Source organism: Streptomyces sp. AF1A, from assembly GCF_047340315.1.
In the GTDB taxonomy this organism is placed as follows: domain Bacteria; phylum Actinomycetota; class Actinomycetes; order Streptomycetales; family Streptomycetaceae; genus Streptomyces.
Map to the genome: position 1 here is coordinate 56663 of NZ_JBLEBI010000009.1, position 48148 is coordinate 104810.

General features: G+C 69.4%; 37 protein-coding genes and 2 pseudogenes (1 of these 39 only partly in view). 12 read left to right on the forward strand and 27 right to left on the reverse strand.

Annotated features, from left to right (window positions below):
- Together ACLU3S_RS05005 and ACLU3S_RS05010 are read left to right on the forward strand one after the other, a co-directional pair.
- A protein-coding gene (locus ACLU3S_RS05005; protein ID WP_413950490.1) for an FkbM family methyltransferase crosses the window boundary here: on the forward strand, positions 1–279 show its 3' portion. It extends 276 nt beyond the left edge of the window; the window shows 279 of its 555 coding nt (coding positions 277–555); its start codon lies beyond the left edge, outside the window; it ends in the stop codon at positions 277–279.
- Between the two features lie 23 nt (positions 280–302).
- Positions 303–941 carry a histidine phosphatase family protein gene (locus ACLU3S_RS05010; RefSeq protein ID WP_413950491.1) on the forward strand — a complete coding sequence of 213 codons (639 nt, stop codon included), beginning with the start codon at positions 303–305 and terminating at the stop codon, positions 939–941.
- A gap of 32 nt (positions 942–973) precedes the next feature.
- On the opposite strand, the gene metG is transcribed toward ACLU3S_RS05010, so the two are convergent.
- Entirely contained in the window at positions 974–2698 is a 1725-nt protein-coding gene (metG, locus tag ACLU3S_RS05015) for a methionine--tRNA ligase (RefSeq protein ID WP_413950492.1), read from the reverse strand.
- 342 nt (positions 2699–3040) lie between these two features.
- On the opposite strand from metG, the gene ACLU3S_RS05020 reads away from it, so the two are divergent.
- Positions 3041–4336 (forward strand): nucleotide sugar dehydrogenase, encoded by a 1296-nt coding sequence (locus tag ACLU3S_RS05020; RefSeq protein ID WP_413950493.1) that lies wholly within the window; start codon positions 3041–3043, stop codon positions 4334–4336.
- 11 nt (positions 4337–4347) lie between these two features.
- Positions 4348–5274, forward strand: a complete 927-nt coding sequence (locus ACLU3S_RS05025; protein WP_413950494.1) for an NAD-dependent epimerase/dehydratase family protein — start codon at positions 4348–4350, stop codon at positions 5272–5274.
- A 71-nt stretch (positions 5275–5345) separates the two neighbouring features.
- On the opposite strand, the gene ACLU3S_RS05030 is transcribed toward ACLU3S_RS05025, so the two are convergent.
- The 3 genes from ACLU3S_RS05030 to ACLU3S_RS05040 all read right to left on the reverse strand — a co-directional run bounded on the left by ACLU3S_RS05030 (position 5346) and on the right by ACLU3S_RS05040 (position 14126).
- Positions 5346–8345 carry a DUF499 domain-containing protein gene (locus ACLU3S_RS05030; RefSeq protein WP_413950495.1) on the reverse strand — a complete coding sequence of 1000 codons (3000 nt, stop codon included), beginning with the start codon at positions 8343–8345 and terminating at the stop codon, positions 5346–5348.
- 61 nt (positions 8346–8406) lie between these two features.
- Positions 8407–11157 carry a DUF1156 domain-containing protein gene (locus ACLU3S_RS05035; protein WP_413950496.1) on the reverse strand — a complete coding sequence of 917 codons (2751 nt, stop codon included), beginning with the start codon at positions 11155–11157 and terminating at the stop codon, positions 8407–8409.
- Positions 11154–14126 (reverse strand): helicase-related protein, encoded by a 2973-nt coding sequence (locus tag ACLU3S_RS05040; protein WP_413950497.1) that lies wholly within the window; start codon positions 14124–14126, stop codon positions 11154–11156. The genes ACLU3S_RS05035 and ACLU3S_RS05040 overlap by 4 nt, the downstream gene beginning before the upstream one ends.
- 952 nt (positions 14127–15078) lie before the next feature.
- Between ACLU3S_RS05040 and ACLU3S_RS05045 the strand changes: the two genes are divergently transcribed.
- Positions 15079–17343 carry a restriction endonuclease gene (locus tag ACLU3S_RS05045; protein WP_413950498.1) on the forward strand — a complete coding sequence of 755 codons (2265 nt, stop codon included), beginning with the start codon at positions 15079–15081 and terminating at the stop codon, positions 17341–17343.
- Between the two features lie 252 nt (positions 17344–17595).
- Here ACLU3S_RS05045 and ACLU3S_RS05050 read toward each other — a convergent pair whose 3' ends face one another.
- Complete coding sequence (locus ACLU3S_RS05050; RefSeq protein WP_413950499.1) at positions 17596–17922, reverse strand: tyrosine-type recombinase/integrase; 327 nt, start codon at positions 17920–17922, stop codon at positions 17596–17598.
- 43 nt (positions 17923–17965) lie between these two features.
- Here ACLU3S_RS05050 and ACLU3S_RS05055 point away from each other — a divergent pair.
- Positions 17966–18257 (forward strand): annotated as a pseudogene (locus ACLU3S_RS05055) (hypothetical protein); the annotation flags it as partial.
- A gap of 79 nt (positions 18258–18336) precedes the next feature.
- Here the strand turns inward: ACLU3S_RS05055 and ACLU3S_RS05060 are convergent.
- The 7 genes from ACLU3S_RS05060 to ACLU3S_RS05090 all read right to left on the reverse strand — a co-directional run bounded on the left by ACLU3S_RS05060 (position 18337) and on the right by ACLU3S_RS05090 (position 24997).
- The gene (locus tag ACLU3S_RS05060; RefSeq protein ID WP_413950528.1) at positions 18337–18675 is read right to left on the reverse strand and encodes a hypothetical protein; all 339 of its coding nucleotides are present in this window, start codon (positions 18673–18675) and stop codon (positions 18337–18339) included.
- 131 nt (positions 18676–18806) lie between these two features.
- Positions 18807–19469 carry a hypothetical protein gene (locus tag ACLU3S_RS05065; RefSeq protein WP_413950500.1) on the reverse strand — a complete coding sequence of 221 codons (663 nt, stop codon included), beginning with the start codon at positions 19467–19469 and terminating at the stop codon, positions 18807–18809.
- A 534-nt stretch (positions 19470–20003) separates the two neighbouring features.
- Positions 20004–21371, reverse strand: a complete 1368-nt coding sequence (locus ACLU3S_RS05070) for a DUF6177 family protein (RefSeq protein WP_413950501.1) — start codon at positions 21369–21371, stop codon at positions 20004–20006.
- A gap of 55 nt (positions 21372–21426) precedes the next feature.
- Positions 21427–22452, reverse strand: coding sequence for a hypothetical protein (locus ACLU3S_RS05075; RefSeq protein WP_413950502.1), 1026 nt, complete (start codon positions 22450–22452; stop codon positions 21427–21429).
- 66 nt (positions 22453–22518) lie between these two features.
- Positions 22519–22968: a nuclear transport factor 2 family protein gene (locus ACLU3S_RS05080; RefSeq protein ID WP_413950503.1), complete on the reverse strand. Its 450-nt coding sequence runs from the start codon at positions 22966–22968 to the stop codon at positions 22519–22521.
- Between the two features lie 85 nt (positions 22969–23053).
- The gene (locus ACLU3S_RS05085; RefSeq protein ID WP_413950504.1) at positions 23054–23824 is read right to left on the reverse strand and encodes an SDR family NAD(P)-dependent oxidoreductase; all 771 of its coding nucleotides are present in this window, start codon (positions 23822–23824) and stop codon (positions 23054–23056) included.
- Positions 23825–23932: 108 nt separating this feature from the next.
- Positions 23933–24997 carry an alkene reductase gene (locus tag ACLU3S_RS05090; RefSeq protein ID WP_413950505.1) on the reverse strand — a complete coding sequence of 355 codons (1065 nt, stop codon included), beginning with the start codon at positions 24995–24997 and terminating at the stop codon, positions 23933–23935.
- Between the two features lie 130 nt (positions 24998–25127).
- On the opposite strand from ACLU3S_RS05090, the gene ACLU3S_RS05095 reads away from it, so the two are divergent.
- Entirely contained in the window at positions 25128–25640 is a 513-nt protein-coding gene (locus tag ACLU3S_RS05095; RefSeq protein WP_413950506.1) for a MarR family winged helix-turn-helix transcriptional regulator, read from the forward strand.
- Between the two features lie 544 nt (positions 25641–26184).
- On the opposite strand, the gene ACLU3S_RS05100 is transcribed toward ACLU3S_RS05095, so the two are convergent.
- The 3 genes from ACLU3S_RS05100 to ACLU3S_RS05110 all read right to left on the reverse strand — a co-directional run bounded on the left by ACLU3S_RS05100 (position 26185) and on the right by ACLU3S_RS05110 (position 27900).
- Entirely contained in the window at positions 26185–26793 is a 609-nt protein-coding gene (locus ACLU3S_RS05100) for a hypothetical protein (protein WP_413950507.1), read from the reverse strand.
- Between the two features lie 20 nt (positions 26794–26813).
- Positions 26814–27116 carry a hypothetical protein gene (locus ACLU3S_RS05105; protein WP_413950508.1) on the reverse strand — a complete coding sequence of 101 codons (303 nt, stop codon included), beginning with the start codon at positions 27114–27116 and terminating at the stop codon, positions 26814–26816.
- Between the two features lie 367 nt (positions 27117–27483).
- The gene (locus ACLU3S_RS05110) at positions 27484–27900 is read right to left on the reverse strand and encodes an ester cyclase (protein WP_413950509.1); all 417 of its coding nucleotides are present in this window, start codon (positions 27898–27900) and stop codon (positions 27484–27486) included.
- Between the two features lie 303 nt (positions 27901–28203).
- On the opposite strand from ACLU3S_RS05110, the gene ACLU3S_RS05115 reads away from it, so the two are divergent.
- Positions 28204–28905 carry a DUF899 domain-containing protein gene (locus tag ACLU3S_RS05115; RefSeq protein ID WP_413950510.1) on the forward strand — a complete coding sequence of 234 codons (702 nt, stop codon included), beginning with the start codon at positions 28204–28206 and terminating at the stop codon, positions 28903–28905.
- A gap of 124 nt (positions 28906–29029) precedes the next feature.
- On the opposite strand, the gene ACLU3S_RS05120 is transcribed toward ACLU3S_RS05115, so the two are convergent.
- Entirely contained in the window at positions 29030–30079 is a 1050-nt protein-coding gene (locus ACLU3S_RS05120) for a glycoside hydrolase family 3 N-terminal domain-containing protein (RefSeq protein ID WP_413950511.1), read from the reverse strand.
- 943 nt (positions 30080–31022) lie between these two features.
- Between ACLU3S_RS05120 and ACLU3S_RS05125 the strand changes: the two genes are divergently transcribed.
- Positions 31023–33068 carry an NAD(+) synthase gene (locus ACLU3S_RS05125; protein ID WP_413950512.1) on the forward strand — a complete coding sequence of 682 codons (2046 nt, stop codon included), beginning with the start codon at positions 31023–31025 and terminating at the stop codon, positions 33066–33068.
- 20 nt (positions 33069–33088) lie between these two features.
- Here ACLU3S_RS05125 and ACLU3S_RS05130 read toward each other — a convergent pair whose 3' ends face one another.
- Positions 33089–34585 carry a PH domain-containing protein gene (locus tag ACLU3S_RS05130; RefSeq protein ID WP_413950513.1) on the reverse strand — a complete coding sequence of 499 codons (1497 nt, stop codon included), beginning with the start codon at positions 34583–34585 and terminating at the stop codon, positions 33089–33091.
- A gap of 53 nt (positions 34586–34638) precedes the next feature.
- Positions 34639–34995, reverse strand: a complete 357-nt coding sequence (locus tag ACLU3S_RS05135) for a hypothetical protein (RefSeq protein ID WP_413950514.1) — start codon at positions 34993–34995, stop codon at positions 34639–34641.
- A gap of 153 nt (positions 34996–35148) precedes the next feature.
- Between ACLU3S_RS05135 and ACLU3S_RS05140 the strand changes: the two genes are divergently transcribed.
- Positions 35149–36924, forward strand: coding sequence for an NAD-binding protein (locus ACLU3S_RS05140; protein WP_413950515.1), 1776 nt, complete (start codon positions 35149–35151; stop codon positions 36922–36924).
- Between the two features lie 19 nt (positions 36925–36943).
- Here ACLU3S_RS05140 and ACLU3S_RS05145 read toward each other — a convergent pair whose 3' ends face one another.
- Entirely contained in the window at positions 36944–38761 is a 1818-nt protein-coding gene (locus ACLU3S_RS05145; RefSeq protein ID WP_413950516.1) for a prolyl oligopeptidase family serine peptidase, read from the reverse strand.
- Positions 38762–38986: 225 nt separating this feature from the next.
- On the opposite strand from ACLU3S_RS05145, the gene ACLU3S_RS05150 reads away from it, so the two are divergent.
- Positions 38987–39778 carry an SURF1 family protein gene (locus tag ACLU3S_RS05150; protein ID WP_413950517.1) on the forward strand — a complete coding sequence of 264 codons (792 nt, stop codon included), beginning with the start codon at positions 38987–38989 and terminating at the stop codon, positions 39776–39778.
- Positions 39779–39829: 51 nt separating this feature from the next.
- On the opposite strand, the gene ACLU3S_RS05155 is transcribed toward ACLU3S_RS05150, so the two are convergent.
- The 7 genes from ACLU3S_RS05155 to ACLU3S_RS05185 form a co-directional block, all read right to left on the reverse strand.
- Positions 39830–40894 carry a hypothetical protein gene (locus tag ACLU3S_RS05155; RefSeq protein ID WP_413950518.1) on the reverse strand — a complete coding sequence of 355 codons (1065 nt, stop codon included), beginning with the start codon at positions 40892–40894 and terminating at the stop codon, positions 39830–39832.
- Between the two features lie 61 nt (positions 40895–40955).
- Complete coding sequence (locus ACLU3S_RS05160) at positions 40956–41630, reverse strand: SigE family RNA polymerase sigma factor (RefSeq protein ID WP_413950519.1); 675 nt, start codon at positions 41628–41630, stop codon at positions 40956–40958.
- A gap of 303 nt (positions 41631–41933) precedes the next feature.
- Positions 41934–43010, reverse strand: a complete 1077-nt coding sequence (locus tag ACLU3S_RS05165; RefSeq protein ID WP_413950520.1) for an aspartate-semialdehyde dehydrogenase — start codon at positions 43008–43010, stop codon at positions 41934–41936.
- Positions 43010–44281: an aspartate kinase gene (locus tag ACLU3S_RS05170; protein WP_413950521.1), complete on the reverse strand. Its 1272-nt coding sequence runs from the start codon at positions 44279–44281 to the stop codon at positions 43010–43012. The genes ACLU3S_RS05165 and ACLU3S_RS05170 overlap by 1 nt, the downstream gene beginning before the upstream one ends.
- Before the next feature lie 317 nt (positions 44282–44598).
- Positions 44599–45261, reverse strand: coding sequence for a DUF5063 domain-containing protein (locus tag ACLU3S_RS05175; protein ID WP_413950522.1), 663 nt, complete (start codon positions 45259–45261; stop codon positions 44599–44601).
- Positions 45254–45853: a recombination mediator RecR gene (gene recR / locus ACLU3S_RS05180; protein WP_031164801.1), complete on the reverse strand. Its 600-nt coding sequence runs from the start codon at positions 45851–45853 to the stop codon at positions 45254–45256. The genes ACLU3S_RS05175 and recR overlap by 8 nt, the downstream gene beginning before the upstream one ends.
- A gap of 51 nt (positions 45854–45904) precedes the next feature.
- Complete coding sequence (locus tag ACLU3S_RS05185) at positions 45905–46249, reverse strand: YbaB/EbfC family nucleoid-associated protein (RefSeq protein ID WP_413950527.1); 345 nt, start codon at positions 46247–46249, stop codon at positions 45905–45907.
- 237 nt (positions 46250–46486) lie between these two features.
- Here ACLU3S_RS05185 and ACLU3S_RS05190 point away from each other — a divergent pair, with 237 nt between their 5' ends.
- The gene (locus ACLU3S_RS05190; protein WP_413950523.1) at positions 46487–47236 is read left to right on the forward strand and encodes an SLATT domain-containing protein; all 750 of its coding nucleotides are present in this window, start codon (positions 46487–46489) and stop codon (positions 47234–47236) included.
- Between the two features lie 57 nt (positions 47237–47293).
- Here ACLU3S_RS05190 and ACLU3S_RS05195 read toward each other — a convergent pair.
- Positions 47294–48148: pseudogene (locus ACLU3S_RS05195) on the reverse strand (serine/threonine protein kinase); the annotation flags it as partial.

A 48148-nucleotide genomic window follows, 5' to 3' on the forward strand; every position in this document is an offset into this window, starting at 1 on the left:
CAGATCGACTACAGCGCGCCGGTCCCCGTCCCGGCGACCGACTTCAGTTCCTGGTTGCGCCGGACGGTCACCGCGGATGATCACGTCGTCGTGAAGATGGACATCGAGGGCGCCGAGTACCCCGTGCTCACCAAGCTGCTCGCCGACGGGACGATCAACCTCGTCTCCGTCCTCTACATCGAGTGGCACTACGACCGCTTCCCCGCCATGAGCCGGGCCGACCACGACCGGGTTGCCACCGCCGTATCTGCCTGCGTCGACGTCCGCGACTGGGACTGACCCGAAGGAGGGGACACCACACCATGCGCTCGAAGCACATCTATCTGATCAAGCACGGTGAGACAGAGGAAAACCTGCAGGGCATCCACCAAGGCCAGGCTGTCGGGGGCAGCCTCAGCCAGCGCGGGAGCGACGACATCCGCAAGGTCGGCGACAGCCTCGCAGCAGCCGGCGTCACCGTGGACCAGATGCTCGTCAGCCCGATGTCCCGCTGCCGTCAGTCCGCCGCTCTGTTGACCGCCACGCTCACCCCCGCCGACGTACGAGTGGACGAACGCCTCGCCGCCAAGAACAGCGGCTACCTTGGAGGCCGACCCAGGGAGCTCGCAGCAGCTGAAGCCACCCGCCGAGGCGTCCCGATCCACCAGCTCCGTACGCCAGGCGGCGAGTCGTCCGAGGACGTCCAAAGCCGCTACGTGCAACTCTGGGACGAAGTCTGTGCAGGGCCGCACCGTACGACCATCCTCGTCGGCCACGGCGGAGGAATCGCGTGCCTGCTGCTACGGCTGACGGAGAGCGGCTTCGACTGCTACCTCGATCACGTCCCCGGATCCGCAGGCGTCACCTGGGTCGAGGTCGACGGCAAGGCCCCGCGAATCCGGCTGATGAACGTGTCGGCCGCAGACCTGCCTGGCCGTCTCAGCCCCCGTACCGCCCGATGAGAGCGCAGGCGGTACAGGGGCGAGAGATGCGGTCAGGCGTCCTCGGAGCCGCCGAAGCGCTCCCGGTAGGACTCCAGGTCCTCCTCGGTGATCTTCGCGAAGAGCACCGGCGGAACGGTGAACGCAGTCCCGGCCGGAACGGTGTCCAGGGCCTTGGCCTGCTCGGCGGTCACCCACTTCGCAGTGTCACCCTCCAGCGCGAAGGCACCACGCATGGCAGCGGCAGTGGACGGAATGAACGGCTCGGAGACCACCGCGTACAGGTGGATCAGGTTCATCGCGGTACGCAACGTCAGCGCGGCGCCGTCCGGGTCGGTCTTGATCTCCAGCCAGGGAGCCTTCTCCTCAAGGTAGGAGTTGCCCGCCGACCACAGCGCACGCAGAGCAGCCGCGGCCTTGCGGAACTGAAGTGCCTCCATCTGCACCTCGTACTCGGCGAGGAGCCGCGCGATCTCCTCGCCGAGCTTCGCCTCCGCCTCGCCGGCCGACTGGCCCGCCGGGACCTCGTCACCGAACCGCTTGCGGGAGAAGGACAGCACGCGGTTGACGAAGTTCCCCAAGGTGTCGGCCAGGTCCTTGTTGACCGTGGCGGTGAAGTGCTCCCAGGTGAACGACGAGTCATCCGACTCCGGGGCGTTGGCGATCAGGAAGTAGCGCCAGTAGTCGCCGGGCAAGATCTCCAGGGCGGCGTCCGTGAAGACGCCGCGCTTCTGCGACGTGGAGAACTTGCCGCCGTAGTACGTCAGCCAGTTGAAGCCCTTGACGAAGTCGACCTTCTTCCACGGCTCGCGCACGCCCAGCTCGGTGGCCGGGAACATCACCGTGTGGAAGGGGACGTTGTCCTTGGCCATGAACTGGGTGTAGCGGACGGTGTCGTCGGCTTCGTACCACCACGACTTCCAGTCACGGGTCTCGCCGTCCGGGGCAGCGTCCGCCCACTCCTTCGTCGCGCCGATGTACTCGATCGGGGCGTCGAACCAAACGTAGAAGACCTTGCCCTCGGCTGCGAGGTCGGGCCAGGTGTCGGCCGGCACCGGGACTCCCCAGTCCAGGTCGCGGGTGATCGCCCGGTCGTGCAGACCCTCGGTGAGCCACTTGCGGGCGATGGACGAGGACAGGTGCGGCCACTCCTCGCCGACCGTGTCGATCCACGCCTCGACCTCGTGCTGAAGCTTGGACTGCAGCAAGAAGAGGTGCTTGGTCTCGCGGACCTCCAGCTCCGTGGAGCCGCTGATCGCCGAACGCGGGTTCAGCAGGTCGGTCGGGTCGAGGACGCGGGTGCAGTTCTCGCACTGGTCGCCGCGGGCCTTGTCGTATCCGCAGTGCGGGCAAGTGCCCTCGACGTACCGGTCCGGCAGGAAGCGGCCGTCGACGGGCGAGTACACCTGGCGGATGGCCCGCTCCTCGATGAAGCCGTTCTCGTTCAGCTTCCGCGCGAAGTGCTGGGTGATCTCGACGTTCTGCTGCGACGAGCTGCGACCGAAGTAATCGAAGGCCAGCTCGAACCCGTCGTACACGGCCTTCTGTGCGTCATGCGCCTGGGCGCAGAACTCCTCGACCGAGAGTCCGGCCTCCTTGGCGGCCAGCTCGGCCGGCGTGCCGTGCTCGTCGGTGGCGCAGATGTAGAGGACATCGTGGCCGCGCTGGCGGAGGTACCGGGAGTACACATCCGCCGGAAGCATCGACCCGACCATGTTGCCCAGGTGCTTGATCCCGTTGATGTAGGGAAGCGCGCTGGTGACCAGGTGTCGAGCCATCCTCGGATGCTCCATTTCGTACGTACGGCGCCGGCGGCGGTGCCGCGGCGGGCCCAGGTCGGGAAGCTGCAGCCGTTGCGATCACTGAGCTCGCGTCTTGATATCACGCACTGTGACGGTACAGGTCTGCAGGCCACCGCCATCGTATCGAACCAGCGGTTTGCCCTTCCTGCGGGTTTTGCGGCCTGCCCATGCGGGGCCGAAAAGGCGCTCGGCCGTCCGAGACAGGCGGCCAAGCAAGTCTCGTACGGCCGAGGCACCTCCCATCTTAGAGCGCCCGCCGCGTCGCCGATCCGCATGCAACGGCCCACGCCCCCGCCCAAATCCCAAGAGGTGGACAACATGATCAAGAAGCGCGCGTTCCAGCAGCTCCGCGTCGTTGTAGTCGGGCAGGGATACGTCGGACTCCCGCTCGCCGTCAGAGCCGCCGAGGTCGGACACCAGGTCGTCGGCTTCGACGTGGACGCCCAGCGCGTCAAGCGGCTCACGCGCGGAGAGTCATACATCGAGGACATTCCGGACTCGCGTCTCGCCCCACTCGTCGCCGCCGGCGCCTATCGCCCAACCATCGACGCGTCCGACTGCGCGAACTTCGACGTAGCGATCGTCACGGTCCCCACGCCCCTCCGAGACGGGGCGCCTGACCTCTCCCACGTCGAGGACGCGGCGCGGATGCTCGGCCGCCGCCTCACACGCGGAGCGACCGTCGTCCTGGAGTCCACCACGTACCCCGGCACAACCGAGGAAATCTTCGGCCCACTCCTCGAACACACCTCCGCCCTGACCGCTGGCCAGGACTTCCACCTCGGCTACAGCCCCGAGCGCATAGACCCGGGAAACTCCACATGGAAGCTGGAGAACACGCCCAAGGTCATTTCCGGCATCGATCCTGCTTCCAAAGAAGCCGTCCACAACTTCTACGCGTCCCTCGTCGAGACGGTCGTCCCGGTCGCCAGCTGCAAGGAGGCCGAGCTGGCCAAGCTGCTGGAGAACACCTTCCGGCATGTGAACATCGCCCTCGCCAACGAGCTGGCGATCTTCGCCCACGAACTGGACATCGACGTCTGGTCAGCGATCGACGCGGCCTCCACCAAGCCCTTCGGGTTCATGCGCTTCACCCCGGGACCGGGCGTCGGAGGCCACTGCCTGCCCATAGATCCGTCCTATCTTTCATGGCGTGTCCAGCGCACCCTGGGCCGCAATTTCCGCTTCGTCGAGCTGGCGAACGACGTCAACAACCACATGCCCGACTATGTGGTCCGGCGCCTCGCCGACGGCCTCAACAAGCGCAGGAAGTCCCTCAACGGCTCCCGGATTCTGCTGCTCGGCCTCGCGTACAAGGCCAACACCGGCGACGCCCGCGAGACCCCGGCCGCACGCATCGCCGAGCTGCTCATCGGCAAGGGTGCCGACGTGCAGGCGGCCGACCCTCACGTCAGCGACGACGCTCACCCTCGCGCGGCCGACCTGGAGAACCTCCAGCGAGTCGAAGTGACCCCCGAGTGCCTCGCGGCAGCCGACGCCGTCGTCCTGCTCGCCGACCACGACGCCTTCGACTACCCCCTGATCACCGCCCACGGCCCGTACATCCTCGACTGCCGCCGCCGACTCGCCGGCGCCCACGTCGACTCTCTCTGAAGGGAAGCCACGTGAAGATCGTGATCACCGGCGGCGCCGGATTCATCGGCAGCAACCTGGCGCGGACCTTGATGGATCGCCCCGAGATCAGCCAGATCAGGGTGATCGACAACCTCTCCACCGGCCGCAAGGAGAACATCGCGGGTCTCGATGTCCACTTCTTAGAGGGCGACATCCAGGACGCCGCCCTCTTGAAGCAGGCATTCCACGGCGCTGACGCCATAGTCCATCTGGCCGCCCTGCCGTCCGTCCCACGCTCCGTGAAAGACCCCATGGCCAGCCACCACGCCAACGCAACGGGAACCCTCCAGGTCCTCGAAGCAGCCCGCCGAGCCGGCAACCTGCACGTGATCGCTGCCTCCTCATCCTCTGTCTACGGCGCGAACCCGCACCTCCCAAAGCACGAAGACCTCACCACCGCCCCGATGAGCCCGTACGCGGTCACCAAACTCGCCACGGAGGCGTACCTGGTCGCGTACCACTACAGCTTCGGCCTGCCGATATTGCCCTTCCGCTTCTTCAACGTCTACGGACCCGGCCAGCGCGCCGACCACCCCTACGCCGCGGTCATCCCGAAGTGGATCAGCGCCATGCTCGACGGACGCCCCGTGACGGTGCACGGTGACGGCACGCAGACACGCGACTTCACGTACGTGGGCACGGCCTGTCAGGTCCTCGGCGATGCCGTCCTGCGGCGAGTCGTTGCCCCTTGGCCAACAAACCTTGCCTTCGGCACACGCACGTCCCTTCTGGACCTGATCCCCGAGATCGAGGCCGCAACCGGAGTCCGCGCTCTCCGGGAACACACGTCCGAACGCATCGGCGACGTCCCCCACTCGCAGGCTGATGGCACCCGCCTGCGAGCACTCTTCCCGGCCATCACACCCACACCGCTGCGGGAAGGGATAGCGGCTACAGCCGACTGGTTCCGCACTTGATCAGGCGCAGTCTGAGCTGATGCTGAGGCCGGAACCGACGAGACGCCGTCACTGACGTGCGGGCTGTCCCGTCAGATCTCCTTGAACGTCCCCTTTATGCCGAGTTCTTCTAGGCGCTGCTGGATTTGTTCAGCCTCATCGGCCTGTATCACCAACTGGAGTGTTCCCTGCAGATAGCTGATCTGCCGTTCGTCCAGGGCCATGTAGAACGCCCGGAAGAGTGCGGCGAAGCCGTCGGCGCTGTCGGCGTTGGCCAGGAGGTTCTTGGTGAACGAGAAGGCGACCTGCCGGTCCCTAACCTGTTCCGTTTTCGGGGTTTGGTCCGAACTCGGCCTGTCGGTCTCCCGCTGCCGGGGCACGCTTGGTGTGTCGACCCCTGAGCTGCCGGGCTTGCGCGGCGAGCCATTGTCGACGGTGTCGTCGGCGCTCACGAAGCATGGACCTTCGTGAACCGGCTGGTCGCAGTCGGCGCACGTCTTGGGTTGTGGCTTGGCGAGGCGCAGGCCCGTGCTCGCGAGGTTGACCTGCCCTGGTGCTGTGACCTCCACCTCGGTGCCCGCTCCGTCGACGATGCTCAGCAGGCCCTGGCTGACAGCATCGTAGATCGCCTGCTGAAGGTCGCGGTCACCGCCGTACAGCAGCGGCAATCGTGGGGCGCTGTAGAAGGCGGCTCGGATGTCGGAGAGGGTCTTGCCGTAGTCGTGGTCGCGAAGGTTGTGCAGGAGAGCCTTGGCGCTGAACTGGCCAGTGTCGAAAACCTTGTCCCGAGCAGCGAGGCCCTTCCAGACGAGCATGCCGTCGAGGGCGGTGATGTTGTCCTTGTCGAACGTGAGCTGGTCGAGGTACCGCTCCCCGTCCGGATCGGGCTGGGCGAGGTAGGCGACATGCTGGTACGCCCGCTTGAGTGCCCTCTCCAACTGAGTCTTGGCCTCGGCGAGCTCCTTGGCGCCGATGGTCTTGAGCTCGTCGTCGTTCTGAATCTCGGGAGCCTGTAGAGCCTTCTGCCTCGCGAGATACTCCACCGCCAGGTTGCGCGCCAGGGCTCGCTGCTGGGTGTTCACGACGGCGTATACCGCACTGCTGGCCCACTGGACGGGGAGCTGCTGGGCACCTTGCCCGAGCCCCATGGCGACGGTGAGAGCCTCAAGGGTCGGCTTCTCCATGCCGTTGCGCAGGCTGTACTGCGCGGGGTCCAGCACGATGAGCCGGGTGGTGTAGGCGGTGTCCAAGCCTGCAGTGGCAAGGACGTCGGCAGGACTGCGTTGCGGGTCCGCCGAGACGAACTGCACCTCGCGGAAGGGGCCGTTGCTGGCCATTCGCTTCGAGATGGCGGCGATGACCTGATCACGCTCGGCTTCCGTGATGGTGCGCCGGATGTTCTTGACCAGCATGCGGTGGGTGAGCCGGGTGGAGAGGAAGTAACGGGCCGGCTTGTTGTTGCCCTGGCCGGGAGTGATGTCGAGAGCGCTCATCCCTCGGTTGGGGTTGACCAGCTCATCGACGACGCCGTCGGCGTCGGTGACGGTGTACGTGGTCTCCGGCACGCTGGTGGCCGCCTTGACCTCAGGAGCACTGGCTCCGCGGCCCCGCCCCGGGCGCAGGGTGCCGACAACACTCGCCAGGAAGATAAATGTGGCCGCACGTTCAGCCGCGCGTGGATTGTTCGGGCCCCAAGTGCTGGATGGCCGTTCAAGGTCCTGGCGGCGCGCTGCGCCCGACGAGCCGTCGTGGTTGATGACTTCGATCTCGGCCAGGCTCCGGTAGTTCGCGATGGTGCGGTCGTCTTCCACCAGGCCGCTGCCCAGGAGCGCCTCCCGGACGGTGCTGTCCGACAGTGGCAGGTCTCCGGGCCCTATGAGTGCCGGCACCCACTCGCCTGCCTTGCCGCGCTGCTGCAGGGCATAGACCGTGGCGGCGAAGATGCGGATCGTGGACCGGACTCGCTGGAAACCGGCGACCTTGCTCCACTCTTCCTGCGCCAGGCTCATCAGCATGGGGTGGAACGGGTAGCAAGCTGCCATCTGCGTTGGCCAGTTGCGGCGCCACCCGGCTCCGATCGGGTCCCAGACCTGCTTGCTCCAGGTCTTGTCCGTCAGCACGTCCTCGTAGAGCGCGGCAGTCGCGGCGAGCACCTCACCGGCGGGTTCGGCGTCGAACAGCCGGCGGCGGAGGATGTCGGCGAAGTCACCCACGCCGGTCACGGTGGTCGGCAGGCCGTTGCGGTCGAGCTGACTGTTCAGGTCGTCGCGGCGGGCCTGAGCGGCGGACGAGAGCGCAGTCTTGTCGATGTCGGAGGCGATCATCACGACCAGCATCGAGACGTGGGGGACATCGTTGACGGCATCGAGCAGTGCCCGCAGGAACGCCATGTCCTGGGCTGCCAGGTCGGTCTGGTTCGCGCCATCGAGCCCGTTGCCGATGTAGTCGAGCACCTCGTCGATGATGATCAGAACGGGTCGGTTTACCGCGCTGATGGCCTCAGCGATCTTGTGCTTGTCGCTCCAGAACCGGCGGTAGCGCTCGAAGAGGGTGTAGTCCTTGGAGAACAGACGCCACAGGAAACGCTCATAGAGGTTGACCGCAGGCCCGTCGAGCTCCTGTACCCCAGCCCCCGGGGTCATGTTGTCGCAGGGCAGCACGACGACATGCGGACGTCCGAGGTCGCCGGTAAGGGGGTGGCCGATCCTGGCCCTCGCGCGCTCGGTCACCTTCTGACCGAGCTCGGTTCGCAGTAGCGCCCCTGGGTTGGCGGCCAGATGGTAGGCGCCGATGCACGCGTGCGACTTACCGCCGCCCATGCCCTGGTCGAGTCGAGTGACTGCTCGGGCTTTCAAGTAGTCGTTGCCACCACCGATGCGGACTGCAATTTCGCTGAGCAGGTCGATGAGTCGCTCGGTCGGATGCGTGATGTCACCGTAGTAGTCGGCGTCGGCATAGGGCGGCCGGTCCGCTCCCGTGGCGTGAACGGCCCGGAACAGCGACATCTGTACGTCATCGATTTGCCCGGAGGCACTGCGGATCTCTTGGCGGAGCTTGAGCGCCTTCCACCACGGCGTCACGCTGGTCGTCATGGCTGCTCTCCTGGGCTGGTGGATACGAGGATCACGGGGGTGAGGGTGGTGTTGGTCGTCATCACATGAGCCGCAACTGGACGTCGTCGGTCAGTTGGGGCTGGCCCTTTTCGTAGTCGCTCGCAGCAACGGCCTCAGCGGCACTGACCACGCCGGGCCGGTTGCGCAACACGCGGGTGAAGCGGACGGAGTCTGGGTCGTTGTCGGGAAGCCGGTCTGCGAGGAACTGGACGGCGGCCCACAGGAAGGTGTCGTCGGCCGCGTGCTCTGCGGCCGCCAGTACCTGCCCCATGGCCTGTAGGCCCTCCTCCGAGGCAGCTGCGAGCGCGAGGGCGATGTCGATCACGGTCGAATCTCCGTCGATCTTGCCCTTGTAGTCCCGGGAGGCGATGAACCGCACACCCTTGTCGGCATCAGGAACCAGGTCGCGTATCGCCGCCAGGTCGAGCGAGGAAGCCAGAGCCTGCCAGCGCAGTTCGGACTTCGCCCGGATCTGACGGTTGTAGAGCGTGATCCACCACAACGCGAACCGCGTTCGAGCGTCAAAGGTCTCCAGCGGCTGGTGGTTGATCTCGACGGCCATGGCCTCCTGGACTGCAGCTCGCGCCAGCGGAAGAAACGTGTAGATGTCGACGGGTTCGCCCTTGGCGTCGAGGATCTCGCTGTAACGGCCGACGACCTCCATGGCGGGTCCGGCAGCGGCCATCAGCATGTCCGCCGGCGCCAAGCCCCACCGCTCCCAGTCCGGGTAACGCCGCTTGATCTCGGCCTTGATCTCGGCCTCGACCGCGCCCTTTCGCCCGGGGGATCGTCCGGGCGCCATGGGGCGGCACGACATGGTCAGGGTGGTCTCGATGTTCGCCTTGCCCTGGTGGTTGCTCGCCTCGGTGTTCGCGGGCCAGGAGCCCGTCATCACCAGGCCAGCCTTCTCGATGGCCGTGAGCAGGCGCTGCCAGACCTCCGGGTCTCCGGAGCCGAAGACGATAGTCACCAGTCCGTCGTCGCGGACCACGCGACGCATCTCACTGAATGCCTCGGCGATCTTCGTGTCGTAATGCTCGCGAGTTCGGTGCTCGTTGGGTGCCTCCCCCCGGACCCGCTTGACGATGATCTCTTCCGACTTCTCCTGGCAGCCGTGGTCGTCGGAAGTGATGACGAGTTCGGGCCAAGTGTTGTGCAGGGCTCGCTTCAGCCATGCGTAGATCAGATCGGAGGAGTCGGCGTACGCGAGCATCTCGTCGTACGGCGGGTCGGTGACCACAGCAGTGATGCACGCGTCCCGTAGATTCATCGAGGTAGCCGACCCCCGAGTCACGCTGACCGACGTCCCCTGGATGTCAGCCATCAGATTCGAAAGCGTCGACATGCTGCTCTTGCACAGAGACGCCCAAGAGCCCGGCCCGGTGCCGATTCCCACTTCGAAGAAGTCCTGAGAGAAGGTAATTGACCCTTGATTGGCATATATGTCATGGACCCCTGCGCGACTGATGTCGATCGTGCACCCGCGGGTAGCGCGTCGAAGCTTCCGCGCAACGACTGACCCGGCGTATCCGCTCAGCGCCCGTGCGTAGTCAGCGCTCACCCCCGCCTTGTACATGAGTTCGTCGGCCACCTCAGCAATGGTCTGGGTGAGCATGACGAAGGCCAGGGTCTGCCGATCACACATGAAGTCGCCGTAGGTGCGCGCCCCGTAGATGGACGGCCCGATGATGTTGTTGTTGCCCGGTGCGATCCGTTCGTCGGGTACGGCACACAGAAAGGGGCTCGGGTCGGACAGCTCACGTAGTGCCGCCGGCGTTGCGGCGACAGCCTCGAGCTCCGCCTCGGTGGGCTCCCGATACTCCTTGCCGAAGTCGTCCGAGTGGTCGGCTACCACTAGGAGCATGTCCGTGGCACGCCTCTCGTCGGTGAGTCGGCGATGCACATCGAGTGGGTGTACATGGCTGCAGAACGGACAGATCGCCGACTTCCCCGGCAGCGTCCGACCCTCAGCCGTACGAGCGCGTGTCAGCGTTGGGGTACGCCTTGGAGGTCCCTCGTGCACCACCGGTGCGCAGGTACCAGCCGCCGGGTCGGCTTCGATGTAGAACGACTGGCCGGGATCATTGACAGGCGGGGCGCCCTTGCGGCCACGTTTCTGACTCGGCCGTCGCAGCTCGTACGAGCCGACCAGAGGGAACCGGTTGCCGCACTCCTGGCACGGTATGGCGATGGCCCACAGATACCCCCACGGTCGTTTGCCGTTGACCTCGGGGTAGTAGTCCACCATGGCTGCCGTCCACCGGCGTCCCACCTCATCGAGAGTGGCGCGAACGTCAACAAGCAGCCGCGGCCGGTCGTCGTAGAGAGCGTCGCTCTCCTCGGCGAACGGCAGGCTCGGCTCCTGAGACCAGTCCCGGAAGGGGAAGTCGGTGAGAAGTGAGCTGGCCAGCACCGCGACCGGGCTGTAATCGACACCGTGGGCTTCAAGCCCAAGCCGCCCCGCCTCAAGCGGGATCATCCCGCGCCCACTGAACGGGTCCAGGACCGATGCGCCCTCAGGGTTCGCCTTGAGAATCTCGTCGTGAAGTACCTGCCAGGCGGCGTAGCGCCCGGACATGGCAGTGTGCACCAACTCTTGAAGACGCTGTTGCTCGGCCTGATCCTCTGGCCAGGGCAGCAGCGAGCAGAGCACCGCTGCCTTGGCCTGTGCGACAGGACGCTTTGCGAACCACGGAAACAGCCCGATCTCGGTCGCACCGCTTCCCCACCCCGCTGAACTGTTCACCGAAACCTCGGCACAGGGGAACCAGCGTTCGATCATGCGGGTCATGCGTTGCTCCCGGGGGCGTTCTTGAGACTGCTGCCCGGGACGCGGAACACCGCGTTCCCGGTCATGACGTTCGCGAAGAGGGTGGCGGGGTCCTGATAGGCACCGAAGAATCGGCCCTTGCCGTCGGCACACTGGTCGATGACGTACAGCCAGTACTCCTTGCGGTGCTGGGTAGCGATGAGAACTTCGTTGCCGGTCATCCGGATGCCGTCGCTCGCCGCGCTGCCGAGCACGCCCTTGACCTCGACATGGCGAACCTGGCTGTGGCGGCGGGCCTCCAGGTCGTAACCGCGGCCCTCGGTATGGACATCGGCCACTGCCCAGCCGTCATCCTCAAGGAGTTGCTGCACGCGTCGCATGGAGACCAGTTCGGCGTCGATCTCGGCCTGAACGCTGCTGTCGGCAGTGGCCAGAACCCGGATCCGACCCACCTGCTTCGGTTCGGTCAGCTGCACGTCTGCGAGCCGCTCGAGCTCTTCGAGGCGCTGAGCGGTCTGGGCCTGAAGCCAGTGCCTCAGCTCCAGCCGGGCAGCGCGATCATCGATGCGGTCGGTGAGGCTCAGTGGCAGGTTGGTCAGGTCACGGCGGGCTTGAGCGAACCAGTCGGCGCGCACCTTCCGGTGCTCTGCGACGGTCGCGGCGGCCACCCGGCGGGCAGCTGTGAGCGCGTGTCCCTCCCGGGCCGGATGCGGTGCGCTGCCGTTCTGGTCGGTGGGCACGAGGTTGGCCAGGGACTCCCACCTCACCGGGCGGGCGGTGCCGCTGTCGTCAACCTTGATCAAGGTGGCCCAAACGCTGGCGCGCTTGCCGTTGCTCTCCGTCATCGTGGCCTCGTACGCGTACAGGTCGTACGGGGTGAGGCTGGTGGGATCTGCCGCGGCGCCGGACTGGTAGAGGTCCTCGGCCAGGGTGTGCTCGGCTATGTCAATCAGGTCGCTGAAGCCGGGCTCACCGGGGCCGAGGGTGACGGTGTCGCCGACATCGATGCTCTCCGAGGCTTCGCGCACCACGTCCCCGCTGGTGGCGACGTGAACCTCGTTCCGTCCGCCCAACGTGGCCGGAAATCTTGCCTTGCCGCTCCGGGAGAGCCGCCGGAACCCGGGCCCGGCCGCGGTGGGCGTGGACTTCAGCACACCGGCCGCTGCGAGCCGGTCGAGGTATGCCTCAACAATGGCAGGGTTGATGCGTGCGAACAGGTCACGCTGGAGCAACGTCAGCGCAGCCACCGCGTCCACCTGGCTGGCGAGGCGCCGCTCGTTGTCCCGTACCTTCCGGGCCGCCCGGACGAGTTCCTGAGCCTGGACCGCCTGGACTGCGTCGATGGCCTGCTGTTTCTTCAGCTCGTCGTTGCCGTAGAGGTCCGACAGCCACTTGTCGTAGTCAACGCCGGTCATTTCGGCGACCACCGACAGGCTATCGAACATCTGGCCGCGCAGTTCGTTCGCGGCCGTGACGAAGTTGTCCAGGAGGCGCAGCAAGGTCACGCCTTCCCGGGTGTCAGTGGCGACCAGGTTGTAGAGGTAGACGTCGCGTTGCTGACCCACGCGGTGGATGCGGCCCATCCGCTGTTCGAGGCGGACCAAGGACCACGGGATGTCGTAGTTCACGAGCACGTGCGCGGCCTGCAGGTCGATGCCCTCGTTGCCGGCATCGGTGGTGACGATGATCTGGAACTCGCCGCGCATGAATGCCTTGCGCGCCTCGTCACGTTCGGTCTTGCTCTGGCGGCCGGAGTAGAGCTGGGCGCTGTATCCCTGGTCCTGGAGCTGCCGGGCGATCCACTCGGCAGAGTCGGCATACTCGGTGAAGACCACGGCCTGATCACCGCTTCCGGGGCTAATCCCGTGGGGTGCCAGGCAGTCGTCGGTGAGCCGCTTCCACTTAGACGGCTGCCAGCGGGAGTCGTTGAGCGTTGCCTCGATCTGCTGCACGAGGCTGTTGATCGCAGTTCGCTCCGCCCGCGTAGAAGCCGAGACCGCATGGATCACCTTGGCCTCGTCGACCTCGGCCTCGTCACCGTGGTCCTCACGGTCGGCGATGAGCGCCGCCTCAGCCTCGCTCATCGCCCCCATGTGCTCATGCCGCCGGCGCAGCGTCTGGGCCAGAGCGTAGAGGCTGGAGGCTGCTCGCTTGCCGTAGACCATGCGGGCAAGCGGCTGCGCCGCCGGAGGGAAGAACCGGTCGACCATTTCCAGGGCGGCCTTGTAGAAGCCGTACTCGGTCTGCGACAGCGGGACCGTGTGGTTGTGCGCCGTGCGGCCCTTGAACAACCGGGTCGTGCCGTCGTAGTCGACCAAGTCCTCCTTCATCCGCCGCAAGAAGTGGATGGGGCCAGGGCGCAGGGCACTGAGCTCGACGTTAGGGTCGCTGCCCGGATCCGGGTAGATCTCCGGGTCGACCAGATGCAGCAGGTGCCGGAAGAGCCACTCCTTGCCTCGGTGGGGCGTTGCCGTCATCAGCAACGCCCGCGGTGTGTTCTTGGCCAGCAGCCGTCCGACCTGGTGGAATCCGGCGGCAGTCGGAGTCAGCCGGTGCGCCTCGTCGAAGACGACCAAATCCCAGCCAGCTTTGTCCGGCCGGATGGCGTCCTGTACCGCGGGATTCACCGCTGCTAACTCGAGCGAAACCACCCACAGGTCGTTGGAGTTCAGGGCGTCCTCACGCACCGTGGCTGAGGTTAACTGGCGCAGGCCGCCCCCCAGCAGCCGCTGGAAGTCGTCCACCCACTTCGTGGCGAGGTTCGCCGGGCACACGATGATCGCCCGCTTGATCAGGCCGAGCCTCTGCATCTCACGCAGGTACAGACCGGCCATGATCGTTTTTCCGGTACCCGGCTCGTCGGCCAGGAGGAAACGCAGCAGGGGCTGGGGAAGCATCGCTCCGTAGACGGCCGTCGTCTGGTGCGCGTACGGCTTCAGCGGCGTGGCTGCCATCGCGCTGGACTCGGCGTTGGTCGCCGCGGCGTTCATCCACTGTGTCCACATGGCCGCCAGCACACGTGCGGAGTCAGCCTTCCCGTCGCTGACGAGAGGCCGCACGGTCTCCGTGTCTCCAGCTGCCAGATTCACTTCGTGACGACGGTCTTCATCGTCGACCAGGATGAGGTCCCATGACCCCGGTTGATCTCCGGGCAAGGCGAACCTGACCGTGGCAAACTCCGGTACGCCAGCGGCCTGGACCCTTACTCTCTGACCACGCTCAAACGTGCCTGGGGCCTGCATGCTTATGCGTCAGCCTCAAGACTCGCCGGAACCCAGCCGAGACTGGCCAGGAGCCAACGCACCGCACGTGGATAAGCCATGCCCTGGTCCCTCCCCCTCGGCCAGCCGCGGTTCCCCCACCTGCGACTTACTAATGGAATGTCAAATTACTGTATCTCGCTGCTACTTCCAATATGAAGAGCACGAAGGGAGTGCAGGGGCCGCCGCCGGCTCAGATCGATGAACCTCGCCGGACCTGGCCAAGCAGCTCAGCGGCGCCCGCAAGGACTGGACGAGCCTCCAGACCCTCCTGGGTGCCTCCCATCGGACGGTGGACGACGCACAGCGACGTGACGACCGTTATGGGCAGCCACGCCGTTCCGGTCGGCACCCGCCTGGCCACCTTCAGCCGGTGCCCCAACACCTGGCGAGTCCTCACCGCTACGCGGGCGTCAGCGCCGGCTTCCGATGGACCGATCCGACAGGCACGGACATACCCGTGGATGTCCTGGTGGCCGAAGGCGTCCGATTCGAGGGCGACGCCGCCGTTCGAGAAGCCCGCCTGCCGCTGAGAGCACTCCGGGGCCCATTCGACTGCTGACCGCTTCCTTCGAACATGGCCCCGGAGTGGATCTGGAGGAAAAGCTGCCCCTCTGGCCAGCACTCGGATCGCTGCAGGGAGAATGGCGGCCGGTGGCGGCATTCACGGGGTGACAACGGCATGGACTCTTTCGAGTTGGGGCGGTTGACGGACCATGACTTCGAGGTGGTCTGCCGTGACCTGTTCAGCGATGTCCTCGGCATCCCCCTGGAGATCTTTCCTCGCGGCCGGGACCGAGGCATCGACCTGCGGCACACCGGCCCCTCGGGGACGACCGTTGTGCAGTGCAAGCACTGGCCGCGCGCGACCCAGGCGACGCTGATCAGGCGCCTGATCAAGGATGAACTGCCCAAGGTCCGCGCGCTGGCACCCGACCGTTACATCGTCGCCACGACGGTCGGTCTGACCGTCGACGGCAAAGAAGAGCTCTGCGATGCCTTCGCCCCGTACGTGCGCGACACCGGCGACCTGTACGGCGTGGATGAGATCGTCGCCGAGCTCCTGCGCCGTCCGGACCTGGTCCGTCGGCACTTCCGGCTCTGGCTTAGCAGCACCTCCGTCCTTCAGACCGTGCTGAACCAGGACCGGTACCTGCGCTCGTCGTGGCTTCAGAAGCGGCTACCGGGCATCGCCGACACCTTCGTCCCGCACGAGGGCTTCGAGCGCGCCAAGCAGCTTCTGGACAGCCAGCAGGTCTGTGTCATCGCTGGCATCCCCGGGGTGGGCAAGACGACAGTGGCGCTGATGCTCGCGGCCTGGCTGATGGGCAACAGCTACGAGGTCCACGAGATCTCCCAGGACGTCGACGAGATCGGGACCCTTTGGCGCGACGACACGCGGCAAGTGTTCCTGTACGACGACTTCCTGGGAAGTACGACCCTTGATACGCCGTTGAACAAGAACGAGGACAATCGCCTGCTGTCAGTGATCCGGGAGATCCAGGAGAGGCCCGGCAAGGCGCTGGTGATGACGACCCGCGACTACCTGCTGGAGCACGCCCGTCTTCGGCACGACCGGCTGGCGGAGCCGGACGTGTCGGACGCGGTCACTGTGATCCGGCTGACCGACCTGGATCTACAGGTACGGGGCCAGATCCTCTATAACCACGTCCACCACTCTTCTCTGCCGCTGAATGACAAGCGCCGGTTCGCCGATCCGGTGGTCTGGCGTCCGGTGGTCCAGCACAGGAACTTCAATCCGCGTCTGGTCGAGGAGACCCTCCGGTTGTCCGCGCGCCGGGGTCAGGACGTCGGCGCAGCGATGCTGGAGAACCTGGACGATCCGGGCCGCGTCTGGGAGCGCATCGTGGAGAACGAGCTGTCGGACGCGGCCGTGCACATGCTGGAGGTGCTGTTCACCTTCAGGTCCGCACCGTTGGAGGACCTTGAGGAGTCCTGGCACTGGTACCGCGAGGAGATGGACCAAGCGGCGGACGGCCGGACGTTCCGCAGGGCACTGCAACTGCTGGACGGCACGATGATCACTATCGAACAGGGACGGGTCGCGTTCCACAACCCATCGATCGAGGACTACCTTCGCTTTCACCTCAACGCCGGCCGAGCCCATTTCCTGGAGCTGATCAGGGCCACCGTCCAGGGAGAACAGTTGCGCCGACTGGTCGCGGCGGCGCGCATGGCCGACGGCGCAGGGATACTGGCCAGACTCAGGGAGCACGAGCTGGCCGTGACCGCTGCCGCCCATCAGATGGAAGACGACCTGGAGATGGAGCTGTTCGATGAGGACGAGAGCCTGTCAACCCATCTGGAGTGGGCCCTAGGGGCAGCCGAGTTGCTGGACTCGGCGTCACTGGCCGCGTACGTGACCAAGAAAACGCTCCCCTCATTTACGCACTTTTCGCCCATCTCACACTTGGTGAGCCTGGCCAACTCGCTGAGTGCAAGCCCGCTGGTGCCGCAGGAACATGCGGAGCGGTTCGTCGAAGAACTGACCGACCGGATCCAAGCCGAACTGCTGGAGAGCGCCGAAGTCGGCGACTGGTACCGGTCCAGCACTCTGTACGACCAGCTGCAGTCGATACCGTCGGCGTCGGACCGTGAGCCGGTGACCCCAGTCCTCGTGCGGTGCGCCTTGCAGGAGCTGCGCCGATTGGCCGCCGAGCCGGAGCAGGAACCGCATGCCGCGAACCTGGAACTGATGACAGAACTGCTGGACTTCCTCTGGGAGCAGGAAGCCGAGGATGAGCTGCCGGAGGAGTTCGCCGTCGTACAGGACCGTGCCGAGCGTGTGAGAACAGCCCGGGATGCCGAGCAAAACGAGAGGCTCCGGCAGTATCAGGCCCAGCGGGAACCGGCCGGGCGTTCCGATGAAGCACGCGATCGCGCGCTCGTCACCGAGCTGATGCGCAAGCTCGAGGACACGCCCTGAGATCATTCCCGCTGGGAGCCATCTGGGAGCCAACCCGCTCCCCGAGCCCCTTCGACACCACCCGACACCACCGCACCCCAACGCCCTGACCAGGCAAAACAGCAAACAAGCCGGTGCCGAGCACGCCCGAACCTCATTCGGGACGAAGAGGTCGTGGGTTCAAATCCCACCACCCCGACGCTGGTCAGAGGCCCGTTCACGTGATCGTGAATGGGCCTCTGACGCATGTACAGCAGCAGAGCACAGCAACCGCTATGAATCTTGCCGACCGTCCATGTCCGACGGGTCTTCCTGCTGGCGCCGCCCCCTCTTCTTGGCGTCCTTCTGCTTGCTGCCGCCCAGGGCCTTCCCCAGCTTCCGGAGCGCCCGCCGGGTCTCCGAGGAGGGCACGTGGGCGTAGGCCTCCATCGTCACCGCGATCTCGGAGTGGCGAAGGATCTGCATGGCGATCCGGGGGTGGACGTCGAGGGCCGCCAGCAACGAGGCACAGGTGTGCCGGGTGTCATGCACACGGATCTGCCGCACCTTGGCACGCTCGCACCGCCGGTTGAACTCACGGGTGAAGTTCCGGGGCTCCACCGGGGTGCCGTAGCGGGTGGTGAAGACAAGATCAGACTCCGTCCTGAGACAGGTCGAGGCCTACAGCCGCGAGATCTGCGGCTACTCAGAGATCGACTACGAGCGCAACAAGGCTCTGTGGCTCAAGGAGCAGCAGCCGGCCAAGCTGGACCCGGCCGCCATGGACCCAGCTCGAACAGTTCGAGAGCCAAGCCCGAAGCCGCGGAGTCACGCCCACAACGTTTCGACGCATCACCGAGGCGCTGAACCTCAGCGGCTCGCATCACAACGACTTGCGGCAGTTGCTCATCAGCAGCCGGCCGGAGCAGTACGAAACGCCCCTGTGGCCTATCTCAAAGTCAGCCGCGATGGTTGCCATCAAGGACGCGAGAGGGGCTCGTCGTCTTGTAAGAGTCCGAGCCCCGGGACGGTGCGTCATACGGAGTTCAGCCGCCAGGCCATCATCCCGCTCGCCTCAGGCTTGCCTTGCGCATCGATACGTACTTGCTTGCCAGCCGTGAAGCGTTCAAACACGACCGATCGGTCGCACGAAACGGTCTTCCTCGCCGCGGTCTTTCGAGGCGTGAAAGTGATCTCCGCTGTGCCCATACCGGCGCAGACCACTGTCAGCATGTAGGTGTGTCCAGCTGAGAGATCGGGCTGCGTGTGAATCCCGTCGGATACTCGCTCCATTCCCGACTCAACCATCGACTCATCCTGCTTGGTGACGGAATCGAGAGATGACTGCGCCTGTTCGGTGAGCTTCTTCTCCACTGACGGTCCCGCGCTGGACTGATGAGACGGTGCCGCGGAGCGATCCGGCGCAGGGTCCTTATCAGAGGTACACGCCGCCAGGCTGAGCACGAGAACCAGTGCGGTGCCAAGGAGCCACTTGGATGCCGGCCTCATGAGGAGGTCTCCCAATACTTCCAGCCCGTCTCACTCGTCGGCAGAGTAGCCGTGCCGCTCTTGACGAGGGTCGGGCTTCCGCACCCGTCGCCCCTGCGCCGCCACTTCTTCCACGAGATCTTGTAGCCCCACGAACCATACTGCAAGTGTCCGTACTTATGCGTCGCAATGTTGTGGGTGTAGTTGTGCCCGGTCGTTATCGTGACGCTTCCCGCCACCTTGACGTTGATGCTCGACTTGGCCTTGGCAAGTACCACGCCGGCCTCGGCTTCCGCACCGACTGAGATCTCCATGGAGACCGTGCCGCCCTTCGTGACACTCACCATCATGGTGCCGCCAGGGCCATCCTTGTACTTCGTGCCGTTCCACCACGCCGGTACGTGATAGTTCTTCTTTGACGTGATCTCGATCCAGGTCTGCGGGCCGTCGCAGTCGTGAGGGTTCACGACACCGGTGGCCTCGCCGTCCTCCCAGCCAGGACGGTCGTTAATGTCGTCCCCGTCCTGCACGGCAACATCATCCGTGGTCACGGCCTGCTCCAGGCCGCCTGCCGCAGGCGAGGGCAGCTCCTCGTCCGCGATGGCGGTGCCCACGGTTCCCAGGCAGAGCAGGAGCGCGGTGCCGGACGCGAGGGCGGTTCGACGCATGCCGAAGCCCATGTGTTCCCCCATTCAGGTATCCGCCTTGGTCACTGGCGGCAACCAGGACGCTACAGATCAGTCATGCGCACATCAAGCAGATGATGTCATTTCTGAGCTGAACTTCAGCTATGTACACCGTCACTGGATTGGCGGTTTGCCAAGGCCGCGCAGATGCCTGCCACCAATAGGCGCGAACGTTGTCGACCAACGCCGAAACTCGGCGACCAGCCAGCCCCGGCCTCATCCCTATCAGGTCGATCACGGGTCGCCGTCGGCATCGGTCAAGCCACTCTGAGCCCCGTTCACATCCCGCCACCCCGACGCCGTAGTACCAGGTCAGGGGCCTGACCCGCACCCAGGTGCCGACCGCACCGATGTAGAATGACTTCTCACGCCCAACTCTGGTCCGCCCCCACCAAGCACTGCGAAAAATCGTCCGTCTCAGACCTTGCGGGGGCCGCTGCCAGGGCCGACGCGCGGCGACTGTCAGGACGGTCGGGTAGCTGCCCCGCTTCCACGTTTCAGGTGTTCGTTGATGTGCCGCAGGCGTTGTCAGGCGGCAGGGTCGGTGCCGTCGCCGAGTGGGTAGTGCAGGGCGGGGCGAGCGGCGGGGCCGAGTTGGGTCGGGGCGCGGTCCGGCAGGGCGTTGCGGGCATGGCTGATGCCGAGGTCGGCCACGGCGTCCGGGCCGAGGGTGAGAGAGAGCGGGATCGGCGGCGGTTCGTAGTGGGCCGGAGTGGTCAGGTCCGCGCGTGCCGCGCGCAGTTCGCTGATCATGGTGGCGAGGTTGTGCCTGGCCGCGAGGGACTCGGCGAGCCGGGGCAGCCGCTCGATCGGTGGTTTCTCGTCGGCGGCGTAGCCGAGAGCCAGGGTGATGTGCTCCTCTACGCCCTCTTGCGTGTGAGCGATGCGTGAGGTGGCGATCGCAGGGCGGTCGGCAGTGCCTACGGCGACAGCCCAGGCGGGCTGGGCCTGGCGGGCGCGGCTGCGGGCAAGGTCGGTCAGTTGCCTTGGCGACCAAGGGACGTTGACGGGTTCGGCGGTGGCCCATCCGGCCGGCGGCGATCCGGTGAGGGTCTGCCAGGCGTCCTCCAGAGCGCCGCCGAGTATCAGGTGCTCCTGGGCGGGGTGAATGGTGCGGATGGACAGCAGCAGCTGCCGTTCGCCGCCCTTGCCGGGCGGGGGTTGGAAGGCGTCCGCGATCTGCGGGCCCTTGTCGGGAGCCGGGGTGAAACGTCCGTCGCGCCAGTGCAGTACGGCTCCGGAGAGGCCGTCGTAGTAGCCGTTCTCGGGGTGGCGTACGACCCAGCGTGCGGGCATGCGCTCCAGCACGGTGCGGGTGGGCAGGCTCAGCCGGGTCTTGGAGGACGTGACGAGATACAGCTGACGTCGGTCCTGCGCCACGGTTCGCACCGCTTCCGTCAGCCATGTTGCGGCGGCAACGACGGGGCGGTCGTAGATGACGACGACGCTCTTGTCGGTCAGCACATCCGCATCGGTCAGTACGTCCACGTCAGCGGGCGGGACCGTCACCTCGCCCGTGGCCGGGACGGTCACGACGTCGGTGTGGGCTTCCGGCGGCCATGTGGTGTCGCCGAGCAGCGTTGTCAGGCGTCCCGCGACCGAGCCGGCGAGCAGCCTGGCCTCTGCGATGGCGGTGGACGCCCGTACCTCGGTCCACCACACCGGTCCCTCTGCCTGGATGCCGAGTCCCAGCAGCCGCTCCGTCTCGCCCGGCACTTGCAGGTAGCGGGGGGCCTCCACGGAGACCAGGAGCTTTCCGTCGTCCGTGCACAACTGGGCCACGGATCCCCCAGCTGCCCGGTTCACGCGCAGGTCCGGGCCGCCGGCGTGCAGTGCGGCCAGTAGCGTCTTGATGTCCGGCATCTGCGGGGTGAGGGCGATGACGTCCTGGGGCATGTGTTGCTTTCCGTTCTCGGCGGACGCGACGATCCGGAGCGAACGCTCCTGCTGATCACACCGTGATGTCCCGAAGCCCGGCGAGCGGGTTCCGCCCGTGCTCCTTCACGTACTCGTTCCAGTAGGACACGACATCTTCGGGGTGCACCAGGAGGTAGTAGTCCCAGAAGTCGAGCAGGACCCTGTCGCGCTGCCAGTCCGAGAGGTGGTCGTCCTCGCCGACCAGGTCCATGCCGTAGGCGTAGGCACCGACAACAGTGTGTTTGAGGCCGTCCCAGGTCTGGTGCTGTGCGTCGGAGCCGTTGATGCCCAGGAGGTTGTCCTCAAGGGTGCCCAGGCCGAGGAAGCCGCCCCAGAGGCCGTCCTTGACGAAGCCGTCCCACGCCCAGCTCTTGATGCCATGGCCCCACCAGTCCATGCTCCAGCGGTCGTAGGTGCGGCCCTCGGGAGCGCCCCACGGCAGGTCCGGCATGGACTCGAGTTGGTCGACGCTGATGCCGTACGTACCGCCCTCGTCGCCGACGGGGCGGCACAGCGCCGGGCTGATGGCACCAATCTTGACCGCCGCGTCATGCTCCGCCTTCTTGAAGCCCGCGACGGCCTCCGCCACGCCGTCCATGAGGGCCTTGTGCTCCTCGACCTTGGGCTGGTCCTTGGTCCAGTCGTCGTCGCCCTCGACGCTGTCGACGAAGGCGATCGCCCTCTCCTTCAGATGCTTCAGGCGCTCCGCGTACGGCTTCGCTTCGGCGACGAAGGTGTCCAGGGCGTCGGCGAGGGACTCGATGTGGCCGGCGAACTCGTCCGCCGTGTCCATCACCGGCTGGGTGGAGGAGAAGAGTTGGTCCGCCTCCGGCGCCTTGTAGAACGCGGCCGTCGCCTGGAAGCGCGAATGGACGTCCTGGCCGGCGCTACGGATGCCGACCGCGTGTTTGCGCAGTGCGGTGACCGCTTTGGTCAACGCGTCGAAGTCGCCGGTGTACTGGGGTATCCCGCCTGGCTCGATCGCGCCGCCTGCGTCCCTTGCCCACCGGGAGCCGCGAGGTGTCGGCTCGGCCGGCGGCGCGTCCTCGGGCCGGGACACCGGGCCACGGCTCGCCGCGCACGGGCCGTGGCTTTGGTGGTGCCTTCTTCGGTGGCGGAATGCCGGCTAACCGGCCTGGTCGCGGAGTGGATTGGTGTCCAGGACGACCTGATGGTGAACGAGTTTCCACTGTCCTGCGGTGTGGTGGAGTGTCGAGCGGTACTCGCCGCTCTCCTCGATCGTCGTGCGTGGGGCCGCCGACGCGTCGCCCGGCAGGACCACGAACTCCTCGAAGAGCGCCTCCACCGTCGCCCGCTCCCCGTCGATGTCCACGATGTGCCCGTGGATGAGGGCCCGGCCCCGCGCCCCTGGCGGGAACGCCTTGTTGGTCACGGCGTCGGCGATTTCCTGACGGCCTGTGAGGGTGAGGAACGCCTCCGGCGTGCCGGAGTTGTTCCAGGCGATGTCGACCGTGCCGTCGGCATCGAACAGCAGGGCCAGCGTGGCGCCGTCGCGGCGGTTGACCGCTCGGGCGTAGCGCGCCAGCACCTGCTGTATCCGGTGTTCCTCGCTCATGCGTGAGCTCCTTGTCGTCTCTGCGGGTGAAGGGTGCGGGCCGGAACGCCCCCTCGCGGTGAAGGCGCTCCGGCCGTGGCCGGGATCAGGTGAAGTTGGCCCCGCCGTCGACGAGGAACGACTGGCCGTTGATGTAGGCGCCGTCGTCGGAGAACAGGAAGGCCACGGTTCCGGCGAGGTCCTCGGGCACGCCCAGTCGCGGCGACCGTACGGTCGTGAGGATCTCCTCCCGGAACTTCTCGTCGGTCGACGCGAGAGCGGCCCCGGTGAGGATCACGCCGGGCGAGACCAGGTTGGCTCGGACGCCGTGCTTGCCTCCGACCGTCGCGGTGTGCCGGGTGAGCCCCACCAGCCCGCTCTTGGCGGCCTGGTAGGCGACGCGTACGTTCTCGCCCATCCACACCGCGCTGGACTGGGTGTTGACGATCGAACCGGTGCCCTGCTCCATCATGATCGGCAGCGCGTGCCGGATGCCGTACATGTAACCGGTCAGGGTCACGTCGATCGTGTGCTGCCAGACGTCCAGCGGAACGGAGGTGACGTCGACGTCCCGGCCGAGGGTCCCCGCGGAGAGATCGGCGGCCACGTTGTACAGACCGTGCAGACCGCCGAAACGCTCCACCGTGAACGTGATCAGGTCCTTGTACGACAGTTCGTCGGTGATGTCGAACCCTCGTGCCACAGCGGTGCCGCCGGCAGCGGTGATCGTGTCGGCGACGGCCTGGGCGCTGGATTCGTTGAGATCGGCGGCCACGACCTTCATGCCCTCTTCCGCGAGCCGGATCGCGGTGGCTCCGCCGATGTTTCCCACGGCCGCTCCCGCGACGATGGCAACCTTGTCCTTCAGTCCTCGCATGGTTCTGCCACTTTCTTCTTCTCAGGTGTTGTCGGTCGGCCCCCGGGTCGTCCGGACATGGGGCGCGGTGGGGCGCCGGTGAGCGGACGGTCACCGCTCAGGGGGACGTCAGTCCCCCAGGAACGGGTAGTCGGTGTAGCCCGTGGTGCCGCCGTAGAAGGTGGCCGGGTCGGGCTCGTTGTACGGCCCTGCCTGCGCGATGCGGCGCGGCAGGTCGGGGTTGGCCAGGAAGGCCTCGGCGAACGCAACGACGTCGGCAAGGCCGGAGTCCAGGGCCTCGCGTGCTTCCACGTGCGGCGGCCGCGACGTCTCCTGGGCGTGCGGATTGAGCACGAGCTTGCCGGGCCACAGGGCGCGCAGCTCCTGGGTCAGACGCCGTCGGCCGGGCCACTCCCGCAGGTCGACAAAGGCCAGGCCAAGAGGCGCGAGCGCCGAGAAGAGCGCCCGGTACAGCGCTTCGGTGTCGACCTCTTCGATGCCCATGATCGGTGAGGCGGGCGAGATGCGCAGCGCCGTACGCTCCGGACCGATCGCTTCGGCGACCGCCGCGACGACCTCCACGGCGAAACGGATCCTGTTCTCGATCGACCCGCCCCAGCGGTCGGTGCGCAGGTTGGCCTTCGCGCAGAAGAACTGCTGGATGAGGAAGCCGTTGGCGCCGTGCAGTTCGACCCCGTCGAAGCCGGCGTCGACGGCCAGGCGGGCGGCGCGGACGAAGTCGTCGATGGTGGCCCGGATGTCCTCCTCGGTCATGGCACGGGGCACCGGCATGTCCCGCATGCCGCTCGGGGTGAAGATCTGTTCCGGAGTGCGCACCGCGGAGGGCGCGACCGGGGTGAGGTCGTTGTCCGGGCTGAAGACACGGCCACCGTGCATCAGCTGGGCGTAGATGACCGCGCCGGCGTCGTGGACCGCGTCCGTGACCTGCCGCCAGGACGCCGCCTGCTCGTCATCGGTCAACAGGGGAGTGCCGAGAAACGACTGCGCCTGCCGGCTGGGGTAGATCGCCTCGGTCACGATCAGGCCGGCGGATGCCCGCTGCCGGTAGTACTCGGCCACCTGCGGGGTCGCGGTGCCGTCGGTCGCCACACGGTTGCGGGTCATCGGGGCGAGGGCGAAGCGGTTGGCGAGCTTCGCGCTTCCCAGGACGATCGGGCTGAAGCCATCGAGCATGGTTCTTGACTCTCTTGGTCGCGGTGGAGCGCAGGGCCGGGCCCGCTGTGCGGGGCGAGGGCCCTTTACTTGCTACGTCAAGCAACCATCCTCCGAGATACTTCCTTCGTCAAGGAAGTAATATGGGAGCGTGAGTGACTCCACAGACGAACGGCCGACGCCCCTGACCGCCGACGAAGAGGCGGTCGTCCGCGCCCTGGCCCGGGTCATGTATGCCCTGCCGCGCGCCATCGACCAGGACATGCGGCGAGAACAGCACATGCAGCTGATCGACTACACCGCGCTGATGCATCTGTCCGAGGCCCCGGACAGGCGGTTGCGCATGAGCGCCCTGGCGTCCGCCTGTGAGCTGTCGCTGAGCGGGATGTCCCGGCTCGCCGCCCATCTGGAAGGCCAGGGCCTGCTCCGGCGCGTGAGGGGCGAGGAGGACGCGAGGGTCACGTACGCCGTCCTCACCGAGACGGGTTTCGCCCGCGTGGAACAGGCCTGGCCGACCAACCTCGCGAGCGTTCGCCGGCACTTCCTCGACCATCTGGAGGGCATCGACCTGACCGTCCTGGCCAAGGCCTTCCAGCAGACGGCAGCCCACAGCGACCCGGAACCGAAGGGGGAGCACCACGGAGCTCGTCCGGCGACGGCCTGAGCCCAGTGCCCCGCGTGTCCAACTGCGTGGCGACGTGGACGAACAGCCGCTTGCGGCGGTTACGTCGCCACTCGGTCAGTGGCCACCCGGAGACACCTCACCGGCCGACGCCCGCCCCGGCGGAACGCATACGGCGAGACCTCCATCAACTCCAGAGCGTGTGGCCCACCAGAGCGACCGCAACGTCAACAGCCGTGAGCCGAACGGTGGTCCAGCTACCCAGAACGACGTGACTCGGCCCGCGCGACTCCGTCTGCAGACGCATGGACGTCTCGTAAAAAGCCACCAGGGGAATCAGCAGCCGGAGGAACAGGCGTGGCGCCGCGAACGACGCTGCCCGAGCACCCCAAGAGTTCACTCTCTCCCCCTTCCGGCCCTCATGCAGCATTGCTTCGGGCCCGCGTGCGTCCCCGGGCAGTCCCGGGGCAGTCCCGGGGCAATGGCCCACCCTGGGGAAATCAACCCTCGTGACCGTGGACGCCGACGACGAGCGGCCACCGCCAGGTCGGGACGACCCGGGCGGTGGCCTTCGCCGGAGGTGAGGTCAGCTGGTGAAGTACAGGTACTTCCAGGAGCCGTACGTCGTCGTGTTGACGTTGTCGCCCGAGGAGTTGTTGATGTACGACGAGCGAACGCGCGCCTTGATACCGGACGTGCCGGGGGCGCCCAGGCTCACGGCGCACGTGCCGTTCGAGGCGAGCTTGAAGTACTGCGGGCTGCCCTCGGCGGTGTACCACTTGCCGTTGTAGTAGACCTGCAGGTCGATGCGCTCCTTGCGGCCCGGGTAGTACGACATGGTCGTGGTGACCAGCGGCGAGGTCTTCTTGTGGAACCAGTAGTACGTCGTCGAGCCGATCTTGGCCGTCTTGTAGTTCTTGGACACCACGGTGGAGTTCTTCACGTGGGCGTAGCCCGTGGACTTGACCGTCTTGGGCTTGTAGCGGGCGTCGCCCTTGAAGACCGCGGTGACGTCGGTGTCACGGGTCATGTCGACCGTCGCCGAGATGTTGCCGTGCGAGTCGACCTTCCCCGTCCTGATCAGCTTGTCGGGCCTGTCGCCGCCGTAGGGGTTGGCCCAGATCTCGACCGTGCGGTTCGTGTACGTCGTACCGAGGTGCGCCGTGAACTTCACGTCGGCGCCGTAGGCGTACACCTTGCCGTTGTTGTTCAGGCTCAGCGAGGTCGAGGCGCGGGAGACGCGTACACGGTCGACCCGTCGTCCGAGACCGCGAGGTCGGTGACGCCGGTGACGCCGGCGACCGAACCGAGGACGCTACCGGAGTAGTCGGTGGCCGTGACGGTGCCGTTGGTGCTGTCGCCGAGGAACACCCGGTTCACGGCGCCGTCCACCGCGAGGCCGCCGGGCGAGGTGACATGGGCGGCCGGAGCGGCAGAGGCGGTGCCGACCGCACCGAGGCTCAGCGCCGCCGAGCCGAAGAGGACCGCGAGAGCCGTCGCGGTCGAGATGCTGCGCATACGCACAGTGCTGTTACCCCCACAAGGAAACCCGGTGCGCGACCGGGTAGATGAGTGCGCCGCGCAGCACCCGGACGTGAACCGCTGGACTGCGGTGACGCGCGGGGCGCGGCTGCTGGAGGCAGCGTATGGCATGCCTGTGACAGTTGAGGAGGGGGTTTCGGTGCGGGCCGCGGGGGGCTTGCCTGGCTGCGGTGACGGATTATGGCTGCCTCAAGCAACCATCGTGGGAAGTGAGCAGCATGAAGAGCCGGCGCGGCACCTCAGTGCCGTCCGGCCGGTGCGGCGGGCGCCGGTCCGCGAGGGGCCGGTCCGCTGCCAGGGTGCGCCCGGCCACGGGCCGGCCTCCGCGGGAGCGGCCGTGGCCTCACGTCTCGGCGAGGCCCAGCTGACGCAGCATGCCGAGTTCGTCGCTGCTGCCCCAGCGTTCGACGAGCTTGCCGTCGCCGTCGAAGCGGCTGATCTGCATGCCGCGGTACTTCACTTTCTTGCCGGTCGCCGGCCGGCCCAGCAGGGGGCCTCGGTGCGTCCCGGTGATGGTGTAGGCGAAGGCCAGTTCGTCGTCGGTGGCCATCAGATGCTCCACCTCGACCTGCAGGTCGGGAAAGGCGGTTCGCAGCTCGCCGAACATGGCCTTGTAGCCTTCGGGCCCCGGCCCCTGTCCCGGGGCCGGATCATGGTCGACGGAGTCGGGCGCGACGATCTCGTCGAGGGTGTCGAGGTTGCCGGTGACGACGGCCTCCGCGAAGGCGGTCTGCGCGGCGATGTTCGTTTGCTGGGACATGGGCACTCCCCGGGCGCGTGTGGGCGGCCGGTCCGTCCGTGGGCCGCGGTGTCGAGCGGAGTCCACGCGGTACGCCGTACTGCGAACGTACACCGGCCACGCGCCCCCAGCATGTCCACGCCGCGGGCCGGCCGCAGGCCGCAGGAGCCGCCCGCCCGCCACGGAGGACGCCGCGTCACGCCGCGCGGAAGACGGGCCCGCCGCGGCCGATGAGTTCCGGGGCCCGGTGGGGTCTGCCTGTGCACAAGGGAAAGCCGCGCACGAGTTCCGTGAGGGACCGCGCACGAGTTCTGTGAGGGGACCATGACCACCCACGCACTACCGCCCGTCGTCGACACCGCAACCTGGGAGCGCCGGCTCGCGGCGCTGCGCGCCCGGGAGAAGGCCGCGACGCGGGAGCTCGACGCCATCGCCGCGGAGCGTCGCCGCCTGCCGATGGTCGAGATGCCCGACTACACCCTCGAGGGCGAGGACGGCCCCGTTCGGCTGGTGGACGTCTTCGAGGGCAGGAGGCAGTTGATCACCTACCACCACATGTGGTTCGCCGGCCAGGAATGGCAGTGCCCGGGCTGCACGGGGTTCACCGCGCAGTACACCCGGCTGGAGTTCCTGGAGAGCTACGACGCGCGGTTCGTCGTCATCACCCAGGGCCCGATCGAAGAGGCGCTCGCCTACAAGCGGCGGGTCGGCAACCGGATGACCTGGTACTCGAGTGCCAACAGCCCGTTCGGCGCCGACGTCGGCGCGCCGCCCGGCGGAGGATTCGCGGTGAACGTGTTCCTGCGTGACGGCGACACCGTGTACCGCACCTGGCACACCGACGGCCGGGGCACCGAACAGCTCAGCCACACCTTCGCGCTGATCGACCTCCTGCCGTACGGGCGGCAGGAGGAATGGCAGGACTCGCCCGAGGGCTGGCCCCAGTCGCCCACCTACAGCCGGTGGGCGACCTCCAAGGACATCGCCGCGCTCTACGGCCCTGACGCGGCCTCGGACCACGGCTGAAGACCCCGTACGGCCCCAACCGCTCCCGAGCAGAGACCTCCCAGGGGCACTGACCTCCCAGGAGCAGAGACTGCCCGGGAACGGGGCTGCCCAGAAGCTGGTACTGACCAGGACCAGGGGCTGCTCAGGCGCAGAGATTCACGTGCCGGACGGCCAGGACGTGCCCCGCCGCGTCGATGAGGCGGCTGCGAGAGAGGTGCCCGTTGGACACCGCGCTGGTGATCGCCGAGGCGATCGCGGACGTCTGGGAGCCGACGTTGCCGCCCAGGTCGAACAGGACCATGTCGGCGCCGGAGCGCAGGGCCTGGACGGCGGCGGAGGAGACGCTGAAGCCGGCGGCGGAGATCGCCTTCGCGCTGAGCGAGTCGGTGACCACCAGCCCCTTGAAGCCCAGCTTGCCGCGCAGCTCGGTGCTGATGACGGTGGGTGACAGGCTCGCCGGATTGGTGCCCAGGCCCGGCACGACGTTGTTGGAGACCATGATGGCCGGGGCGCCGGCCTTGATGGCCGCGGTGAACGGCGGGAGGCCCACCTTCTGGAGGGTGGACCAGGGCAGGGTGCGGGCGGGGCCGAAGTCGGAGTTGTAGGTGGAGCCGCCGAGGCCCGGGAAGTGCTTGACGACGGGTATCACGTTTCCGGCGCGCAGGCCGTTCATGTACGCGACGCCGTCCTTGGAGACCACGGAGGTGCTGCCGCTGAAGGACCGCCATCCGTCCGGGTTGGTCTTGCTGGGGGCCACGTTCCTGCCGTCGACGTCGACGACCGGCGCGAGGTCCATGTTCACCTGGGCGGCCGCCATCTTGGCGGCGACCTTCGTGACGTTCTGCTGGATCTGCGCGGGGGTCCAGTGCGAGCCCATGTACGAGGCCCAGGGCAGGTCCCCGACGAGGTTCGCCATGCGCTGGATGCCGCCGCCCTCCTCGTCGGTCATCACCAGCAGGCCCCGGTGTCCGGGTACGTGGGACTTCAGCGTGGTCAGCCGGGACCCGAGGTCGGACGGCGCCTTGCTGCCGAACAGCACGACGCCGCCCGCGCCGGCGCTCACCTCGGAGGTGGCGTCGGACACCGAGGTCTCCGACACCGGGACGGCGATGGTCAACATGGCCAGCCGGCGGTTCGACCACCCGGCCAGCTTCGAGCTGTTCGTACAGGTGGCGGTGGTCGTGGTGGTCATGTCCGGAGTGAAGGACGACGGGGTGTGAGAAGGGGTGGCCGACGAGGTCGGGGGCACGCCGGAGCCGCTGGTGGGCGTGGACGCGCGCGGCGACGCGTGTGGGGTGCCCGAGCCGCAGCCGGCGAGGAGCATCGCTGCCGCGGCGGCAGCGATGCCCAGTCTCCGTGCGCTCGGCGCCCGGCCGGGGAGTCGGGGCGGGGCTGTCGCGCTTCTGCGGTCACGGTACGACGGGGGATTCATCGCCCGGCCTCCTTTCGGAAGACGCGACGGTACCCCGTCGCGCTGAGGGCCGTAGGAGCATGAGTCGGCTGTATGCAGCGTGGGATGCGTGCGGACCCGCTTTTGTTCGCGGGCCGGGATGGACGCCTGCCCATGCTCTCGCGTTTCGCAGTCGCCCGTAAGTCGAGCCGGCGGGCGCCGGGCCGCTCTCCGGCCCTCGCCGCGCCGGTCGCCTCGGGCGCTCGCCTCGGGTCGGGGCGGGCTGGGCGCCGGTGGCGTCGGCGGGGACGCTCTCGCCGGGCCCTGGGCTCTCGCCGGCGCGGGGTTCGCCCGACGGAGTGACGTGGTCACCGCCACGGGTGTGCGCGGACACGAGCCAGGACCGCGCGTCGCTGCCGCGGGCATGGGTGATCCGTTTCCGTTTCGGCGGGCGCGCGGGGCGCGCTGGGCGTGGGTCTGGGCCGCACTCCCTGGTCGAGAGCGTCGACGCGCTCGGCTTCGTCCTCGCCGCCACGGCGGTGGCCCTTGGCCCTGCGGACGGGGCGCCGCTTGGTCCCGCCCCCCGCCCCGGGCCGTCCCACTCCCCGACCGGGGCCGTTCCCGCTCACCCGTCCCGCCCGACGCCCTCCGCGGCTTTCACTCGGGAAGACCTAGGCTTCCTCTGTAGGAGAAGTAGGAGATTCGTTTCGTTTGTGGGGTCCGTGGCGTCGTGAGGGAAGTCCCGTTGAACTTCTGGTCGATCTATCAGCATGGCTTCGCGCGCGTCGCCGCGTGCACGGGCCACACCGTCATCGCCGACCCGCACGCCAACGCGGAGGCCGTCCTGCACCTGGCGCGCCGGTGTGCCGGGGAGGGGGTCGCCGTCGCCGTCTTCCCCGAGATGGTGCTGTGCGGCTACTCGATCGAGGACCTGCTGCTGCAGGACCCGCTGCTCGACGCGGTGGAGGCGGCGCTGCAGGAGGTGGTGGCCGGATCGGCGGACCTGCTGCCCGTGCTGGTCGTCGGCGCGCCGCTGCGCCACCGGGGCCGGGTCTACAACTGTGCGGTGGTCGTCCACCGCGGGCGGATCCTCGGCGTGGCGCCCAAGTCGTACCCGCCGAACTACCGTGAGTTCTACGAGCGCCGGCAGATCGCGGCGGGCGACGACGAGCGGGGCGGGACGATCCGGATCGGCGGCACGGACGTTCCGTTCGGCGTGGATCTGCTGTTCACGGCGGACGACGTGCCGGGGCTGGTGCTGCACGCGGAGATCTGCGAGGACATGTGGGTGCCGGTGCCGCCGAGCGCCGAGGCGGCCCTGGCCGGTGCGACCGTGCTCGCGAACCTCTCCGGCAGTCCGATCACGGTGGGCCGGGCCGAGGACCGCAAGCTGCTGTGCCGGTCGGCGTCCTCGCGCTGCCTCGCCGCGTACGTCTACGCGGCGGCCGGTCTCGGCGAGTCGACCACCGACCTGTCCTGGGACGGGCAGACCATGATCTACGAGAACGGGCTGCTGCTCGCGGAGAGCGACCGCTTCGCGCTCGGCGAGCAGTTCGCGGTGGCCGACGTCGACCTGGACCTGCTGCGGCAGGAGCGGCAGCGGATGGGCACGTTCGACGACAACCGGCGCACCCACGCCGCCCGCACCGCCGACTTCCGGACGGTGTCCTTCGAGCTGGAGCCGCCGGCCGGTGACCTGGGGCTCAGGCGGCGCGTGGAGCGGTTCCCGTTCGTGCCCGCCGACCCGGAGCGGCTGGCCCTGGACTGCTACGAGGCGTACAACATCCAGGTCGCGGGACTGCAGCAGCGGCTCGCGGCGATCGGCGGGCCGAAGGTGGTCATCGGGGTGTCCGGCGGCCTGGACTCCACGCACGCGCTGATCGTGGCCGCGCGGGCGATGGACCGCGCGGGCCGGCCGCGCAGCGACATCCTCGCGTTCACCCTGCCGGGGTTCGCCACCAGCGACCACACCAAGGACAACGCGCACAGGCTGATGCGCGCGCTCGGCGTGACAGCGGCCGAGCTGGACATCACGCCGACCGCGCGGCTGATGCTGAAGGAGCTGGGCCACCCGTTCGCCTCCGGCGAGCCGGTGTACGACGTCACCTTCGAGAACGTCCAGGCCGGCCTGCGCACCGACTACCTGTTCCGGCTGGCCAACCAGCGCGGCGGCATCGTGCTGGGCACCGGCGACCTGTCGGAGCTGGCGCTCGGCTGGTCGACGTACGGCGTCGGCGACCAGATGAGCCACTACAACGTGAACTCCGGTGTTCCGAAGACGCTGATCCAGCATCTGATCCGCTGGGTGATCAGCAGCGGGCAGTTCGACGAGGAGACGGGCCAGATCCTCGCGGCGATCCTCGACACCGAGATCAGCCCCGAGCTGGTGCCGGGCGAGGAGATGCAGTCCACCGAGTCGAAGATCGGCCCGTACGCGCTGCACGACTTCACTCTCTTCCACGTGCTGCGCCACGGCTTCCGGCCGTCCAAGATCGCGTTCCTGGCGTGGCATGCCTGGCACGACCCGGACGCCGGCGCCTGGCCGCCGAACTTCCCCAAGGCCGAGCGGGTGGCGTACGACCTGCCGGAGATCCGGCACTGGCTGGAGGTCTTCTGCCGCCGCTTCTTCGCGTTCGCCCAGTTCAAGCGCTCGGCCATGCCGAACGGTCCGAAGGTCTCGGCCGGCGGCTCCCTCTCGCCGCGCGGCGACTGGCGGGCGCCCTCCGACGGCAACGCCCGCGCATGGCTCCGCGACCTCGACCGCTTCGACCTGCCGTCCGCGGCCCACTGACCGGCGAAGGCCACCGCCTCTCAGACGTGCGCGAGCCGCAGTGCGCGGAGGATGCGGGCGAGGTCGGTGGGGGCGGCGGCGAGGCGGACCGGGGTGCCTGCGTCGTTCAGTTCGGCGATGTGCCAGGAGCGGGGGACGGTGTCGCCGTCGTCCCCGCGGGGGCGCCGCACGGTCGTCACGGTGAGGCGCTCCACCGGGATCCGGCGCGCCGCGAACCGGCCCGGTCCGGCGTGGGGTGTCACCGCGGGCCCGCCGTCGCCGAGGACGATGTGGGTGCCGAAGCGGTGCGGGTTGTAGTCGGTCTCCTCCAGGAAGCGCGCGGCCAGGAACACATCGCCCTGCTCGGGGGCCTCCGGTGCCGGGGACCGCTCGGGTGTGCACACCCGGGTGCGCCGCCAGGCCCAGGCGAACAGCGCCGCGCTGGCCAGTGCGCCCGCCGCCACCCAGCCGATCACCGGGGCGGAGCCCGGCAGGCCCGCGGGATACCGGTAGCACAGCGGCAGCAGCCAGGCGCCGGTACCGAGCAGGGCGCCCGTGAACGGCAGGGCCGACGGCAGGACCTCGTCGTCGGGCCGGCGGCGCCAGCGCAGCCGTAGCAGCACCTGCGCCCCCGGATGACCGGCCGCCAGCGCGAGCCCGGCCGCGAAGGCGGCCACGCTGCCGCCGGTGATGACGTGCTCGTGCCACACGTAGTGCGCGCCGGCGACCTTCATCACCTCGCCGTGCCAGATGGTCAGCTCGACCCGGTCACCGGCGTGGAACGCCTCAGCGGCCTCGGACGACACGCTCTTGCGCGCCATGGGCCGCCCGTCGGCGAAGTAGATCCAGCTCCGCTGCTTGGGCCCGCGTGCGTCGGTCCGGTCGATCACGGCCGGCACAGTGCGCAGGCAGTCATCGGACACGGAGCCGACCGCACACGGCGCCGCCGCGTGCCACGCCCGCTCGTGCGCCACGGCGCCCGACACGGACCACGCGGCCACGCCCGCCGCCGCCAGCAGCAGCGCGCTCACGCCCAGCCGGCCCGCCCAGCCGCTGCCCACGGCGTCGTCGGTGACGACGCGGAGCCGGTCCGAGGCGGGGGTGCCGTAGCGGCGCAGCAGCCCGCGCAGCGTGGCCAGTTGCCCGGCGAAGTCCGGGTAGTCGCTCGTCGGCCGGGGCAGCGTCCTGCTGTGTCCGTCACGCAGCACCAGGACGACCCGGCGCAGCTCCGGGCGACGGCCCCGCTTCTTGACCCGCAGCCGCAGTTCCGCGACGTCCTGCCAGGGCACGAGGCGCCGCCCCAGCAGCGTCCGCACGTACACGCCCTGTGCGTCCGCCCGCACCAGGCACGTCACCTGGTACAGGCACCACAGCCCCACCACGGCGAGCACCGCCCCGGCGATCGCCCACCCGTCCGGCCACCCGCCCGCCCGCGCGGTCCGGACGCCGGCCAACAGCGCGCCGGCGACGCCGATCCCGACGAAGCTCCAGAGGGTGCGCCTCCCGCGAGGAGGACAATCGAGGTGCCGGCTGTTCATGACCGGCATTGTGGTGTCACTCGCACGACTGTTCCTGTGCGGCTTCCGGCAATCTACGCGGGGTCGGCGTTGCCGGGTTCCGACGTCAGTTGTTCCGCCGGCGCCGGGCGGCGCGGGAGGGCGCGCGCGAAGAAGGACGGCGGCACGAAGACCGCGATCGCCGCCGACAGCAGCACGCCCGGCACCAGGAACGGCAGCGCCGGCACGGTCACCGCCACGAACACCGTCATCCAGCTCTGCATCAGCGCGGTGCCGAGCAGCCCGCTGATCGGGGACCGGGCGAGCACCGCCGGCACGAGCGCCGGCGACAGCACCAGCGGGGAGCTGAGCCGCCGCCCCTCCTGGTGGCTCGAGGTGCGGGCCGGGGCCCGCTCGTCGGCGCCCGGTGGGGCGTCCTCGGTGACGGCCACGGGCGGAGTCCTCCGGCTGGTGTGCTCGCTCCCCGTGCGTACGCGGGGCGTACCGCTCGTGTTCAGGCAGTTGCTGGAACCACTCCTCTTCTTGGGGCAGTCTCTTCCCTCGTGGGGAGCGTTCCGTATCAAGGGGGGCCAGGCGGCCCGCACATGGTGGTGTGCGGGGACGACGGGCTGGCGCACCGGCTGGCCGCCGAGCTACGCGGGGTCTACGGCGAGCAGGTCACCCTGGTGGTGCCGCCGAGCGAACGCACCGCCAGGCCACCGGTGGTCGGGCGGCCGCGTGCCGCGTCGGTGCTGCTGGACCGGGTGAGCGCCGCGGTCGGCCGGGGCGGCGCACCGGCCGCGCCCACGGCGGCGCCGAACGCCGGCGCCGACGAACGCGTGCTGGAGGCCGCCGAGCTCACCGAGGCCGTGCTCGCCGAGGCCGGGGTGGAACGGGCCGCCGCGCTCGCCCTCGTCCACGACGACGACGAGACCAACATCCGCGCCGCGCTGACCGCCCGCCGGCTCAACCCCCGGCTGCGGCTCGTCCTGCGGCTCTACAACCGCCGGTTGGGCCAGCACATCGAGGAACTCCTCGATCAGGCGGCCGCATTGGCGTACCCGGACGACGACGGCGCCGAGGCGTCCACCACCGTGCTGTCCGACGCCGACACCGCCGCGCCCGCCCTGGCCGCCACCGCCGTCGCCGGCACCAGCAAGGTCGTCCAGACCGAGGGGCTGCTGCTGCGCGCCGTGGAACGCACACTGCCCGGCGAAGGGCAGGCCGCCGGCTCCGGGCTGTACGCGCTCGCCCTGCTGTCGAACGGCGGCACGGACCACGAGCCGCGGCTGCTGCCGGACGACGAGGAGGTGCGGCAGGCCGCCGGGCGGACGGCCGTGGTGCTGGAGCAGGTGTCCGCCGCCGGGGTCGAGTCGGCCGCGCCCGGCCGCGGGGTGGGTGGCGTACCGCCGCTCGCCTCGCTGTTCTCCCGGCGGCTGCGCTGGTCGCTGGCCGGTCTGGTGGGCTGTGTGGTCGCGCTGGCCGTCGCCTTGTGGGCGGTGACCCCGCGGCTGCATCCGCTGCGGGCCTTCTATCTCACCCTGCTCGACATGTTCGCCATCGACGACCCGGCCCTCACGGCGCCGCTCGGCCGCCAGTTGCTCCAACTCCTGTCCGGACTCGTCGGGTTGCTGCTGCTGCCGGTGCTGCTGGCCGCCGTCCTGGAGGCGCTGGGCACCTTCCGCTCCGCCTCCGCGCTGCGCAAGCCGCCCCGCGGTCTCGGCGGGCACGTGGTGCTGCTCGGGCTCGGCAAGATCGGCACCCGGGTGCTGGCCCGGCTGCGGGAGCTGAACGTCCCCGTCGTGTGCGTGGAGTCCGACCCCGAGGCTCGGGGCCTCGCGACCGCGCGGCGGCTGCGGGTGCCGGTGGTGCTCGGGGACATCACCCAGGAAGGGGTGCTGGAGTCCGCCAAGATCCAACGGGCGCAGGCGCTGCTCGCGGTGACCAGCGCCGACACCACCAACCTGGAGGCGGTGCTCTACGCCCGGACCGTACGGCCCGATCTGCGCGTGGTGCTGCGGCTGTACGACGACGACTTCGCGACCGCGGTGTACCGGACGCTGCGGACCGCGTACCCGGAGGCGCTGACCCGCAGCCGCAGCGTCACGCACCTGGCCGCGCCCGCGTTCGCCGGGGCGATGCTCGGCCGGCAGGTGCTGGGGGCGATTCCGGTGGAGCGCAGGGTGCTGGTGTTCGCCGCCGTGGATGTGGCCGGGCATCCTCAGCTGGAGGGGCGGACCGTGCGGGAGGCGTTCCGGGCCGGGTCCTGGCGGGTGCTGGCGCTGAAGGGCCGGACCGACACGCCCCCCGATCACGTGCTGGAGAAGGGGGACCGGGTGGTGGTGGCCGCAACCCGCCGAGGACTCGCGCAGTTGCGGTGACCCACCCGTCCGAGACGCTTCAGGAGGCGCCCAAGTGCCTTCTGGCGAAGTCCAGTTCCAGTCTCACCTGCTTGATCCGCTCGTCCATCACGAGCGACCCGTGGCCCGCGTCGTACCGGTACACCTCGTGGACCGCGCCGCGGCTCTCCAGGCGCTTGACGTAGTTGTCGATCTGGCGGATGGGACAGCGCGGGTCGTTGACGCCCGCCGAGATGTAGACCGGGGCCTTGACCCGGTCGACGTAGGTGAGCGGGGAGGACGCCTCAAAGCGCTCCGGGACCTCCTCCGGGGTGCCGCCCAGCAGGGTGCGGTCCATGGCCTTGAGGGCCTCCATCTCGTCGTGGTACGCGGTGACGTAGTCCGCGACGGGGACGACCGCGATGCCCACCGACCACGCCTCGGGCTGGGTGCCGAGGCCGAGCAGGGTGAGGTAGCCGCCCCAGGAGGCGCCGGTGAGGACCAGGCGGGCGGGGTCGGCGAGGCCGGAGGAGACCGCCCAGTCGCGCACCGCGGCCACGTCCTCCAGTTCGATCAGGCCGACCCGGTGCTTGAGGGCGTCGGTCCAGGCGCGGCCGTAGCCGGTGGAGCCGCGGTAGTTGACGCGGATCACCGCGTAGCCGTGGTCCACCCAGGCGGCCGGGCCCGCGGCGAAGGAGTCGCTGTCGTGCCAGGTCGGGCCGCCGTGCAGGTCGAAGACCGTCGGCAGGGGGCCGCTCGCGCCCGCGGGCCTCTGCACGAGGGCGTGGACGCGGCCGCCGGGGCCCTCCACCCACACGTCCTCCACCGGGACCGACGGCGGGCAGGCCATGCCCGGAGGGTCGAGGACGACGCCGCCCCGCGTCGAGCGCACCGCCGGGGGCTCGGCGGCCGACGACCACAGGTACTCCACGCTGCCGTCGGGGCGTGCCGTCGCGCCGGAGACCGAACCGGCCGGGGTGGGGATGCGGGTCAGCTTCCGCCCGGCCAGGTCGTAGCGGAACAGCTCGCTGCGGGCCTCGAAGCTGTGCGCGACGAGCAGGGCCGAGCCATCCGGATACCACTCGGCGCTCACGTCACCGGGCAGGTCCAGGGCGAGGTCGCTCTCCTCGCCGGTGGCCACGTCCCACACCAGCGGCTCCCAGCGGCCCCGGCGCTGGTGGCCGATGAGCAGGCGGGTGTCGCCGTCGACCGGGGCGAAGCCCAGCACCTCCAGGCCCAGCTCCTCGATGCCGCCCTTGGTGTCGTCCAGCTCGGCCACCTTCGTGCCGTCCGGGCGCAGCACGCGCAGCGCCGCGTGCATGGCGTCGCCGTGCTCGGTGTGCTCGATCGCGATCAGGGAGCCGTCGTGGGAGAGGTCGCCGACGCCGGCCGACTCGCGGTGCCGGTAGATCTCGACCGGGTCCGCGCCCTGGCGCGCGAGGTGGATCGTGGTGCCCTCGTCGTCCGTGGAGCGGCCGACGACCGCGGTGCGGCCGTCGCGGGCCAGGGCCAGCCCCGCAGGGTAGGAGGGAGCAAGGCCCGGGACGGCCGGCTCGTCCTCCCCTCCCTTGAAGGGCTGGCGGCGCCAGATGCCGAACTCGTCGCCGTCCTTGTCGTCGAACCACCAGATCCAGGCGCCGTCCGGGGAGAGCACGCCGTCCGTCGTGCCGTTCGGCCGGTGCGTCGCCTGCCGCTGCTCGTCCGTCGTGCGGTCCCAGGCGTACAGCTCGTACGTGCCCGTCGCGTTCGACACGAACAGGGAGCGGTCCGGCGCGTCCTCCGCCCAGTCGGGCAGCGAGACCCGCGGCGCCCGGAAGCGCCTCTCCCAGTCGGGCAGGTCCGGCGTGTGCTGTGTGTCCGGCGTGTCGCTCTCACTCATGGCCCCAGTCATGCGCCCATAGTGCCTGGCCGCGCCGACAATTGGGTGGCGGGTGTGCGTAACCTGTGGACAACTTTCCGATCATGAGCGCACCGGCCGCGCGCCTGCGGTGCCGCATCGGGCTCGACACCACCCGCGCACGCACCCCGCAGTTCCACGCGCCGAAGGCCGGCAAGGGCTGACCCTCGGTCGGGACGCCGGCACGGGCGCCGTACCGTGGAGGGCGTGTACCGGTTTCTGCTGACTCCGCGCTGGTGGGGCATCAACGTCTTCGTGCTGCTCGCCATCCCGTTCTGCATCTTCATGGGGTCCTGGCAGCTGAGCCGCTTCGAGGGGCGGGTGCACGACAGCCGGGCCGCGACCCGGCAGGCCGCCTCCGACCAGCAGGAGGCCGCCCGCCCGCTGGACTCGATGCTGCCCGTCGACAAGGCCACCTCGGGTCGCCGGGTCACCGCGAGCGGCCACTACGGCGCGCAGCTCCTGGTTCCGGGACGGCAGCTGGACGACAGGAACGGCTTCTACGTCCTGACCCTGCTGCGCACCGGCTCCGGCAAGGCGCTGCCCGTGGTGCGGGGCTGGCTGCCCGGCAGGGCGGACGCGGCGAAGGCGCCGGCCCCGCCCACCGGCGAGGTCACCGTCACCGGCGCGCTGCAGGCCTCCGAGACGCCCGGGGACGACGGGGTCAGCGCCCAGGGCGGGCTCCCCGCCGGGCAGACTTCCGTGATCAGCGCGGCGTCGCTGGTCAACCTGGTGCCGTACCGGCTGTACGACGCCTGGGTCACGCTGGACAAGGCGGACCCGGGGATGAAGGCCGTGCCCGCGACCGCGCCCGACGGCACCGGGCTCGACCTGAAGGCGTTCCAGAACCTCGGCTACACCGGCGAGTGGTTCGTCTTCGCCGGCTTCGTGGTGTTCATGTGGTTCCGGCTGCTCCGCCGGGAGGCGGAGGCCGTGCGGGACGCCGCGCTGGGCCTGGTGCCGGAGGAGTCGGAACCGGTGGCGGCGGCCGGCGGCTGAACCAGCGCCCCGAGGGGACGCCGAAGCCGCGCCCGCAGGCTCCGCAGGGGGCTACGCCCCTGCCAGCACCCCGGTGTAGTACACCGTCCCCGCGCACTGCCCCGGCACGACCGCCGTGACCGTCGGGGATCCCGGCTGGGCCGTGTGCGACACCACGACGCTGCCGTCGGCCGTGCCGTCCTCGGTGAGCAACTGGGGGGCGGCGGCGCCGGCCGAGCCGCCGTTGTCGGCCGCACCGGCGGAGGCGCTCGCGCCCTGGCTGGGCGTCGGGTCCGGCGTGGAGCCGCCGCTTTCCGAGCCGCCGCTCGCGCCGCCGCTGGTGGGGCACGTCTCGGAGGGCACGAAGGCGAACTTCTCCTCGTAGGCGGAGCCCGGCTGGAGGACCAGTCCGGAGACCTCCACGGAGGGGTCGGGCAGGGCGGTCGCCGCGTCCCCGGACGCGTGCCGGGTGGCGACCACCTTGGCCGGGTCCGCGGCGCCCTGCGCGGTGGCGCCGACGGTGCCCGTGCCGCCGACGGTGCAGGCGGTGGCGGAGACGTTGGTGACGCGGAAGGTGCCGTAGACCACGCCCGCGGAGTCCGGGGCGTCGGCGCTGCCGGTGGCGGAGCCCAGCTGGGTCGCCGTGCACAGCGGGGGGCCCGCGGGCGACGTGGCGGACGGGTCGGTGCCGCCGGTGGCGATGCCGCCGCTGCCGTTGCGGCCGTTCCCACCGGCCTTGCCGGGCTCCTTGCCGGGCTTGGCGGAGCTGCCGGCGCCGGTCCGGGCGCCCGCGTCGCCGCCCTTGCCCTTGCCCGCGCCGGTGCCGCCCTGGGCCTGCGAGGACTGTCCGGCCATGGCGGTGTTGGGGTCGGAGCCGCCGGAGTCCGAGACATGGACGAGCGCGGGGACGGCCGTGCCGAGGAACAGGGCGGCCGCGACCATGCCGACGGCCGCCTGCCGCTTGCGGGCGCGCCGGGCGGGGACGGCCCGGCGCAGGTGGTCCAGCGTGCCGGTACGCGGCTCGATGTCGTCGACCGCGGAGCGCAGCAGCCGGCGCAGGGCCTGCTCCTGCGCGCCGAGCCCGTCGAGGCCCGGGTCGAGTCCCTCGGTGCCCTTGTCGTCGGGGCCGTGGTTCACAGTTCCGTTCCCAGCGTGCGATGACGTGTGCTTGTACTGCTGCGCGCGTTCAGGTGGCCGCTCATGCCAACGCCTCCATGGCCACCCGCAGTGCGGCGATGCCCCGCGATCCGTACGCCTTCACCGAGCCCAGCGAGATGCCGAGGGTCTCGGCGACCTGGGCCTCGGTCATGTCGGCGAAGTAGCGCAGCACCAGGACCTCGCGCTGGCGGCGCTGCAGGCCCTTCATCGCCTTGATGAGGTCGCGGCGCTCCAGTTGGTCGTAGGCGCCCTCCTCCGCGCTCGCCATGTCCGGCATCGGCTTGGAGAGCAGCTTCAGGCCGAGGATGCGCCGGCGCAGCGTGGAGCGGGAGAGGTTGACGACCGTCTGCCGGAGGTAGGCGAGGGTCTTGTCGGGGTCCCGGACGCGCTTGCGGGCCGAGTGGACGCGGATGAAGGCCTCCTGGACGACGTCCTCGCAGGAGGCGGTGTCGTCGAGGAGGAGCGCGGCAAGGCCGAGCAGCGAGCGGTAGTGCGCCCGGTAGGTCTCGGTGAGGTGGTCGACGGTGGTGCCGGCGACCGCGGTCGCCGCGGCGTCCTCGGCTCCGTCACGCTGACTGGGTATGCGGGCGGGCCGCGCTGCGGGCATGGGCGCGATCACCGGCATGCCGCCGGGCGTACGGGGCCGGAGCGCCGCACGCGGCGACCGGAGGGCCGCTGTGCCGCGGACCGCAGTGAGTTCGAGTACCTCTGCCACGCCAGTTGGACACGTCTGCCCCCGTGAGGGTTGTACGTGCCGGGCATCACAAGTGCGACAGCCGGCCGTGCCTCAAGTGCCGTCATGCGTCAGCTCTTCCTCTGTGTCCGATATGGCCGGGCGTCCCCGGCCCGGCCGATCACGGCGCCCCCACGCCCCGAAGAGTGACCGCAAAGACGCTCCCCGCCCTCCGCGCGGTTGCGGAGGGCGGGGAGGAAAATCATCGGTTGCCCGGAGCGACTGTTCAAGTGGTTTGGACCATGCTCCCGGCCACACTTCCCTTACGGGGATCCTACAAAGCTCTTACCTGTGCTCCTCGGCGGCGGTCCACTCCTGCGCCACCAGCTCCGCGATCTGCGCGGTGTTCAGCGCCGCTCCCTTGCGCAAGTTGTCGCCGCACACGAAGAGTTCGAGCGCGGTCGGGTCGTCCAGCGCCCGCCGCACCCGGCCCACCCAGGTCGGGTCGGTGCCCACCACGTCGGCGGGGGTGGGGAACTCGCCGGCGGCCGGGTCGTCGCACAGCACCACACCGGGCGCCGTGGCGAGGATCTCACGGGCGCCGTCCACGCTGACCTCGCCCTGGAACCGGGCGTGCACGGTCAGCGAGTGCGTGGTGACGACCGGCACCCGCACACAGGTCACGGCGACCGGCAGCTGCGGCAGCCCGAGGATCTTGCGGGACTCGTCGCGGACCTTCATCTCCTCCGACGACCAGCCGTCCTCCGCCAGCGACCCGGCCCACGGGACGACGTTGAGCACGACCGGCTCCGGGAACGGCCCGGTGCTGTCCCCGACAGCCCGCCGCACGTCGCCCGGGCTGGTGCCCAGCTCGGTCCCGGCGACCAGGGACAGCTGGGCCCGGAGCGTCTCCACGCCGGCCCGCCCGGCGCCGCTGACCGCCTGGTACGACGACACCACCAGCTCGCGCAGCCCGAACTCGGCGTGCAGCGCGCCCAGGGCGACGATCATCGTCAGGGTCGTGCAGTTGGGGTTCGCGATGATCCCGCGCGGCCGGTTGCGCGCCGCGTGGGCGTTGACCTCGGGCACCACCAGGGGCACGTCCGGGTCCATCCGGAAGGCACCGGAGTTGTCGACGACGACCGCGCCGTGCGCCGCGGCGATCGGCGCCCACTCGGCCGCGACCGCGTCGGGAACGTCGAACATGGCGATGTCGACCCCGGCGAAGGCGTCCTCCGTCAGGGCCACCACCTCGACCTCCTCGCCGCGCACGGCCAGCTTGCGGCCGGCCGAGCGCGGGGAGGCGATCAGACGGATCTCGCCCCAGATGTCCGCGCGCTGGGACAGGATCCGGAGCATGACCGCGCCGACGGCTCCGGTCGCCCCCACGACCGCGAGCGTCGGCTTGCCGGTCGGCGCCATTACCGGCCCGTGCCCCCGTAGACCACGGCCTCGTCCGTGTCGGAGTCGAGCCCGAAGGCCGTGTGCACGGCGCGGACGGCCTCCGGCACGTCGTCCTTGCGGGTGACGACGGAGATGCGGATCTCGGAGGTGGAGATCAGCTCGATGTTCACGCCCGCGTCGGACAGCGCCTCGAAGAAGGAGGCGGTGACGCCCGGGTTGGTCTTCATGCCGGCGCCGACCAGCGAGATCTTGCCGATCTGGTCGTCGTAGCGCAGCGAGTCGAAGCCGATGCCGGAGCGGTTCTTCTCCAGCGCGTCGATCGCCTTGCGGCCCTCGGTCTTCGGGAGCGTGAAGGAGATGTCCGTCAGGCCGGTGGAGGCGGCGGACACGTTCTGCACGACCATGTCGATGTTGATCTCGGCATCGGCGATGGTCCGGAAGATCGCGGCGGCCTCGCCCGGCTTGTCCGGCACGCCGACGACCGTGATCTTGGCCTCGGAGGTGTCGTGCGCGACACCGGAGATGATGGCCTGCTCCACCTTCTTGTCCCCAATCGGCTCGCTGCTGACCCAGGTGCCCGGCAGCCCGCTGAAGCTGGACCGGACATGGATCGGGATGTTGTAGCGGCGGGCGTACTCCACGCAGCGGTGGAGCAGCACCTTCGAGCCGGAGGCCGCGAGCTCCAGCATGTCCTCGAAGGAGATCCAGTCGATCTTCTTCGCCTTCTTCACCACCCGCGGGTCGGCGGTGAACACGCCGTCGACGTCGGTGTAGATCTCGCAGACCCCGGCGTCGAGCGCGGCGGCCAGGGCCACGGCCGTCGTGTCGGAGCCGCCGCGGCCCAGCGTGGTGATGTCCTTCTTGTCGGCGCTGACGCCCTGGAACCCGGCCACGATGGCGATGTTGCCCTCGTCCAGAGCGGTCCTGATCCGCCCCGGCGTGACATCGATGATCCGGGCTTTGTTGTGGACCGAGTCGGTGATGACGCCCGCCTGGCTGCCGGTGAAGGACTGGGCCTCGTGACCCAGGTTTTTGATCGCCATCGCCAGCAGGGCCATGGAGATCCGCTCTCCGGCGGTCAGCAGCATGTCGAATTCCCGCCCGGCAGGCATCGGAGAGACCTGCTCGGCGAGATCGATCAGCTCGTCCGTCGTGTCGCCCATCGCGGAAACGACGACGACAACCTGGTTGCCGTTCTTCTTCGCTTCCACGATCCGCTTGGCGACGCGCTTGATGCCCTCGGCATCGGCTACGGAGGAGCCTCCGTACTTCTGCACGACAAGGCCCACGTGCGCTCCTCGCTCGGTTCGTTTGTGTCGGCTCAGTTTAACGAGCGTCCGAATTCCACCACCCTGCTCCCGCATGGTGAGACGTCGGGCCGCTTCGTTCCGGAAGGGCTCTTGCCCACCCTGCGGGGCGGCACGCGGAAAGTGCCCCGGGTCACAGAACACCCGCTTCCCTCACGGTTCAAACGCGGGGCCGGGAGCGGCATGACGCAAACGCCACTCGCGGGCGTTGCCCTGCTCGGCGCGAGCGTCCGGTGGCTCACCGGGATGGGCTTCGCCCTGGTGGCCGTACCGGCCCCGGTGCCGCTGCCCGTGCCGGGCTACCGGCCCTGCCGGATCCCGAGCGGTCCCCCGATCTCGCGCGCCATCACGCGGCCCGCCTCGAACTCCAGGGTCTCGTCGCCCATGGCGGGCTGGTCGGTGTCGAGACCGTCGAGCTCTTCGAGGGGCTGGTTGAGGCGGACGTGGATGAGGACCGACTGCAGGGCGCGCAGGACGGAGGAGGCGGTGGGGCCCCAGTTGGAGAAGTAGGAGAACTGCCACCACCACATGGCCTCGGTGGTGCGGCCCGAGCGGTAGTGGGCCATGCCGTGGCGCAGGTCGGTGAGGATGTCGGCGATGTCGTCGGAGATGCGGGCGGGCACCGGGGCCCGGCGGGGCTCGTACGGGTCGAAGACCTCGGAGTAGACGTCGACCGGTTCGAGGAGCCGGGCCAGGTTCTCGCGCAGCCCGTCCACGTCCGGCTCGGGGCCGAGGTCGGGCTCGTAGCGCTCCTCGGGGACGATGTCCTCGTGGGCGCCGAGGCGGCCGCCGGCCAGCAGGAGCTGGGAGATCTCCAGGAGGAGGAAGGGCACCGTCGAGCCGGGCTCGTCGCCTCGTGCCACCTCGGTGACGGCCACCAGGAAGCTCTCGACCTGGTCCGCGATCTGGACCGCGAAGTCGTCGGGATTCTGCGACGTGGCGTGCAGCGTGGCGTCAGACATCTAGGAGTCGTCTCCCCTCGAAGGCGCGGCCGAGAGTGACCTCGTCCGCGTATTCCAGGTCGCCACCCACCGGGAGGCCGCTGGCCAGGCGGGTGACCTTCAGGCCCATGGGCTTGATCATGCGGGCGAGGTAGGTGGCCGTCGCCTCGCCTTCGAGATTCGGGTCGGTGGCCAGGATCAGCTCCGTGACCGTCCCGTCGGCCAGCCGGGCGAGCAGTTCCCGGATCCGCAGGTCGTCGGGTCCCACGCCCTCGATCGGGCTGATCGCCCCGCCGAGCACGTGGTAGCGGCCCCGGAACTCACGGGTGCGCTCGATCGCGACGACGTCCTTCGGCTCCTCCACGACGCAGATGACCGACGGGTCGCGGCGCGGATCGCGGCAGATGTTGCACAGCTCCTCCTGCGCCACGTTGCCGCACGTGGCGCAGAACCGTACCTTCGCCTTGACCTCCAGGAGCGCCTGCGCGAGCCGCTTCACGTCCGTCGGCTCGGCCTGCAGGATGTGGAAGGCGATCCGCTGCGCGCTCTTGGGACCGACGCCGGGCAGCCGCCCCAGCTCGTCGATGAGGTCCTGGACCACGCCTTCGTACAACGGACTGCCCTTCCTGGAGACCTTTCGGTACGTACGCTAGTTGGCCCGGCCTCAGAAGGGCAGACCGGGGATGCCGGTGCCGCCGCCGAGACCCTGGGCCAGCGGGCCGAGCTTCTGCTGCTGGAGCGTCTGCGCGTTCTCGTTGGCCGCCTGCACGGCCGCCACGATCAGGTCGGCGAGGGTCTCGGTGTCCTCCGGGTCCACCGCCTTGGGGTCGATCCGCAGGGCGCGCAGTTCACCGGAACCGGTCACGGTGGCCTTCACCAGGCCGCCGCCCGCCTGCCCGTCGACCTCCGTGTTCGCCAGTTCCTCCTGCGCCCGCTGCAGGTCCTGCTGCATCTTCTGGGCCTGCTGGAGCAACTGCTGCATGTTGGGCTGGCCACCACCGGGGATCACGATCAGCTCCTCTACGTTCTTCTCCTTGTGCACGAGCCTACGTGGTCCTCGCGACCATCGCGCCGCCACTCTTTCGAGTGAGACAGGTGGCTGTCCTATACCTGATCAAGGCCCTCTTCCGGGCGGAAAAGCGGGGAAAGCCACGTCCCGGCCACCCATTGGGCGGTAGGAAGGGTGGCCGCGCGTCGGGATGGTGTGTCACGCAACGTGACGGTCGTGATCAGTAGGGAGTGCCGGGTGGGTCAGCCGGAGATGCAGCCCGAGGGTCCGCCTCAGGACGGGTGGGGCGAGGGTGCGGCCGGACTGCGGCCGGGCGATCTGACCGGGCGGGCCTTTCCGCTCGGGGACTGGGGGGAGCCCGCCGAGCGGCTCGACGAGCTGTACCGGTGGGTGGAGCACGGCGCACTGCGGACGGCGGACTGGTATCTGCGGGACCGGGTGTGGAAGCGGCGCGGGGCCCAGGTGCTGCGCTGCGGCGCGGCCGCCGGGGCGGTGACCGCGGCAGCGCTGCCGCTGCTGGACCTGACCGGGGCGGCCGGCGGGGTGGCGCCCTGGGGGTGCCTGGCGCTGCTGCTCGCGGTCGCCTGCGTCGGCGTCGACCGGTTCTTCGGGGTGACGTCCGGGTGGATGCGGGACGTGGCCACCGCGCAGGCGGTGCAGCGGCGGCTGCAGGCGCTGCAGTTCGACTGGGCGTCCGAGTGCGTCCGCGAGGTGCTGGGACCGGCGGAGGGCACCGCGAGCGAGGCCGCCGAGCGCTGTCTTGGCGTGCTGCGGCGCTTCTCGGAGGACGTGACGGAACTGGTGCGCACCGAGACCACCGACTGGATGGTGGAGTTCCGCACGGGCTCGGCCCCGCTGGGGATCCAGGCGGCGGTGGCGTACGTGCCGCGGCAGGAGGCGGGCGGCGCGGCGGGCCGCTTCCCGCTGCCGCCTGCCAACGGAACCCGCCCCAACATGCCCCGGCAGCGGCCACCGGAGCCCCGCTAGGGCCGCCCGGCGTTCACCGAGCCCGCCGCGCAAGGGAGTTGGCTGGCCCCTGCCCGCTCACCGCCTGCTGTAGGTGAGGCTCTCCCCGCCGTCCTGCGTGGCCCGCTTCAGCCGGCCGTCCGGCAGCAGGGTGATCTCGGTGGGGTCGCCCGGGGTGCAGGAGGAGGCGGGCCGGCCGCTGGTGACGGTGGACGGGCCGATCCTCAGCGGGCCGCCGGCGCCCGGGTCCTGGGTGAGCCTGGCCTCGAAGACGCAGTGGTACGACCCGCCGCCGGCGGTGGGCCCGTCGGCGACCAGCGTCAGCACGCTGTCCCCCACGGCGCCCTGCCGGATGGTCAGGACGCGGGTGTTGGTCCCGTTGGTGTTGTCGATCGTCGCGTTCCAGGTCCCCAGGTACCCGGACGGGACGATCCCGTCCGGGTCGCCGGTGGCGGAGGAGGCCGGCGGGGACGGGCTCGGGGTGGGCGCCGTGGAGCTCGCGGGCGGCGCGGAGGTGGCGGTGGGCGCGGGACCGACCGTGCCGGCGCCCTTGTCTCCGCCGCCCCGGTTCATCAGCGCGTACACCGTGCCGCCCGCGCCCAGCGCGGCGACCAGCGCGATCACGACGAGCAGCGCGGTCGACCGCCCGTGGCGTTGCTCGGGCTCCGGCGGCGCACCGAACGGCGCCGGCCCGTAGGGAGGCGTGGGGCCCAGAGCGCCACCGGCGTACGGATTGCCGCCGTACTGGTGGGACGGCTGCGGGGGGCCGTAGGCCGGCGGGGGCTGAGGGTGCTGCTGGGCCCGCTGCTGCGGATACCCGTACGCCCCGGGCGCCGCCGGCCCGAACCCCGCGGCGGTGGACGCCGCGTGCGGCGGAACCTGTCCCGACACCTCGGTCGGCCGATAGCCGCCGGCCACGCCCGCGCCGGGCGC

Excerpts from the sequence above, each read along its gene's own strand:
- ACLU3S_RS05035 (WP_413950496.1), bottom strand. The coding sequence starts at position 11,157 with ATGACCCGCATGATCGAACGCTGGTTCCCCTGTGCCGAGGTTTCGGTG.
- ACLU3S_RS05115 (WP_413950510.1), top strand. The coding sequence starts at position 28,204 with ATGACCACCCACGCACTACCGCCCGTCGTCGACACCGCAACCTGGGAG.
- ACLU3S_RS05165 (WP_413950520.1), bottom strand. The coding sequence starts at position 43,010 with ATGGCGCCGACCGGCAAGCCGACGCTCGCGGTCGTGGGGGCGACCGGA.
- ACLU3S_RS05110 (WP_413950509.1), bottom strand. The coding sequence starts at position 27,900 with ATGTCCCAGCAAACGAACATCGCCGCGCAGACCGCCTTCGCGGAGGCC.
- ACLU3S_RS05065 (WP_413950500.1), bottom strand. The coding sequence starts at position 19,469 with ATGGGCTTCGGCATGCGTCGAACCGCCCTCGCGTCCGGCACCGCGCTC.
- ACLU3S_RS05105 (WP_413950508.1), bottom strand. The coding sequence starts at position 27,116 with ATGCGCAGCATCTCGACCGCGACGGCTCTCGCGGTCCTCTTCGGCTCG.
- ACLU3S_RS05040 (WP_413950497.1), bottom strand. The coding sequence starts at position 14,126 with ATGAACGCCGCGGCGACCAACGCCGAGTCCAGCGCGATGGCAGCCACG.
- ACLU3S_RS05020 (WP_413950493.1), top strand. The coding sequence starts at position 3,041 with ATGATCAAGAAGCGCGCGTTCCAGCAGCTCCGCGTCGTTGTAGTCGGG.
- ACLU3S_RS05175 (WP_413950522.1), bottom strand. The coding sequence starts at position 45,261 with ATGTCTGACGCCACGCTGCACGCCACGTCGCAGAATCCCGACGACTTC.
- ACLU3S_RS05140 (WP_413950515.1), top strand. The coding sequence starts at position 35,149 with ATGGTGGTGTGCGGGGACGACGGGCTGGCGCACCGGCTGGCCGCCGAG.
- ACLU3S_RS05070 (WP_413950501.1), bottom strand. The coding sequence starts at position 21,371 with ATGCCCCAGGACGTCATCGCCCTCACCCCGCAGATGCCGGACATCAAG.
- ACLU3S_RS05090 (WP_413950505.1), bottom strand. The coding sequence starts at position 24,997 with ATGCTCGATGGCTTCAGCCCGATCGTCCTGGGAAGCGCGAAGCTCGCC.
- ACLU3S_RS05045 (WP_413950498.1), top strand. The coding sequence starts at position 15,079 with ATGGACTCTTTCGAGTTGGGGCGGTTGACGGACCATGACTTCGAGGTG.
- ACLU3S_RS05120 (WP_413950511.1), bottom strand. The coding sequence starts at position 30,079 with ATGACCACCACGACCACCGCCACCTGTACGAACAGCTCGAAGCTGGCC.
- ACLU3S_RS05130 (WP_413950513.1), bottom strand. The coding sequence starts at position 34,585 with ATGAACAGCCGGCACCTCGATTGTCCTCCTCGCGGGAGGCGCACCCTC.
- ACLU3S_RS05145 (WP_413950516.1), bottom strand. The coding sequence starts at position 38,761 with ATGAGTGAGAGCGACACGCCGGACACACAGCACACGCCGGACCTGCCC.
- ACLU3S_RS05010 (WP_413950491.1), top strand. The coding sequence starts at position 303 with ATGCGCTCGAAGCACATCTATCTGATCAAGCACGGTGAGACAGAGGAA.
- ACLU3S_RS05030 (WP_413950495.1), bottom strand. The coding sequence starts at position 8,345 with ATGACGACCAGCGTGACGCCGTGGTGGAAGGCGCTCAAGCTCCGCCAA.
- ACLU3S_RS05085 (WP_413950504.1), bottom strand. The coding sequence starts at position 23,824 with ATGCGAGGACTGAAGGACAAGGTTGCCATCGTCGCGGGAGCGGCCGTG.
- ACLU3S_RS05080 (WP_413950503.1), bottom strand. The coding sequence starts at position 22,968 with ATGAGCGAGGAACACCGGATACAGCAGGTGCTGGCGCGCTACGCCCGA.
- metG (WP_413950492.1), bottom strand. The coding sequence starts at position 2,698 with ATGGCTCGACACCTGGTCACCAGCGCGCTTCCCTACATCAACGGGATC.